We start from the raw sequence: 52,868 nt of genomic DNA on the forward strand, positions 1-52,868 counted from the left end.
AAATGTTTCATCATATGTTCTTCTAATTTTCCCCATAAAAAAATCCCCCTTATAGTAGACAGGATATAAAGCTTTCTTTTTTCTGTCTACTATAGGGGGAGCATATCATTCATTCGGCTTGTATTAGCGCCAAAGTGGATGATATTGCAGGTGTTGGTTTTGACTTTGCACCTTTTGAAGAAGTGAAAGAAGTAGCGAGCCAGGAGCAATATAAAAGGCTAAAAGAGTTCATGCGGAATTGTAATCCAGAAATGACAAGTTCAGAAATTCTTAGAGCTGTATGGGAGGATTATGAAACGGTTGGATGGGGCGTTATTGAAGTTGTTCGCGATAAGAAAGGTGAAAGTCCGGTAGAGCTTTATCATATACCGGCTCATACGGTACGTGCTCATAAGGACAAAGTACGCTTTGCTCAAATCGTAAATAACAAAGAACGTTGGTTTAAAAAGTTTGGTTATCCCGATGATTATCATCTTGCTGATGGTAGGCCTTTAGGTGCAGAGGATGTTGCAGAAAACGGAACAGAAAAAGCTGGAGAAGTAATTGTTATTCGTAAATTTGGTTCTCGTTCTTCTTATTATGGGATACCTAATTACGTCAGCTCTATAGGTTCAATAGTTGGCTCTCAAGCGGTAAGGGATTACAATATTAACTTTTTCACAGGCAAAACTATTCCTGATTCCATCCTATTCCTTGAGGGAGTCGATGAAATAGATTCCGGAACAGAAAACGAACTAAAAGTATTTTTCTCTGCGGAAACAAAGGGCGAACATCATAAGCTGGCTGTAGTTCCTGTTCCACCAGGGGCAAAAGCAAGGTTAGAAAGGATTAGTCCAGATGTAAAAGAAGGTAGCTTCCGTTTATATAAGCAGGATAGTGCAATGGAAATATGTGTGGCCCATCGTGTACCACCTTATCGCATAGGTTGGGCTATGACAGGTTCGTTGGGGCAAACAACCGCTAAAGAAATGAACGAGATGTACAAGCGTTCTATTATTGAGCCTGGTCAAGAAATCTTAGAACATCGATTGAATAATCAATTGTTCCGAGTGTTTGCCGAAATGTTAGACGGTTTGGATTGGCATTTTAAATTAAACGAAATCGATACAGATGATCGTGAAGCAGATATGCAATATGCAGCTGATGGTTACGAGAAACGTATATTAACACGGAATGAATGTCGTAAAGTAGTGGGTTATGAACCTGTAGCAGATGGAGATACATTCTTTGAAGGTGGTCAATCCGTTTCTCAAATAGAACCAATTGCAAAAGCTGCAGATAATGAGCAAGATAACTTAATTGCTATTAATGCATTTAGGGAAAAGCATGAAGAAGTAGAGAAAGCTATGCAAAAGAAGGTAGCTGATTTTTTTCAGAGCAGGGAAAACGGCTCTTAAACCTGCTTCCCGTAATTCGTATTAATAAAGCAGATGAAGAGATTGATCTTGTAATTGCAGAAGCAGAAGTTGATGAATTTCTGGATAGTGTTGATTGGGATGAGGAACGACAAATGTTTGTCGATGAAGTCACAGACACACTACAGGATGATGTAACAGAGTTTGTACAGAGTGCTATAGCTTCTAACGGTTTAACCTGGATGGTATTAGATCCAATTGGTGACGTTGCTGCAAAATGGGTAGCTACTTACGCTTTTGAATTAGCAAAGGGAATCCATGAAACCACTAAAGATAGATTAAGAGAAACAATGCTAAAGAATCTTAGTGAAGGAATGGGTGTCGATGCATTAAGTGTTTCTATTGCAGATGTGATGTCAGAAGCAAGTAACTACAGAGCAATGATGATTGCACGTACAGAAACAACATATGCCATGAATTACGGCAATTTAATTGCTTATAAGGGCGCAAATAGAAACAAGAAAACATGGCTTACAGGAAATGATGAGCGTGTTTGTAAAGAATGTGGTGGTTTACATGGGGAAACGGTAGATATTGATGATCTATTTAGTAATGGAAAGATGTGTCCGCCAGCTCATCCTCATTGTCGCTGCACTATGATTTCAGAAGAGTAATAAAATACACCTATTTAATTGGGGTTTCATCGTCAAAACGTATACGGCTTTAAATTGGCTGCTATGCGTTTTGACAGTGGAACCCCAATATTTATAGGGAAGGAGGTAAAACAATGGGTTACGAACTGAAAAACGCCGAGATTAGTTATATTTCATTGGTTACAAAAGGCGCTAACGGTCGTCAATTTGCCATTATGAAGAGTACAACTGATAAACAACCAAATATATCAAAGCAAGTTCCAATCCTTAAAACAGAGGAAGAGAAGCAGCTTGTTACAGGCGTTGTATATGAACCAGATGTAGAAGATTCACATGGAGATACAATGACTGCAGAGGAAATAGAAAAGGCATCTCATACCTTTATGGAAAATTACCAACACATCGACAAGCAACATGATGAAATCGCTGGTAAAGGGACAGTAGTTGAAAATTGGATTGCTAAAAGCGACATGACAGTAGGCGAACAAGAAGTAAAAGCAGGAACATGGCTTATGACTGTTCGTGTTGATGATACAGAAACCTGGGAAGAAATTAAAAAGGGTGAAGTTACCGGTTTTTCTATGGGTGGATTCGGTGAACGTGTAGAAATCGCGAAGGTAGATGATTTTACCCATGAAGAAAAAGGATTTATTCGCAAAATGTTTGATTTTATTAAGGGTGAAACACACAAAATCGAAAAAGGTGAAGTGAAAGACCGTTTTATCGATGGGAAACAAAATCGTGATTTACGTGCTGTTTTTGATTTATTCGAAGATGTGTTCTATTGGGAGATTTGGGAGAACAGTCCCGATATCGACCGTATGACAGCCGCACTTGATGATATGAAGGAAGTTCTTACATCTATTAAAGGTGGCTATACCATCGTAAAAGCAGAAGGAAATGGACAAGCAGATGAAATTTTATTAGAAACTATTAAAAAAGCTGGGAAAGTATTATCCCAAAATAATCACACGAAATTAGACGCAGCTCTTTCTTTAATTAATGAAATAAAAGAAGCCGCTACATCACAGGAGGATGAAGAAATGAAAGTAGAAGAAATTGCAGAGATTGTTAAACAAGCAGTAGAACCACTAGCAACTAAGTTAGATAAGATTGAGAAACAAGTGAATGGCGAGGAAGTAGAACCGACACCAGAAGAACAAACAGATGAAGAGAAAGCTGCAGCAGTTATCCAAAAAGCGTTAGAGCCATTTGCTAAACGACTTGATAACCTTGAAAATACTGCTTCTATTCGTAAAGGATTGGATCCGGATGAAGAGTTCACACCAGGACAACAACCAATTAAAAAATCTGTATTCTCAAATCTAAACTTGTAATATAAGGAGGAATTATTACTATGAGCACAATGAATAATCAAGATTTAATGAAACGTTTATCAAAAATCGAAAAAACTATTTCAACAGGTTCCCTTTCTAGCGGATTACTAAATCCAGAGCAGAGCAAAGAATTTTTCCGAATGGCATTTGATTCAACACCATTCTCACAATTACACCGAAAAGAAATGCGTAAAGCAAAGCAAGGTGAGTTAGACAAAATTGCAATTGGCGGACGTATTCTGCGTAAAAAAACAGAAAACAAAGATGATGAATACCGTGCTGGTGTTAAGACTTCTAAAATTGAGTACCATACAAAGGCTATGCGCTTACCTTGGGAAATCACAGAAGAAACTCTTCGTGAAAACATTGAAGGTGAAGGTTTCGAGGATACTGTAATGACTCTTATGTCAACTCAATTAGGTATTGATTTAGAGGACTTGCATTGGAATGGAGACACTGAATCTTCTGATCCGTTCTTATCGATCAATGATGGTTGGTTAAAGAAAATTACAAAATCGTCAGAATCTCATATTGTTGACCACGCTAAATTAGTAACTGGTACAGGCGAAGCGGTAGCAGCGAATGGATTTGGTAAAGGTTCTATTTTTGCTTTATCTGGTGCAATGCCAAATAAATATAAAAATAGCAATCTGCGTTGGATTATGTCACCGAACCGTAGAGAAAAATGGATTGAGTATTTAACAAATCGTTCTACCGGTGCTGGCGATGCTGCATTACTTGGAGCCGGTGACCAAGTTAATAAACCGATGGGATATGGCATTGTTACTGTTCCATCTTTAACAGATGATGTAATTATGCTTGCTGATCCACGAAACTTCATTGCGGTTAATACATACGAGACTCGTGTCCGTAAAACAACTGAGGGTGAAAGTGCAATCATGGAAGACAAACGTTTCTATGTAATTCACTTTGATGATGATGCTGTAATTCAAGAAATGGATGCAGTAGCAATCCTAACAAATATTCCAGATACGTTTGGTGCTTAATAGCCAGGCGTATTTTTTATAAGGAGGAAGAAATTAATAATGAGAGATACAGAATTTTTAGGTTGTTTTAGTTGGGCTTTTCAAGCATTAAAAGATGGTGAAAAGGTTTGCCGTAAGGGTTGGAATACCAAAGGAATGTTCATAGTAAGACAAAAGGGTTATCCGCAAGGGATTCCGTGTAATAAACAAACTGCAGAAGCTTACGGATTAAAAGAAGGAGATTTATTTAAGTGTGCGCCATACCTTCAAATGATGGGTGCTGATGGTGTGTGCTATATGTGGGTGCCTTCTCAAGCTGATTTATTTGCTAGCGATTGGGAAATCTATTAATTTTACAGTGTTTTGAATGTATACTTTTTTAATAATTTCTTATTTTTAACGGAAAACGAGATAGAACCAATAAAACCAACAATACGAATGTAAACTAATATGTAATAGTTTACATTCGTGAAAGGGGTGTTAATTATGAAAGTAGTTACGCTGCGATACGGTGGCACTTACACCGCTTATGGACAAAAGTTTAAGAATGGCCAAGAAGAAACAGTTGCAAATGATAAAGCTGATTATCTTGTAAGTACTGGACATTTTGAACTTGTAAAAGAAGTCGATAAGAAGGAGAAAGAAACATAATGAATATTACCATGCAGGACATTAAAGACCGCGTAAATGTACAGAAGATGCCTGATACAGTAATTCAAGAACTAATAGATTACTATGCGGTTATTGCTATGAAGTATTTAAGAGTTAAGCCGGAGAATCCAATGAAAGAAATTATCCAAACAAGTAAATTAGCCTGGCTTTCTTTTCCTGCTGAATCTATAGCAAAAGTAACTCATGTTAGTTCGAAACAAGATATGACCGATTCTATTACTGTAAATGGGCGTATTGTTTATGGTTTATCTGAAAATCAGTTATATGAATTCGAATATAAGATACAAGATTATGATGATCTGCAGGTACTTATGAAGAAATGTATTATTGATTTGGTTGTTTCGGCAGTAGTTCGTGCTAACTTACAACGAAAAGGTATGAAGACATCGGAGAGTATTGGTGATTATTCGTACCAGATTAGCCCAGAAACGCTGGATGAACCAGCAACAAACAATAAGATACTCAATGGTTTAAAAAGCTTTAGAGCAAGAGTTAAGCCGGTGATGGCTACATGAATACGTACTTCGATGATGGCGATATGGATGATTTATATATTCATGAGGTAGTAGTAAAACGAAAAATGAAAAAGAAACAATCCGCTGGTAACTATGCGGAAGTACCAGTGGACGTTTACGAGAAGATGATTTGCCGTGTAACTACTAATTCTGCTGCTGATAATGAGAGGTTTAAGCGTGATAAACAAAATTTCGATACAACCTTTAAGATATATGCACCTGCTTCTTACATAATTAAACCCAATGATCTTATTTATTTCAAAAATGAAGATGTGGGCGTTGATTATACATTTGAAGTAAAAGGAGAGCCACGTAATCCTGCATTTATGAATCATCACATTGAAATTTATTGCGAAAAGGTATGATTCTATATGGCGAATTCAGTAGAAATTGAGTACTCAAGTAATATGGAGCAAGTAAAGACGCATATTAACGCTATGTGTGTTGAAAAAGTCACAGCAGCATCTATTCATTTACAAAATCAAGTTAAGAAGAATCTCACAGGTAGCCGTAGCGGTAAGCAATACAAAATACCTCATACGAGTCGTAAATATACCGCTTCTAAACCTGGTGAAGCTCCTGCTGTTCGTACCGGTGATTTATTAAATTCGATTAAGTATAATGTCAAACGATCACAATCGGAAGTGTTAGGTGCAGTAGGAAGCGATTTAAAAAAAGCAATTTGGCTTGAAACTGGTACAAGTCATATGGAAGCCCGTCCATTCCTATTAAAAGCGTTTGAAAAAGAACGTAGAGAACTTAAAAGAATGATGGGAGGGTAATACATGTCTAACGCTATTGCAGCTATTAGAATGCTTGTAGAGAACGATGAAATAATAAAAGCTAATCTATCAGAGTATGGTGAAGGCGAGGACAGAGGGCCTGCTCTTTCATTCCAAACTGCACAAGATGATATGGAAATGCCTTATGTAGTTATAAGAATTGAAGCAAATAATCCGGATGACGTTGAAATTATAGACCGAATGATTCTTAATTTTGATGTGTATTGTGATAACGGGGATTATGATAAGGCAAAGTTAATTGCTACACGTATTGAGAAGTTACTAGATAGAGAAGTTGGTTTAAAAGATGATGGGATACTTTCTATACATCGTGCAGGTAAACTGCCGGTACCAGATGAAGACCCATCTATCATTCATATAAATGCGAAATTCCTTGTCCGAACATTTCGAACGGACTTGTATTAGGAGGTAGAACAAATGGCTTGGAAATTGATTAACGGTGTCCGCGAAGGCACGACTGATAATTTCGTTATTGGTCCCGGTGTTATTTACAAAAATTTTAAAAGCATAAAAGAATTAGGCGAAATGGTTGGAGCGACTACTGGCGGAACAAAAGTCGGTTTTGATCGTGAATATTATGATGCAGATATTGATGGTGTCCTTGGTCATTTAGTGCGCGGTAAATGGCTTTTAAAAGATGTACCGCACGTTGAGGTTACATTAGTTGAATTTACAAAAGAAAATCTACAGTTGGCTTTACCTGGGATGACGGTAGATAGCACTACAGAAGAAGATTACGATATTATGAAACCTTCAAATGATATTCCAGATTCAAATTACCATGATATCGCACTAATCGGTATGATTTCGGGTAGTGAATTACCTGTTATTTTCGTAATTCGCAATGCAATGGTAGTCTCATCTATTGAAGTAGATCTAAAAGATGGTAAAGGAACGGTTGGTTTGAAGTGTAAATTTATCGGTCATTATAGTGAAACTGCACCATCTACACCGCCATATGAAATTTATGTACCAAAGAAAAAGAAAACTGCAGCAACTAAAGCGCTGGCTACCGCATAAATGGTAGTCGGTTTTCTATTACATAAAACAAGCTAAATGCTAAAAGGAGAGTACAAAATGGCTTCTATTTTAGAAAAAATGACGAATACCGGTACAGATATTACAATCGCAGGTGTAAAAGTATCAATGCGACGATTAAATGTAACGGACGTTTGGCGATTCGCTAAGATTATTTCGAAGGTTGGACGCAGCGCGATGGCCAACTTCGCTGATTTCGGAAAGGATAAGCAAGAAATGGATGAACTAACAAAAGCAGCAGATTCTCTTCCGGAAGATGAGAAACAAGCGCATTTAGCTGCACTTAAAGAGAAACAGCAACAAAAAGGGTTAGAATTCGCTTTCCGTGTTTTAACGATGATTCCTGCTTGTGAGGATGATTTCACAGAGTTCTTTGCAAGTTTATTAAAGGTAGAAGCTGCAGAGTTTCGTCAATTCCCTCCGGAAGCAATGGTCGCTGTTATACAGGGCTTATTAGAAAGTGAAGACTTAATGACTTTTTTCAACCAGGTCAAGGGACTCGTGAAAATTCAGAGCGAGAAATGGAGCAAATCAGCAGCGGCTCCAATCCTGGCGTAGACGAAAATACAGATGAATATTTAGAGCAAGCCGAACAAAATATGTTACGTGCTTTCGATAAAATACAGAAACGGTATGGATGGACAGATGATTATGTCTTATCTATACCGTATTCGCGTTTAATGGACTTATTTTCTTTCATAGCAAAAGAGGAACAGCAAGAAGAGCTAAATGAGTGGAAGAAGATGGCGTTCATTGGTTTTCAAACTCGTCAGCTTGAAGAAGGTACTACTTTCAATGATTATCTTCAAGCCTTTGGGCTCACTGACAACCAGGGCGATAAAGAATCGTCTTATAAAATGGGTGAAGTATGGACGAAAGAAGAATGTGAAGCGCATGTTGAGCAGATCATGGCCCACTTCCAAGAAGACGATGAAGATGAAGATGCAGAATAAAATGGTTATCGGCCCCGTGAAAGGGGGTGCGTAAATGTTAGCTGAAATGTTCCAACTGTTCGGAACGATTGGTATTAAAGCAGAAGGCGCTTATAAAGATTTACAACAATTCGAAGATCGAGTACAAAAGACTGCAAATGGAATGCATGATAAATTTCAAAAAGCAGGGGAATCAATTAGTCATGTAGGTAACAAAATGAAAGATGTTGGTACAAACATGACAACGGGCGTTTCCTTACCTTTAGCTGGTATCGGTGCTGCCGCTGTAAAAGTGGCTTCTGATTTCGATACTTCTCAAAGAAACATCCAATCTTCTTTAGGTCTTACTGAAAAAGGTGCTGAAAACCTTGGTAAAATCGCAAAAGAAACTTGGAAAGATGGATTTGGCCAGAGTATTGAAGAAGTGGATCAGTCTCTTATAAAAGTGTATCAAAATATGAAAGACGTTCCTCACGAAGAATTAGAAGAAGCTACAAAAAGCGCTATGACATTGGGTAAAACATTTGATTCTGATATCAATGAAGTAACTCGTGGTGCAGGGCAGTTAATGAATCAGTTTGGTATTTCTTCAAAGGAAGCATTCGATTTATTTGCTGCTGGTGGACAAGAAGGTTTGAACTATTCAAATGAAATGTTTGATAATGTGGCCGAATATGCGCCATTGTACAAACAAGCCGGATTCTCTGCTAACGAGATGTTTACCATTATGGCGAATGGTACTCGTGATGGCAGTTATAATCTCGATTACATTAACGACCTTGTAAAAGAGTTCGGTATTCGGGTACAGGATGGTTCTAAAGGTGTATCTGATGCCTTTGCTGAAATGTCACCTCAAACACAAAAGGTCTGGGATAACTTTAACAAAGGTAAAGGAACTTCTGCAGATGTGTTTAATGCCGTCTTAGGTGATTTAGGTAAGATGGACGATAAAGTAAAAGCAAACCAACTTGGTGTTGCTGTATTCGGTACAAAATGGGAAGACATGGGTGCTCAAGCTGTCTTAGGTCTTAATAATGCAAATGGTGCGTTAGGCGATGTCGAGGGCACAATGGGAAAAATGCAGAAGACGCAGCAAGAAGCTTTTGGGGTTCGTTGGCAAAAGTTAATGCGTACTACAATGGCATCTTTAGAACCATTAGGACAAGCTATTTTAGATATTGCAGAAGTAGCCCTTCCTCCAATTATTAAAGCGGTAGAACTAGCTGCAAAGGCATTTAGTTCTATGCCTAAGCCGATTCAAATTGGTATTGTAGCAATTTTAGGTATGGTTGCTGTATTAGGGCCGTTAATTGCCATGATGGGTTTTATGACAAGTGGAGTAGGTGCATTTGTTGGCTCGTTTAGATTCCTGGTACCAGTATTAACAAAAGTACCAATGCTATTTACAGGGATCCTAAAACTTGGCCCTAGATTAATAGGTATGTTCGGAATGATAGGAAGAGCAGTTGCTTTTCTAGGAAGCACTGCATTTGCAGGACTTTTAAAAGTAGGCCCTAAACTTATTGGTATGTTTGGCGCGATAGGAAAAGCTATAGCGATTCTAGGGAAATCAATAGGCGCATTATTAGTAAATCCATGGACAATTGGGATTCTCCTTATTGCTGGTTTAGTTTATTTAATTTATAAAAACTGGGACGATATTGTTAAATACACCAAACAAGCAGTTAAATGGATTGGTGATGCCTGCTCTAAAGGTTGGGATGCCACTGTAAAAGGTGTGAAATCCGCTTGGAATGGGTTGTCTAAGTTCTTCTCTGGATTCTGGGAAGGTACAAAAAAGGTATTTAGTTCTGCAATGTCATTCATAGGTAAAATATTTTCTAAAGCTTGGGACGGTTATGTAAAAGTAGTTAAATTTTATTTTAGCTTAATGAAAAATATAATTACCTTTGGTTGGAATGCTATTAAATTCATCTTCAAATTTGCATTAGATGGATTGAAAAAAATTGTAGATGGCACATGGAAATTCATTAAGGATAGTGTCCAAAAGGCAGTTAACACCTGGAAGAAAATTTTCTCTACTGGATGGAATGCTATTAAAAGAATTTTCTCTATGGCTTTAGCAATAATAAAGCAGTACGTAAAAACCGAATTCGAAAAAATGAAAAATACAATATCCAGTGTTTTTAACACGATTAAGGAAATTGTAAAAAAAGCCTGGGACTCAATTAAATCAACCTTTACTACAGTATTAAAATTCTTAAAAGATTTTGTGAAATCTTCTTGGGAATCTATTAAAGATACAATTTCTAGCGTTATGAACACAATTAAAAATGTGATTCAATCAGCTTGGAATTTTATAAAGTTTACAATCATTAATGCAGTTCGTGAATTTGTTGGGTTTGTAATTAATAATTTCAACAAATTATATAACACAATAACAGATGTTGTTGGCGGTATAAAAGAATTTATTGTTAGTAACTTTAAAACTATAAAGAAAGCAATCACTGGTGCATTTACAGGGGTTGTAGATACTGTAAAAGATGTATTTAGTAAAGTAGGTTCCATAGTAAAAAATGTAGCAAAAGATGCAGTTAGCTGGGGAAAAGATATTATCGCAGGTATCGGTGAAGGTATGTCCGGTATGGCAGATTGGCTTATAAAAAAAGCTAAAGGAGTAGTTTCGGGAATACCTAAAGCAGTATTAAAGTTCTTTGGTATCCGAAGCCCATCCCGGTTAATGATGGAATACGGGGGTTATATTACAGAAGGTCTTGGTGTAGGGATGGAAAAAATGATTCCTGCAGTAGACAAAGCTTCTGAACTATTAAATAAAGCTGTCGTTCCACCTAAACCAATGAAACTAGTAACCGATGTATCTAATCAAATTGGACAAATGGGAGCACGTTCTGCTGATCTAATCGGTAAAACTGCACATCCATTTGCTGGACAAACCTACGTTGAGAAGAAAACAGATAATGGCGTATCAATTCAAAATGCTACATTTAAAGTCTCTGTTGAAAAATTACAGTCTGCAGACGACTTTGTAAAAATGAGAAAGTTGCTACAAAACGTAGTTGCTGATGATCTAATGGGAATGGCGGTGCGAAATGTATGAGTATATTAAAAACATTGCATAGAAGAGCTGGTTCATATCACCTCTTATGGGATGCCACAGAATTAAAAAGTACAATTAAATATACTATTAATTTTTCATGGCCTGGGACATATAACTTTTCTTTTATGTCCCAAGTTCCTATTGGTTCTGATGGTATGTTACCGGATAAAAACTTCATTGTTCGGGTAAATGGCATTGAAAAATTTAGAGCAAGAGGTGCCTATGCCTGGGAATCCAGAGAAATCTTTGTCGGTGCAGGACCACAAACAATTGAATTCACAACAAGCGGTTATGGTGGTGCAGATGTAGCTTATATACGTGACGTTCATTATTACGCTTTTGGTTTCGTCCCAAACATCGCAATGATTGAGCAAACAAAAATGCCGAAATCATTAGACGGATTAAAAAACTATAATGTTATGCATGGTTATCCTCGTTTCCAAAGTAACGGGAATAAAGGGTGCGAGGTAGAATTTAATGTTTTATTCAACGATATCAGTTATTGGCGTGATTTCATGAGAGAAATATACCGCCCTCATATTATTACTGGTGATTACGGTACCTACGGGGGTATAATTCCACCGAATGAAGTAGATGCAATACGAAAAGGAACGCTAGTCATAGCAAAATGCAAATTAATATCTATGTCACAAGCAGGAATAGGAGTTGATGGAATGTGAGAGAAGGATCTATTTCTTTAATTAGAATGTTGGGGAGCTATTTCCAAGTCGGGAATAACTCCCCTAATTTAATTGTTTATATGAAAAGAAGAGACTCTTCTTCTTACGTACAAATACAACACCGTATAGTAGGCTTAGAAGTGCAGGAGAACGCAGATCAGTTTGCTAGTACATTTACTATTACCTTTGCGAATGAATACGGTCAAATGGCTCCTGATAACTGGTATGGCAAGTTCTATTCTATTCAAGAATGGTTTTATAACAGTGAGGTAACAAATACAAATCAACTATATCCTCAGACTGAATTTAAAGTGTCTATTGGCTACGGTGAGGAAGCATTACCTTATATACATGGTTTTGTATCTGATGTGAAGGTAAATGCCGAAAGCGGTACGATTTCAGTTACCTGCACCACATCATATAAAAAAGTTTTACACAAATCAGTTATCCCAACACCAGGATCAGATGAGATCGTAGCACCAACCGGTAATGTTTATGATGTGGTGAAATTCTTCTTTGAAAAAGCCGGAGTTACATTGCACGGTAGCAGAGTAAATATTCCTGGTACCAATCAAAGTTGGATTGTTGAGGGAGCAACCGGTAAAAGGTTTCAAAAGTGGGATGAAATTGTACGCGATATTATAGATACAACATTCCATTATATAAAACATGAACCGGATGGAAGTTGCACATTCATGAAGATGCCGGACTATGCAATTAACGAACCTGCAAAATTTAGTTTTAGAGAAGGGGAAAATCTTATCTCTTTAGATATGCAGCTAACTGACCAGGACATAAGTAACAGTATTGTTGTTAAATGCGGTGATTACGCAAACGGATTTCTTAATTCGTTTCTATTAAAAAACGTATCGCAAGGTGATTTACGGGAGGAAATGGTAGAGGTTCCTTGGGCGACAACGTTCTTTGCAAGAAGAGCGGTTGCTGCAGCTTATCATTTAAAAGCGATTCAGAAGTTTAGAACACTTACAGTCGCAGTAATTGGTGATCCAAGGATTCAATTATTTGATGTTATTTCTGTTTACAATAGAGATTCTGGCCAACAGTGGAATTACTTTGTTAAAGGGATTAATACAATGATTTCTGCAGATGATGGATTCTATCAAACTTTAGATTTAACTGTTAACTACGGTTATGAACCTGCCCCATATACAGATATAACTGGTATTACAGTAAATGTAGATACATTAAGATTAAAGCTTTGGGATTGGGATGTAGAGGATGGCGACTTATTAAATATTTACTGTAATGATAAATTAGTCGCGGAAAACTATTTCATCCGAAACAATCCAACATATGTTGATATTCCACTTGAATATGGTGTGAATATTATCGTATTTGAAGCAGTTCGAAATCCTAAGGGGATTCTTACAGGGCGTTTGCAAGTACTGGATACACAGAATAATATCTTGTTCGATTATGGTTCCTTACCAGATTTATCATTTCCTCGGGTAAATCAAGACAAAGATCACTATTATATCCAACGACCAGCAAAAACTTGGTCTGTTACGAGAGTGAACTAGGGGTGATTCTATGATAATGCAAAAAAACTTATATGATCCAATTATGTATTTGATGAAGGGATTAATCGATAGGCAAATTTATAACGGTGGTAAACCAATGCCTGGGAATGATCCAAATGACGTATTTAAAGAAGGCATGACCGAAGGATATACGCTTATTCGTGACGGTGCCCGCCTATCTGCAGTCGATGGTGATAAATACCTACACTATGATTTAGCTTTCAACGCACAAGGTATGCTAGAAAAGGTCCTTGTCTCACATAAAGTAACTGGAAAAGAGATGGAGCTACAATTAATATATAATGCGCAAAAGCAGCTAGAACGTGTGCAACCACGACTTCTAAACAAAGGTAACGGTATGCTGTCTGATTTACCAATTCCCGATGTATCGTGATGATGCACGGGAATTTTTTAATACACGAAAAAGGGTGATTACTCTTGTTTGAAACAACCTATTTAGCCGGTGGTCGATTAGATCCGCCTTTTCATCCAACTAAAACAGAACCATTCATACCTGGATTCATTATGGATTCTTTTTCATTCCAAACAAATGAAACTACATATACTGTACCTGTAGATATGGAGCTGTATGCAATAAGTGTAAGTGCATCTATATATGAATTAGATGATAAATGGAGCTTAATTGTAAACGGTAAAACGATTTGTAAAAACATATATACCAAGGATATTCCTGAAGGTATGCACTTTATGGTTTATAAACCTTTAGCAGCAGGAAGTACGGTTCAATTTTCATTTAAAAATCAAGGTATCCTTGATAAAACAGTATGGTTCGAATTGCATTTTTTATCATAAAGGAGGGATAGCATGAGTTTTGCTGTTACATATATGGCGGGCGGTAGATTTGACGCTCCTTATTTCCCTACAAAAACGGAACCGTATATAGAAGGTAGAAGAATTGGAATAGATGATGCAGTAAAAAAAGATGAATTCTCACTACCGTTCGATACAGAGTTAATTGCATTTTCTATAGCTGCATCAAGTTATAGTGATCGTGATTATTGGAATCTATTTATCGATGGAAAACAAATATTTAAAAATGTTTATGTAAAAGACGTACCAGAAGGATTCAATTTTTCTATTATTAGACCTATTCCGGCTAACGCTGTATTAAAGTTCGAATACCACAATATAACCGGAACATCCAAAGTAGTAAAACTGAATTATCAACTATTAAGAGATTAGGAGCGTGAAACCTATGGCATATATTGAAAAAATAGTATCAGAAGCAGAATTCCATATGGAGTTAATAAACACCATGATTGAAAATGGATGGAAGAAAGTAAGCAGCTTTTACAAGGTTATTTATAAAGCTACGAAATCGGACGACCCTGTTCATAATTATTGGGCTGCAAAGCATGTAATTTTAAAAAATAGTGATGGTGGTTTATACGGAATTGTTCAAGCTTGGAAGTGGACCGCAAAGACTCAATTAGACATCGATTTTTCTAAGCCTGATGGTAAAACTGCATTTAAAACATACTTAGAAAACAACCCACAATATAAAGATCGTTCATGTATGTATTTATATATGATTGAAAAACTACCAAGCTATCAAGAGGATAGTGTAGTTATTATGGGAGCCGAGGACAAGAAAGAGTTCCAATCCATTATAGATGTAGAATTGGCCGAAGTGATAGCTACAGAAAAAACAGAAATAAACAACGGAAGACCTTATACATATACCGTTTATGACTATACAGATAAGCCTGATTTAATGATGTCGCCTTGGGTTAAATCTACTTTGAGAAACCCTAAATTGCTAAATATAGACGCTGATACAAATTGGTGGCCAGATTCTTTAGTTCGTATTACAGGACAAGTTGATAAAAATAGAGTTGTCCTACTAATACAAGCAGATAAAACGCCAGCATTTGAAAATAATACTGTCCCTGTAACCCCAGTATACATGGGACGCTTAGAAAGCTATGGAAATGACGACACCATAGCAGATGCTCTTTGGGCTGGAACTGCTTACGATGAAGGTGGAGAAAGCTCATCTCACAGCTTTAATTTTGAAAGTAAAACGCCATTTAGGGACGTATCGAACTATATGCCACGCACAAAGAAATACCCTAAATCACCAGGTAACGGCATTGATAACGTAATTATTAAACGTTCCCGTTTTGGCGCAAGGTACCAAGCGCATTATATTGCATGGAATATACCAAGTAATATTATGCCACCTGATCGGAAAGGTGCTAATGGTGGCCAATATCCTACAGCATGGCAAAGCCATGATAATGACGAATATAAGTATCAATTCAATCCATCTTTATATAGCGGAAGAGTTCATACATCTAGGGCTTATATTGTACATCCAGATGAAGGGGTACGTGGTTATATGCCGTATGTTGTACTTCTCTCCCCGTTAGGATTGCTAAATGGAGATAAATTAAAAGTTAGAAAAAATACATGTCCAGATACACACGACATCTACAGATTCTTTACCGTAGATGCAATTTCACCAATTACAAAGATGCCAGCTACTGCATATCGTCCAGCAGGATTAGGTATTTTCGAGAAAACTATATAGGGGATGAATATAAATGTGGTTCGATAAAATTGTAAATTTACAAACCTTACCTACTGAATTAGAAAAGTTATTTGTAGATCACGGATGGAAACGTGATCTATTTTTCCGTATCCGAAGAGAAACCAGCAAATTCATAGATGTGCGATTATTCGAATCCGCTGGAAGTGATTTGGAGCGTAGAAGATTTGGTTTTGCAGTTGCATACGATACTGCTGATTCTGATTTCGCAGATTCAAGATATGTGGCCACTGAATCGCGATTAGGAGATTTCGGAACGGGAGATGGAAAGAAAACAGACTTCATTATTCCTACTTCTCCAATCATTGCTAGTTCCTTATCTGTTTATATAAATAGTATCTATCAAGAAAAAAACACATATACAGTGGATGGTAGAACAGGATTAATTAAATTTAATACACCAGTAGCAAAAGGAGCCAGAGTTACGGGGGAATATCGTTTAGCAAATGACGCCTATGAACCAACAAATGATATTATTTTCTTCACTTATACACGTTACTTTATTGAGAAGGAAGTTAAAATAAGTGATCCAGATGCAGATTTAGGAAATGGAAATGGTACAAAAACAGTATTTAAATTACCATACCCAGATTTTGATGAAAGTCGTTTTGGAGTATACAAAAACGGAACAATTTTAGATGCAAATAACTATACATTTACAGGCGATACAATTATTTTCAAAGTTGCTCCTGCAAGTGCAGACAACATAAAAATCGCGGGTACACGTTTACTAGAATCTAGTAATGGTAGTGATGTAACAGAAATCCTACCCGCAAAGACTTCATTTGACGTACAAAGTACATCTAAAGTCTTAGCTGAAATCTTTACATCCATCAATTTTGTGAATGCTTCTCCATATACAGTCCTAAGTTTGACACCGGAGCAAAGATTTACAAAAGATTGGAAACGTGATTCTGTTGTTTACATGTATGGTAACGCTCATAAAGATCGTGTCGTAATGTTTATGCGAATTGATCCAACACCAAGCCCTGTAAGAGCTTTGTTTGTTCCATTGTACATTGGAAGAATGTATACATTTGATAACAAACCGCAAAAGAATTTAATTATTATGGGCGGCTGCCGTTCTGGGGAAGAATTCAACAATTCTACCAAAAAAATTGGTAATGCAAATATGGACTATGGTGAAAACACATCCGGTGGAAATCTAACGCCTGTTTTATCCCAATCATTAACCGGATCTATGTATCAGCAGCATTACCTTGCATTTATTACCCATAATGCTGATATTGATAGTGGCCAGGGGAGATTTAACCCTTCTATGTATAGCGGTAAATACCATTTATCACAAATTTACATTGTACATCCTAATGATGGATATGTAGGAAAACTTGACGATGTATACGCAGTACATCCAAAAAATATTCAACAAGCAGATGAGCTTGAAATTGAAAAAACTGTAACAGATGAAGTGATTGGTAAAGGCGATGGAACTAAAAAGATATTCCATTTAGAGCACAAACCAAAAGAAAATACATTGAATCTATTCATGGATTGTAAGGAAGTTCCTAAAACGGATTACGATTATAATCCGGAAGATAAAACTGTAACTTTTAAGGAATACCCTGGTGGTGAAATTCTAGCTAATTATCAAATGGCGCAATTATATCGCTACACACTACCAACAACAGCAGTTTCTCCATTCACAAGTAAGTTTTCGCCTTTTAATCCAATTGGCCTAGCAATCTATAAAGAAGATATTTAAACAAGAAAGGGGGAAGGCAAAAGATGAACGAGAAAAATTATTCGATTGCTGCCCCTTCTTTATTTATAAATAAAAAGAATCATATAGTTTCTGTTAGTCCAAGTCTTTCGTATGAAAAGACTTATTGTGTTTCTATTTCAATTGCTAATCCTTTCGGTGAAAACGTGCATGAGTTTCCTGTAAGTATGCCACCTAATTCAAGGTTTAAGGCTGTTAAAGAGGATAATGCAGGTGTATTCGCAACAAGAGTAAACAAAATTAAAGGTGTCTTCTCTGATGTAATTAACCAGGCTTCCAGGGACATTGAAGTTGAAGCAAGTATTACAACGTTAAATGCTTTTGATATAGATCGTAACGTTAATATAGATATTTCTGAAATGGAAAACCTTACACAATCAAGATGCTTTGCAATAGATATTACAGCTGATGAGTCAGCGCAGCAACGCAGCCGTATTTTTGATATGGGCCATGTGAAAGAAGAACTTGCAGATAAACCATTTGATACGCATGAAACCACAATCGTAAATGAATCTATTATGTCTAGAACTACAGACGAATATGAAATGAATGAAGTCATAGAAGAGCTTCTTCATAAGAAAATTCGTGAGTTTGCTACAGAAGTAGAAGAACTTCCCGAATGGGTGAAAGTAGCTCGTGTATTGTATGGAGAAAAATTCTACGAAAGTATATTGGCAGACCGAAAAGAAAAAGAACTGCAGTCTAATATATTTGAGAATGGCACAGGTGAGATTGTAATTAAAGAGTTAACTGCAGTAACAACACATCCTTTAGAAATGGCGGATAGATGTATTCATGAAGTGACTGCTTCTTATGAAGAATATGATTTATTTAACGATCTAGGAATACCTGTTTATTTACCTGATTATGATTTATTTGCAAGAATCCAAAGAGAATTAAAAGCAAATTATACAAAATTTGATACTGCAGATAGAAATATTATTCAAGTTGATGGAGGTTCAATATCATTCGAATTAGCTGAAAGAGAATATATAGAAATACTAGCAGCAGTTCCAACAGACGAAACATTTATACGAAAAAACTTATCTTTGGAACTAGAAACCTTTGATATGGAAGATTCAAAAAGAACTCAAAATGAAGTAATAGCATCCTCTGCACGATATGAACAGGCAAATAAAATTTACTCATGTCACGAAAGTGAAATTGAAGATGAAACACAATCAATTCGAGTTACGAACGAATTAACCGGGAATTCTATCGAAGTATTGGAATCGATGGATAATAAGGGCCGTGAACTTACTATTGATGTGGTCGATACTGCATTTGATTTCGTTTTAACTCGGGATCTTATCGCAGAAAACATTATTGGATTTGATAATGCTACTCGTGAAAAAGAACTAATCCATACCATAATAGACAATGAAGCTAATGCTTACAAATTAGTGCCAGAAGTAATAGCAGATTCCATTGAATCACGGGAGTTTAATAGAAAATCACAGAATATCCTTTCACACATTACAACAGATGAATTGAGCACACGAGAAAACAAACAAATTGATGTTATAGAGGGAGAATCCTCTACAGCAGATAGAAGTGTTATTGAATTAGAAGCCAAAAATGAAGAGATGGATTTATTTGAAGGTATGGGATTACCTGTTTATTTACCCGATTATGATTTATTTGCAAGGGTTAAACGGGAGTTACAAGCAACGACGGTGTTGTCCGATATAATGGATCGTTCCAAAGTTACTATAACTTCTGAAATAGTTGATAGCATTGATATGGAGCGTTGCACCCCAAATATCATTACGGATGTGTCCGGAATAATAGATTTTAAAAGACCTGTATTAGAATTAGATTCACAAATAGCTAATGATTATGATGCAGCTGACACACCTGCAAAGCAGTCTTTAATACTAGAATTAGATACATTTGATAGAGATGTAAGTGTAGCAACTGATATAGAAAAATTCGAGCGATTTAACAGGGATACTTGCATAGAAAGTTCAGTGGAGGAATTTGAACCAGCGGAAAAAGTTCTGGGAATTGATACTGAAATCATCGAAAGTGAACTGTTTATTATTAATAAATTCATTGATACCGAGTGCATACAATTTGATGATTTTATTGTTAATAATATTTACCCTACTGAAATCATTGAAGTTGATGAAAATAGAAAAGTTCAAAAAGAAAAACCGAAACTATGGTTACGTCATAGCCGTTCTTCTTGGTGGACAAATTCTAATTGGAAGAAAACAAGATAGAAGGTGATGAAATGGCCACCATTGGACAAGTGTTAAAGACACCCGAACTGGGGTGGAGAAGATATGACTGTAATTCTCAAAATTTCTCACTATTTGATACAGATTTTGACCTAAGTAGCTCTGACCGATTTTACTCCGGTATTACAAATGGCCAATATATACGATTCAAGTTTTTTGGTAAACAGCTACGTGTTATTGCGGAAGTTTCTAATCTTCCTGGACAAGTTTCTATATCGATAGACGGAAATAAAGATTACTTCTCTTTAAATAGCAAAGCAGATGAAAATTATGTTTTAAAATATGAAAAGCAATTCACGGAACAAGCAATCCGTGAGTGTATTATTAAAATCGAAAACAACAATATATCATTCCATAGGTTTAACGCTTTTGATATTGATAGTTCTGGATACTTAATTGATTTTATGAGAAAAGTCTCTTTATATAAAAAAGAAGCAGGGAAAATATTTATAGAGGATTTCGATTCCATAAACCCGGAATGGATTATATCACCGTCCGAATCTTTTAGTATTGCTGCAAGAAAAGGCTTTATAAGATTGAATCATACAGCAGATAAAGATGTAATGTTACTAATCAACAAACCGCAAGGAGATATAGCGATACAAGTCATTGCTGATTATACTCCCGATGTTGAAGGGGATAAGGGCGGATTGATTATATATCAAAACGCTGATAATAAAATAGAATTTCTTGAATCTCATTCTATTAATAGTTCTAAAGAACACAGGGAATGGCTTGCTACTTCTACTGGTGAACAATGGGACTTTTATAGCAAGGTAGATGCTACCTTTGATTATGCAGATAGCGACAAATTAGAAGCGACTAAAATCGGTGTTGTATTAAAGAAAGGTGTCGCAGATCCATACAAGCCGCTAGATATTGATCGTATCATTATCACGAGTGGCCACAAATTAAAGTTAAGACAACTGTTCCCAAATAACAGAGTAATTTTAAGAGATGAAAATGGCACTACACTATCTATTAATCAAGTGGGCAAATTAAATACCGGTATAGATATAAACCTACCATCTTTAGAGTTCCAAGGAACCATTGAAGTTTACGATGAACAAAATAGCCTTATAGCAGAAAAGAAAGCCCTATTTTATGGCGGTGACATCTATAATATGGGTTCTCCTTTAAAAATCATAATGGACTCTAAAGAACTAAGCGATACTGATCCAACTAATTTAGGAAATATGATTGAGGGAAAAAGAATCATTAAAATGATGGTCCAAAATGAAAATTCTGTAGCTGTTCATAATCTCAAAATTTCTATTGAGCAATACATGGAAAAGGTGGGATATACGTGGGCAAATATTTCGTTAGATAACTTAGCTTGGGTAAAACAAATTTCAATAAATACATTAAGCGCAAATAGTTCTAGGGAGTTTTGGGTACTGGTAACTAAAGATTTAAACTACATTGGGTTTGAACCTATTTTATTTAACATTAAATTGCAACATGATTGAGGTGTTTACATGGGTACCGAAATGAAAATCAATCGTTACAAAGGAACTGTAGGTGATAGTTCATCACCCGTACTTATCGAAAAATCTGAACAAATACTCGTGCAAAACGGACAAACTCAATACCTTTCAATGAATATGGAATACAACAAATTTGATATTCGAACTATTCATGTAACAAACGATAAAGATGTTGAATCTATTATTTCAATTTTTGATAAGAAACAAAATGGACTACAGATATATAAGAGTAATCAAGAGAAGAAAACTTACGATATATTAGCAATCCCTTGCGAAGATAAAGATAAAACAAGTACTGCTCATGTTTTTATTGAAAACAAAGGAAATGAACCAACTTTATTTACAATAATCATTAAAGCAGTAAGTTTAAAATAAAGGAGTGTTTTTTATGACAGAACATATATTCAAGAGATTCACACCATTAAAAAAAGATATATTCGACCTTGTTATTAACGAAATGTTGCGTGTTGGGTGGAAACAGTTAAACGCTAACAAAGAAAATGAAAAAGATATCTACATGATGTACTCCGACGGAAATGACGGTAAAAAAAACATCTTCATAGAATTTAGTCCATATGATGGGAGGGATGTAGAAAATCGTTCCGATAAGTCTAACTATGATATAAGGAAAACTTTATATTCAGATTCATTTTTCAGATTTTGCACTGGATATGATAGTTCGAAAGGCAGAGGGATTAGCGAAGATTATCAATACCCTGTATCTTGGTATAACGGCCGCCGTAGTTACTCTGGTGTTTCTGCTGGAGACGGACCACAGGTTGATCCTTTACTTACAATAGAATTATATACATTCATTGATAAAGAAAAAATTATTATTTGTACAATTCCACCAAGTAGCCTAAGTAGTTACCCAGTAGTATCCTATGTCGGTGTTTTAGAAGATTTAATGCTTGAAGAGTTACACGAACCCTATACAAGAGCATTAACTTGGTATTCAAGCGCCTTTTCTAGTGCCAGCGAATCAAATACAGGGCTAACTTTTAGTAGGCCTAAAAATAGTAATTGGACACAAAAGGTAGCTGCATATCGAAGTATATGGCTCTCTATACCTATTCCAAGAAACCCCAATATTGATAATAATTTCATTATGTTACCTTTTTACATTTCTCATAAGGACTATGGAGTTAGGGGAAAACTTGGCGGTATATACTCTACTGCCGATATAGGGATTGTAAGTGGAGATATCTTGGAGGTGGAAGTGAACGAAAAGGTACAAAAGTTTAAATATGTAAACGCAAAAAGTAGTTATGGATCATTACCTGCTCCATTAGCATTTCGCATAGAATGAGGTGATTAAAATTAATATTTTTAAAGCTTCTATTTTTGATCCAGACTTACAAAAGATGAACAGGTCAGCATTACAGAGAAAGGGCACAATAATCGACAATATCATTCAAACCGGAAATAGAAAAACAGTAAACAGAAATGGATATATTTTCAGAGATAAATCGATTATCCAAAATGATTCAAAACAAGAAGTGAACTACCCTCGTCAAGAACCATTAGAGCATTCTTGGAAGAGACTAAATACGTAAATTCTAAGCGTACAACAGTAGGCTTTTTTATTTTGGTCAAAATTTGAAGGGAGGTGAGAACTTGGAACGAATTCACGAACTCATCAAGGCACTGAATATAAGCGATGTTATTACAAGTACTCAATTTAAAGTAGGTGGTGCTATAGGTGGTGGATTAGGAACAATAATTAATTTGTTATACGGTAAAGCGAACTTAATTTGGATATCGATCTATTGCTGGATTATCATGCTCGACTGGATTACGGGTAGTAAAGCTTCAAAGCTAGATGGAACATACTCATCACAATATGGAATTGAGGGCATCACGAGAACCGTGGTGCTTTTATCATTACCAGCTCTTGCACATTTATTTGATATTGCTCTTAAACTACCTGATTTCTTTTTCTTCATGGTAGTCGGTGGATTGAGTTACCACATCTTTAATAGTTTCGCAGCAAACTGTGCACGAATTGGCTGGGAAAAATGGATTCCTGCATGGTTATTAGAAAGTGTAGCATCCGAAATTCAAGCAAAGATCCAAAGAAGTGATGCACGAAAAGAAAAACATACTACCAAATAAAAAAATACACGCCTTACATAAGGAGAGCATTGTCAAAAGACGGTGCTCTTTTTGTTTGGCAAAAAGGGGAAAATACACAATGAAAAAACCAATTAAACTATTTAGCTCATTATTTATGACTCTATTACTCTTATTTTCGTTTGCTACGGCTTCATTTGCCGATAGAGTACTAATTATCCAAGACTTACCGAAACAAGCATATCGCTACGGTGTGGGCGCTTATGAGGGCGTTGTTGCACATAGTACTGCAACACCAGAAGCACCAGCTATTAACATTCGAAATTATGAAGCTAGAACATGGAGAAATGCATTTGTACATTATGCTGTAGATTGGAACGAAACAGTCCAAATCGCTGATACAAAATATGTTGCTTATGGTGCTGGACCAGCTGCAAATAAAAGATTTGTTCACGTAGAACTTTCTGAAACTAGCAACCCAGATAAATTTAAATCTTCTTACGAGCGTTATGTAAAACTATTAGCTAAGATTTTAAAAGATAGAGGAATTCATCCAAGCAAAGGTTTATGGACACATAAAGATATTACTTACAAATTAGGTGGAACTGACCACGAAGATCCGATTGATTACCTTCGCAGTCACGGTGTATCAGAATCACAATTCAGAGCGGACGTACAAAAGGCGTATGAAGGCGCAACAGTTACAGTTAAACCAAAACCACAAGAACCATCTCAAAACGTTGTAGGTGAAACAGGAGTAGCTTATATTGATGGATTTAACGTAAATCTAAGAAGTGGACCATCAACAAATTATGGTGTTATCCGTCAATTAAATAACGGAGAAGCATATCAAGTATGGGGAAAACAAGGTGATTGGTTAAATCTTGGCGGTAACCAATGGATTTATAACAACCCATCTTACATTAAATATCAAGGAGGACAAACTACTACTTCAAGTTCTGTAGTAGGAAAACGTGTTGTTTCTAAAGTGGACGACCTTCGCTTCTATGACGCTGCTTCTTGGTCTGATAAAGATGTAGCAGGAACGGTAGATGAAGGACTTGGATTTACTATTGATGCTAAAGTATCCGTTAATGGTTCGCCACAATACAAAGTACACAACAGTAAAGGCGTAACATACTATATAACTGCAAATGAAGCCTATGTGTATGTGAAGTAAGGAAAAGGGTATGCCCAAATTTGGGCATACCCTTTTTGTTTATAAGATATATCGTTACAAACCCCTTTAAATTAGCATATACCATTAATATTAATTAGCCTTTTTATAATCCCTAGAAATGAAAAATAAAATCAAAACAAATAAAAATAAACTTATATTTATACAATTTTTCCAAAAATCACTTTCTAAAAAGTAATTAACTAAAGTTAATATCAATAAACAAAATGCTCCAATTATAGGTAAACTATTTCTAATCTTTTTTAACATAACATCCTACCTTTCTATAAAAAACATTTTTGTAAATATATAGAATATATGTTACTATTAACCTGTCTTATAAAATTGATTATAAAGGAGAAAGATATTATGTTCAAACAAAAGACATTAACTATTACTGCTGCATTTTTACTATTTGGTTCAATCTCTGCTCCAATTGCTCAAGCTGCAGAAGTCTCAACATCTATAGAATCTCCAACTAAGGCTCCATCTACCGAAGAAATTAACTTTACAGAAATCGAAACAGCTTTATCAGCTATTGAAAACATACCAAATGAAGTTTTAGGTCAAGGAAACGAAGCGATAGTTCAATGGTTCGAAACAGAAACTGGACTGAATGTTTCAATAGAGAACGATATATTAAAGTTTAATAGTATTTCAGCAACACAAATGAGAGGATTCAATACATCTGGATGTATTGCAGCTATAGGAATTGCTTTAGTTACTAATGGTATTCCTCTTACAAAAATTACAAAAGTAAAATCAGCTTTAAATGCCCTTGGTGGTACAGCAAACGCAGTTAAAAAAGTAAAAAAATATTATGATAAGTATCGTTTTAATGGTTTTTCTCGGAATGATTCACTAAAGAAAGCATTAAACAGCGCTTCTAGTGGACTAGCTAAAGATTTACAGAGTTCATTACTAGATTTCTTTAATTTAACTAACGTAATTGCAAATTGTAGCTAAAAAACAAAAAAGACTGACTATTTGGATAATCGCAATATAAAGTACATAACAATAGGGGTACAACATACTATGTAACTGCAAATGAAGCCTATGTGTATGTGAAGTAAAGGAGGGCCTACTCTATCACGAGTAGGCCCTTTTTTGTATATATTTTAAACGAATTAAATTAACCACCTGTGTGACCATGCGAGTATTGTACAACTTCTTCAGAGGATACTTTTGTTTCTTTTGGTGTGTTTGCATTTCCTAAGATTAAGGTAAAAGCAGTAAATATTCCTAACGAATAAAGAATTGTTTTTCTCATTTTATTGCCCCCCTAAATGATTTTTTTCGCTCATTGTAGAACATAAATAGAAATACTCACTTGCCTTCACATGATTATTTTCACGATAGAATTTTAGTGCTAATTTTTCATTATATTCCTTTACATACTCATATATATTTTCTCGTTCAAAATACACATTACCTGCTAATACAATTTTTTCTAATTCTTCCGCACATACATCTTTTGCTATTGCTTGTGAAATTTTAAAGTGATGTTCATATTCTTCATTTTTCAGATCCGCACTAATTTTCAAGCCTTTCTCAAACAATTCTAATGCTTTTTCTTTTTCCCCGATTTTTTCATGTTCACATGCTGCAATCAATATAGCCTTATAATCATTTGGTAATTCTTTAATGACTTCTGAAAGGTGAAGAATAGCTAAGTCTGATAGCTTTTGGTTTGCGTACATAAACCCTAAATTGTGACGCACATATAAGATAGCCTGTTCTTCTTTTTGTTTTTGGAATATATTCATTGCAGACATAAAAAATTCCTCAGCTGTTTCAAACTCTTTTAAATGTGTACAGATAAGACCAGATACGTTATTGCAATATCCTATATTTAGTTCGTATCCGTTATATGTAGAGAAGATTTCTTCCGCTTTGGAAACTTGTTGAAATGCAGGTATATATTGCTGATGGTGACAGTTAAATGTAGCAAGTTTGAAATAAAACTCCGCATGCTCTAACTGATCTGGTATATCCCTTAGTTTTATTTCAGCCTTATCATAGTAAATTTCAGCTAAGTTGTAGTTTCCGATTATCGTCGAATGCATCGCCTTAAAAAAGTAATAGTAATATATAAGAGAATCATCTGCTGGAATATTAAAAGATTCGATTTTGTTGAAACTATCTTTTCCAATACTTAAACTATCAATTAAGTATTGATGACGAAAATCTAATAGAGAGTAGTATAAAAGTAAATTTTGATCTTCTTCCATAATTTTTATTTTTTTATCAATTTCAGTTTTTAATAGATATGCATTTTTTAAGCGTCTAGCGCGAATTTCAATGTACCATTCATTCAGCATTTGCATGATTTGTTCATTTGTTTGTGCCTGAACCTCCATACAACAACCTCCTCTTTGATTGACAATGTTTATTATTTCCATCTATTTTAACACGCCTATAGATATATATAATTTTAATAACTTGATATAATATATGCAGAATATTCAGTTTTTATAAGTGTATATAGAAATCATATTTTAACATATATCATTTAATTAAGACCATATTAATTTAGAAATAACATAAGTAACAGCAGGAAGAAAAAACATAAGCGATAACGTTCCATAGTACCAAATACGGTCTGATTTACATTCTTCAATACCAAACCACTCATTTAATCCCTGGTACTTTTTCGCAAAGAATGAGCGGATTGTTCCGAACAGTTCCTTTTTTCTACGTGTTTGTGATAGAATAGGCTCACTATTAGTTAATTTGAATAGGGTATTTGACATTGTTAAATCATCCTTTCAGATTTTCGAAGTGTAGAGAACGCTCTTTCGTTGCCGCCAAGCTGTGAAGAGTGTTCTCTTTTTGTTTAATTAAAAATCCATTTCTTCTTTATCAGATTCATCAATTCCACCTTCAATTACTTCGGCTTCTACAATTGTTCCTTCTGATAAAGTGGGTTCGTCGATTTTTGTTTCCTCTTGTTTTTCTGCTTCTGGTTTCACAACAATAGATCCATTCTTCATTTCCTCTAAAGTAGATTCTATATTGTTTAACTTGTCCATTAGCACACGAATAAGTTGCTGATCTTTGTTTTGATTTTGCACTAAATCAACAACATATTCAGTTAAATTTCTCTTTGATACCTTTTCGTTTAGAATCTCATAAACGTTATCGGGCATATTTTTGCAAGTTAACTGCATCTTTTTGCGTTTTTCCATCTAAAACACACCTTATGCTTCTACTTTTTTTGTTTCATCAATACTACGTAACTCCAAAGCATTTAAATTGATTGTACGAGCTGTCGGAGCGAAGACTTCGTTATCTTCTTCCTCAATAATGTCATTTAAGAAGAAATGATTGTTTTGAGCAGCTTCTTCACTCATATATTTTAATAGACTTTCTTTAATGTATGGATCTAAAATTGGTGCTTCTCCACCAAAGTAAACGAATTTCAACACTTCATCGCTAGAAGCTGGGATAAATTCATTTAATACTTGAGTTACAAGTAATCTTGCATATTCATTTAACATTTCTGTAATTTGATTTGTTAAATCAGTTTCTTCACCATTGTTTTCATTTTTAAGCTTGTATGTCTTTTCCTTGTAATTTTTTACAATAAAGTTTTCAAATGAACGTAGGCTACTGAATTGTTCTATTAATTTTTCTGTACGGAATTCTTCAATATTACCTAAATACGGCTTAATATCGATTACTTTAAAAGAGTCACGGCTTGTTGGAGTTGTTAATCCAACACCTAACGCTACTGCATCTGTTGAACCACCACCAATATCTACTAGAACTACTTTAGAGTTTTCAAATTGAGTAGCAGATTTACGTTTTTCAATAGTAATTGCTTTTGCGTTATCATCTTTTTTAACCATTCTATATTTAATAGCGTGACGAGCGATTTCAGATTCAATTCTGCATTTTGCTTGTTTAACATTAATTTTTAATGTGCGTTCCATTCCTGGTGTATGTACTGTTACAACGTGTTCTTTTAAGAAACGGTCCGCCATTTTATTTTGAGCAACACTGAATTTAGACTCTCGTTTTAACAGCCAAATTGGTAGCATCATGCTCATGTATTCAATGTCAATCTCGTTACTATCCTTATTCCCTTTCAGCGCGTGATAATAAGCCACGGCACTTAAAAATGATACGTAAGGAATTGGACTTTTAATTTTGTCATGCATCCGTTTAACATGTACGTTTGATATTGTTTGCGAAACTGCTGCTTCACCAACTAGGAAATACTGTTCTTCTCCATCAATCGTTGTAGAAATTAGCATTTTCTTTAAAAGATCTTTAGGCTCTTTAACAGATTCTACAAAATACGTTTCCGCTTTTTGTTTACTAATAGGTGCTACGTTTGTTGGCATCTCAAAATAGTAACCATTTACCATGAAATTGTTATTACTGTTACCAAAATCACCATTAAATCTTGAGATATTCAAGACATTTGATACATCCATTTTTCTTCCTCCTAACAATAAGTGGTGCTTAACCACTACTTATATTTTAATTCTACCATAGTTTTCTAGAATTTCAATAGAAACCATTCAATAAACACCACTTAAACACCACTAATCTATAAAATTCACGATACAAGCACTACTTAAACACCACTAGACTCTAAAAAAACAAAAAAAGAAGTAGTAGCAGGGCTACTTTAGCCAAAACTGCCACCACTTCTTTTTTTGTGTTGCTTTTATTTCTAGTAATATACCTTTTTGCTCCTGCATTTCACGTACTGTCTCCATTAACTGCTGATCTCGTTTTTCCAACTTCTCATCGATGTATGTTTTTAAGGAGCTTAACTCTTCACGAAACTGCTCACGATCCTTTTCTAGCAGTTGTACTTGTTGTTGTAACTGTTGCAACTCTACCGGCGTGTGTGACGGCTCAGCCGTAATAACATCTGTCTCTTTTAAAACATGTTTTGTAACTTCCGCAACGCAATCGACTAAAGCCATACCAGATTTAGCATGTAACATTTGCAACTGTTGCATAAGTTCCAAGTCTTGTTCCGAATATCGTATTTTACCTTTTTCTTTAGTAAAACGAATATCGTGTGCATAAAAGAGCGTGTTATATTTTCGAAGTGTTTCAGTCGCTATTCCAAGTTTCTTTGCTACCTCTGCAGTAGAATAGCTCTTTTCTTGCGATTCCCCCAAAGACACTATATGCATGGTAAACACCTCCCATATCTAATTTCTAGTAAGGGAGGGGATTCCCCTTGTCTTCGTCAAAAAATAACAAGAATCCCTTAATGATGTATTTTAAGTTAAATATATTTATACGGTGCGTGAAATTTTATATTATAAAATATATATTTCTCTTCGATTAAAAAAATGGTAGAATATAGATACCCAGAAAGTTCTATGTAGTTTGTGAATGGAAGATCGTCAGTAGTGACGGTCTTCTTTCTTTGTGTATAGATACTGTCGATTAGTCTTTTGTCACGGGAAACGCGTGATTAACATAACTTATTATATGTTTTGTTAATTAGGAGGTACTTTATGACTAATTCAGATATGATTTTACGTTTACTTACACAATTAAAGATAGAGCATCAGGAATTGAAAGCGCAGTTAGAAAAATTACAGTTAAAGCTGACAGCCCTTGAGAGGGGGAACTCAAATAAAAAAACAGTTGTTGCCAAACAAAGACGACCTTCTAGATTCCCAACATCTTTTCATGAGTGGAGAACATCTAATAATAGAGATTAGAGATTCTTGCTATAGAGGATGTAAAAAATGAAGTTCACATACTTGTGTGGATGTATTATAGAAACTGTGTATAAAAAAAGACAACTCTCATTTCTAGCTATAGAATAAGAGTTGTTTAAATATGGACAATTTAATCATCGCATAAAGTAAGGATAATTTTATATTATCATATATATTACAGATTAATATTGAGAAAGTTTTATATTAGATTAAAATGATGCAACCTATGAGATTTAAATTTACTCCTGTACGATTATAAGCCCTTTGCTGTTTCAACAGTCTTTAGCCTTTACACTAAGTATATTTAGATAAATAACCATATCCAGATTACGATTATACATACTGCAACTGGAGCGAATAATTGTCGAAATAACTCTCTGTCAAAATACCTACTTACAATTATTCCTAGGAGGGCTATGATAACTATAGGGGGACCAAAATATAATAAAATCTGGCCGCCTATATTATTCATACTTTGATTAATAAGTTCAGTACTAAATGACATATACTATTTCCTTTCTTCTATGTCTAACAAGATTATTTTTTTAGTGCATCAATTTTATTATAATACGGTGCCTTATTAAATTATTTAGCTAAAAACATTGTACAAACCTCCTGAAGCAATTTTAAACCATCTCGTATAGTTTTCTATCCTCTAGTAATGAAAAGGTAAGAAAGAGTTGGTACGTCATCTGTAATCTATCAAAGATTTCCGTCATACTCTCCAGCAATTTCAACCTCTGCATCAAGTAGTTCTTCATTTTGTTCTGGATCTTCAGAATCAACATATGTTCTACATTTTGCATAGAGCCATATGTTCATTGGTCGGTTATTAACAATTTCAACTTCATCAAAATCGAAATCAGCATTTCTTAGCAAGTAGTCCTCAATAATTTCTTGTAAATCTTCCTCATTGATTTCTAATTTTCTTTCCACAAATCCTTCATCGCTATAGTATTTATTTGGAAATACGTTACGCATTTTCTTAAATTCCACCTTTCATTTCTGAATTTTTATATTAAAGTTTATACCTCTACAGTGAAAGCTCATGTATAGCAAACTGGTACATACTCTAAATTCATTTTTTGAGCGACAAAATAACGACTAAATCCATCTTTTAACAACTTCGTCTCTTTATCTATAAGTATAGGTGTATCTATTGTTCCTGTTTTCTTGATGGATTCAATTACACTATCCTGCTTCTCTTGTCTAGGTGTGGATGTTTTGAATGTTTCTCCTAGTACTATTTCTTTACATAACAAAATATCTTGTGTGCCTTCTGGTGGATGTTCGATTGGCGACTTTTCAACTGTTTTATCTTCTTGTGTAGGTTTAGATGGTAACCCTTGAATTTGCATACAGATCACTCCTATTTCTCCTGGACACTTCTCTACAGATACATCTAATGTAGGCTCTCCTTGAACAAGTAATTTTGTATGTTTAAATCCATCCGGATTCATCTCTATTTTATTAAACTGTTTTTTACTCACGAAAACAGTATACGTAATGGGTGTACTTTTGAAAGGTATTCCCTTAGGTCCAGTTGGACTACCTTTTTCAATCATTTCAAATGCAAAATATGTATTACAGTCTCTAGCTTCGCTTTTAGGCATTCCTGTTAGTGTAATTTTTTGTGGCATAGTAATCTATCCTTTCTGTTTCAGATGAATTATATATGAATCTCATCCATTAAATTTTTCTCATATCCCAACTCAAATGAATTGAACTTTTCTAGTGCTTCCCACGCGCCTACATATTCTAAAATCGCAGGGACGTCTCTCTTTGATTGATAGTAAATAGTCTTTGCCCTTTGTACTTTTAAATCCGTTTGTAACTTCTTAGGTTTTATATTTAACTCTTGATGCAATACCCTACATAAATTTTGTAACACGTCTACAGAACCGTGGAGTCTTAAACGAGGACGTACTAGAATACCTCTTTTGGTCTTTTCTCTCATAATTCCTACATCATGCCGTAATAGTATGTATGTCTTTACAAAAATGGACTCATTGAATTCTCCTGTAGGAAATAACCTTTCCTGTTGTAATCTTGGAGTCCATCCCATTTTAATAGCTTCTTGTATAAAAGGGTTCGATATATCAAAGTGACATTCCCATTCTGTAAATCCTTTATCTTTTCTAAAATAAGATCGAGGTGCAGTTGCTCCAAATATTAAATTTGAAAACTTAGATACAACATGAAACGATTTATGGAACAATTCAAATCTATTATCTCCCTCATGAATATGACCAAATCTCCAAATAACCCCCAAAGCTTCTGAAAATTTATCTGTTTTAATAAATTGACGAAACCATTCTTGTTCACTAGTCATTCAATACCCACCTCGAATATTAATCGCGTTTATATTTTTTTAATACCTCTTCTAAACGTTTACGCTCGTCTTCTAAATTTGTTTCAGCTTGTCCATTACCTTCCACAGTTGACGATGTGATATCTTCTTCCCCAACCCACTCTGGAACCATTTCTTTACGTACAGTTTTACTATATTTTTTAGTTACCGCTTTATTAGCCTTTCGACTATTATTATGCTTTTTTTCATATTCATTTATATCTTCTAAATTATGAACATTAGCAGCATTCCATTTTTCTAGGATTCTATTTATATATGCAAAAGGATGTTTTGCTTCTGCTTCTGCACTACGTTTAATTGCTTCGATAACTAACAAACTAGAATACTTTGTTTCTAATGTTTTAAGTTTGTTTAAAAAATATGTAGATGCATTAGGGTTGATTTGTTTCAAATAAAAATTAGAAGGAGAAATATCATTTTTACTACTACTACTACTAATTGTATTTAAAGATGTATTTAAAGATGTATTTAGGGACTCGTTCGCTTCAGTAGTATCAATAGATGCAGCTTCTAAATCGGTTCGATTTTCGAACTGCAATTGGTTCGATTTTCGAACTGCAATTGGTTCGATTTTCGAACTGCTTTCAATAGTTCGATTTTCGAACTGCTCTTTTTTTTCTTCTTCATCTGCATTTGATTCTTTTAATTTTTTGTTTACTTTTTGCCATTCAAACGTTAATTCCCAAGGATAATCAGCAAAATCTTTAATGTTTAATCTGTATGCAAATTTACCGTTGATTTCTTTACGTTGAATATAGTTTTTTTCGAAACATTTTTTCAAAGCGTTATTTACAGCTTCTCTACCAAGTGAAGTAGCTTTTTGAATTTCAGAATATGTGAATTTTAGACTGTTACCGTGACGATTCCATCCAAAAGTATGACGGATCATAAAACCGATAATTTTAACTTCTGCGATTGTTATACGCTTAGATAGTAAAATTTCATCGTAAAATTCGTTAGGGGTTTGCGTATGTGATGTTGGGGCTGTGAACCCTTCAAAAGTATTTTTAGACATAATAAAAAATCCTCCATTTTCCACCCCGCCCAAAAATGGGTATAGGAAATTAGAGGATTGTAGTTCACATTTTTAAAAGTATATGCTATCATAAGTATAGCAAGACACATTTAAATATGTTAATACAAACCTCGTTTTCTAATTTTCATCGGTTAGGGTAGGCGGCCAAACTTACAAAAACCTATGAAAATTCTGTCGGGGTTTTTTGTTTTTTATTTATATGAAATATTTAAAGTTTTAAATTTACATTTGCAATTTATGTATCTACTTCTTTATGATAGCAGAGATTTGCTGAAAAAAGAAGAGTAAAAGAAAAGACCGTCGTTTGATGGTCTTTTTTTGGTATACATAGATTTTTAAAAAATAAAACTGCCCCCAATTAGTTAGATATACAAATTGGGGGCGGTTCAAATGCCTGCAAGCGTAAAGGCGTTTCTAAACGTAAGTAACAAATATTAATAACCGATCACCTTATGGTAGCAATTACTGGAAGAGATGTTAGCGCATCTCTTCTTTTATTTTATGCAATTAAGTTAGAAGTTAAACTCTAATCATAGAGAAACAAATAGTCAAATAAAAGAAAAGACACTCAAATGAGTGTCTTTTCTTCGACTTGATAACCACTTTAATTTTAATAATATGGATTGGACTTCCATCCGAAGATAATTCTAGCATATTTTTCGGAAAATCAAATCCCCTTCTTTATGAGTACTTAATTACTTTGTGTATAACTTGTTTATATTTTTTAAACTCGGCATCTTCCGTGAATAAATCTAGATACCCATAATATTAAATTACCGTTTAATTCCTAAAGTGGATTCGGTTTTACCTAAACTCTCTATAGCTTTTGTAAGTTTTGTATCTGATAGATCCACGTTTTTTCTAGCAGCATCAGTTCGGTCTTTCATTGGTGCAAGTTTATCGATACCTTGAATGATATTTTTAGCAGCATCAGCTCTGTACATAGCAGCTAAAGAAAACTCTCTTTTAAAGGTATTTATATTTTCTTTTAATTTTTCATCACTTAGCTTATCGCCATTTGAAACTTCTTTTATTTTTTTGGATAAATCAGTGTACTTTGTTTGAATAACATTCATCTTTTCTTTAATTTTAGTTGGATTTTCATTTGGATTTGATCCGTTTTCACTCCACAATGGTTTCCAATCATTTTTCCAAATAGTATCGTATTCTTTCATCATCTCATCCAATTGTGGTTTGACTTCTTTTTCGTATAAAGCTTTATCATCGTTTGTGTCACTGCCACAGGCAACAAGGATAAACATTAATAAAGTACTCATTAATAAAATTGATATTTTTTTAAACAAATTATGTCCCCCTAATATATATAATTTAATATTTTAATATTAATAATAACAAATAATTATTATGAATAGTGTCATTTGTTTTCAAATAAAGCATAAAAATAAACTCCTTTTCCTAACCGTACATGCAAATATAGGAATCCTAACAATGCGTATGCAATATTACATATTTCAACAAATACTATAAAATCAACAAAAGCAGTGTAATTTTCACTATTTTCTGTATATTAAAGAATATTTTACCTCTTTCATTGGAAAATGGAGGGATGTAAGATAGAATCAGACAAACAAAAAAGAGCCGCTAAGCTCTCTCTGAAAAAATTATTGAGATTAAAGTACGTCTTTGTTATTACGTAACATTTCGACATACAAAGATAGTTGTTTAGCAAAACGTCCTTGCTGACGACCATCTAAGTCATTGTAGGCTCTTTGGACATCGCTTAGTAGTAAATCAAGTAAAGGGTCGTTTTGTTCGTTCTCAAAGCCAAGGAGGGTATCTGTTGAAACTCCAAAAATGGAACATAAACATTTTAAACTTTCTACATCTGGCTGATGCCGATCTGTTTCCCAATGTTTAATTTGACCTTTGCTAAATCCATATTTCTCGGCAAATTCATCTTGTGTTAAACTTAATTTTTTTCTAAAAGATTTAATCTGTTTCCCAATGGTATTCATATTTTGAGTATAGTAATTTCAGCGTTTGTATACCACAAAAGTTAGATATACTATTTTTTTAGAACTAAAAGTTATTTTATCGATAATTATAAAATAAATAAGAACGAAAGTTCTGTTTTGTGGTAAAGTATGAAAAGTGAAGTCTTTATTGTGTAATTTGCATAAGTTATTTTCAAAAAATAATATTGGGGGGTTAAAAAATAGATAATTGGATGGTTTCATTCTCAATCAATTATGATAATATGTTTTGATATTAGAATTTTGGAAAAATATTTTTTTCAGAAGAAAAATTGTTGAGAAAGTTTTTTTGTGGACTGATTCACATATATATACGTGTTATAATTTTAGTATATATATTATTGTAAATAAATTTGTATCAAGGGTTGAAAAAATAAAAAACGGACGTAAGAAAAGACCCACGGTGTAAGTAGTGCTAGCCACACTCTTACACTGCCCCTATCACCCTAGGGAACATTGTCGCGGATCTCTTACATAATTATAACACATCTTAGATTAATAGTAGCGCGTTTTCCTTTATATGTAATTAATAAATCGGGGTTTACGTGTCTTTTTGTCCAAAGGGAGGACAAAAATTGTGCAAGGGTTATTAACCAATATGAATGAAAAGTTAAAATCAAATGGTTATACTAACAGAAATTTAGCTAAACGATTTGATGTAACGCATACTACGGTAAATGGCTATTTTAAAACAAAAGGTAAATTTGATTTCATGCATTTTGTAGATGCGCTAAGATTATATCAACCGAGTGACATTGAATTCCGTAGAAAATGGATAAAAAAGATAATACCTCATTTATCGCACAAAAATTTAAAATTAGCATTAGAAGTACTAGATATGTTCGGAGAGTATGACCTTCAAAAGCTGGTAATTGAAAAAATAATGAGTTCACGAACAAAAAAAGGTGATTCTTTAACTGTACGCACCAATGCAAAGATTGCTGAGTTTTATCAATTACTCAGACAAAGAAGTGAAGGTACTATCACTTCAAGGGATTTTTTTAATAAGGTCGAAAAGATTAGGAATTCACAAAAAAATATGGAAAATGATTTGATGATTATATCAGATTTTAGTGCGATGTATTCGTATTTAGATTTTAGTAATTATCAAAAGGTTAATGAATATGTCGAAAGCGTATCACCCCGAATTGAGAAAGTTTCAAAACAGACAAATAAAAATTCATTTTTACTTCGTGTGAAAGAAATGCAAGTGTCTATTCATTTACATAACAAGGGAGACTTGGATAAGGCACGGGAAATTTGTTTGGAAATTATAAATGACCCTTTTAATTATTATGTAAGTACAAAAGCGATCGCTTATTGTAAGTTAGGTGAGAGCTATGCGTTAATTGATTATGAAAAGGCGAAATATTACATTTGCAAGGCGCTTGAAATCATTGGGGAACCAACTAATAAAAAGTTAAAAAAAAGAATAAAAAAAATACTAAATGTTCTTTTGTTTCTAAAAATACATCACGGAAAAGAACTAGATACAATCGATCGTATGAAACTTGATTTAGCAGAACTTGCGTTTTTTTATATAAGAATAGGGAAAAAAGAAGAAGCTATACAAATACTTAGAGGTCTTAAAAAACAAAATGGTTACCTTAGTAGTTTTCAGTTGTATTATATGGGGCTTGCAGTTGGAGGGGAAGAAGGGAAAAGATACCTAGAAATGTCGGCCGAAAGCTTTTCTAAAACAGGCGATTTTTTCTATATGTCTCTACCTATTAATGCGTTAAAATGTTATAATCAGATTATATAAGTCCGAGGCGGTGAAATGTTTGAAGTCCAAGTTATTTAAAGTTATTTTAACAATTGCGGCAGTCGCTACCTTTACATTTGCGCCAGCTACAAAGCAAGATAAGGTTAAAAATGCGGAAGCGCCAGTAATGTATTCGGATCCAAATCCGGGTGGCGGTTGATTTTTATAAATAATAATATTAAAAATGACACTATCATACTTGATAGTGTCATTTCTGCTTTATAGAGAGTGGAAACTTTTTTGATGAATCAATATAAAAAACGACAAAATCTTTCCAGCTTGGGCGGTGCACATAAAATAAAGAGGATGTAGGGGGAAATAGTAATGAATGTAGCAGTAGTAAACGCTGAAAAAAGTGTAGTGTTAAATAATTCGAAAGAACGATTAGCAAATAATTTGTGGGAGTTATTGGTGCAAGGGGAAATTAAAGAAGATACAAATGTAAAAAAACAATTTGTTACTATAGAAAATGCAATTATGTCTAATAAAAAACACGACCGTTAGCGACTACTAACAATCGTGTTTTATTTTTTATTAATACCAAGAGCCGCTTCGAACATTCTCAAATACATTTCTTGCTCATGTTCGGGCTTATCTTGAAGTTCTTGAAATAACTCGTCGAATTTTTTTCTTAATCTTTTATGTTGTCCGCTGTCTAATCGAGGATCATCGGAGAAACCAAGCAAGTAATCAGGAGTACATCCAAGAGCTTCTGCAAATTTAGAAACGTCTTTTTCACTTCGATTTTCTTTATTGTTTTCAATACCGGATATAGTAGATTTTTTTAAGTTAACTGCCAATCCTAACTGCTCTTGTGTCCAACCTCGCATTTTTCGTACGTATTTTACCCTATCTCCACGCATAAGCACTTCACCCTTTTATCTAAAAGTCCCTTACTTTACCATTCTAATTATGAAATCACAACAATATTGTATTATAAAAGTTCGGTTTAAGCAAACTTTTGTAATAATCAATAAAAAAAGTTCGGAAATCTCGAAAAAATAAGTTCCTATTTTCCGAACTTTTTGGTATGATGTTAATTGTAAAGAATAAGCGAGGTGAAATTAATGAAATTTGACAACGAGAGATTGTCTACCATGCTTAGGAGAAAAAAGATTAAACAATCGGAGCTGGCATCTATAATAAATCGTGCGCCATCAACGGTTTCAGAATATGTTAATGGTACTGGTTCTCCAGGGGTTAGTGCTTTGACTGCAATCGCTCAAGCCCTAGATATATCAATAGATAGTTTATTGAAAGCTGATGAAGAAACAAAAAATATGTAATGTAAAAATCGAACTTTGTACGATTTATTTTTTTAATAACAAGTTCGGAAATCAGGAACTTTAAGGAGTGAGATTATGAGTCAATTACAAGCAATACAGCATCCGGTTAGTCATTGGGTATTCCTAGAAGGAAATGAATTAGTGACTGACAGTTTAACTGTTGCAGGGGTTTTTAATAAGCGTCATGCAGATGTACTGAAAAGTATTGAAACCTTAAGTTGTAGCGAAGATTTTAGCAAACGAAATTTTTCGTTGACTGAATATAAAGATGCTCAACAGAAGGTAAGACCTAAGTATCTACTTAAACGAGATGGTTTAATGTTTCTAGTTATGGGCTATACGGGTGAAAAGGCGGCTCAAATGAAAGAAAGTTACATTTATGAATTTAACCATATGGAACAAAAAATCAAACAGAGTATGCATCCATTACAAATGATTCATACAATTTCATCTGAAATGATGAAACAAGATGAACGATTAGAAACAATTGAAAATAAGTTAAATGAAAAGATGACGATTGATAGTTATCAACAAACAACGTTACTAAACGCGAAATTGCGTCGAGTTGAAAAGCTTTGGGGAGAAGAACCGAAAATTCGCCAAGCATTTGAAGATAAAAGAATTTTACATAGTCGAGCATGGAAGGATTATAAAATGGCTTTTGTAGTTCCAAGTTATCGTGATACGAAAGAAAAAGATTTTGAAGAAGCTTTAACCTATCTAAAAGCTTGGAGACCAGGCTTAGTATAAGCAAAAATATGGGAGGTTTTACAGGTGCCAATAGATTTAAATAGTTTCGCAGATGGAGCAGTTGCAGAAAGGTTTGACGCAGAATTTGAACGCGTCTTAGAAAATATGTCAGATCCAAACACTGATCCAAAGAAGCCAAGAACTATTACATTAACACTTTCAATAACTGGCGATAAAAAGCGTGAAGTTTGGGATTGCCAGGTGCAAGCAAAATCCAAGTTAGCACCAACAATAGAAGTTGGTTCGAAAATTCTTATGGGCCGTGATCACAGTGGGCAAATTGTTGGGCAAGAACTTGCTTCTGGTGTAAAAGGTCAGTACTACATGGATATGGAGGGCGATGTTGCTAACGATGTAGGTGAAAAGGTAAAAACAGAGGAAGCTCCAACAGAAAATGGAGTAGTAGATTTCCGCAAAACAAAATCTAACTAGTAAAACGTAAAGGGGAAATGAAAAATGATTAAACAAGCAATGGAGTACTTATTAGAAACAGCCGGAGTAAGAATTGAAAAGGTTAATGAACGTCCATATTCAACTCAACCATTATATGCGGTAAAGGAACCAACAGCAGTAGGAATTACAGTTAACAGCCTTTCTGGATTAGTAGATTACATCAAATCAGAGTTTGATGGGGACCAGCCTTTAATGATCCATGTTGAAAATCCTAAAAATGTTTCATGCTTTACGAAAGTTAATGATGATTATAACCGTAGCATTTTTATGGAAGCTAAAGCTCTTACGCCACAGTTTACATTTGAACGATTCCATGATGCGGAGAATTTTAATATCAGCTTACAATCTGCATTTGTAAAGAACGATGATCGTGATGTGACACTTAAAGTAGTTGGGAACATCAGAGAAGAAGCGGTAAATCAAATTGGTGATGATGGTGTCTCTCAATCTGTAGTTGCTCAAACAGGAGTCGCTACAAGAGCAAATGTAGTAGTACCAAACCCTGTAATGTTACAGCCATACCGTACATTCGTTGAAGTTGAACAGCCGGTAAGCCCGTTCGTATTCAGAATGCAAAATGGGCCAAGGTGTGCATTATTTGAAGCTGATGGTGGTGCTTGGAAATTACAAGCGATTGAAAATATCAAAAAGTACTTAGTTGAAAAACTAGCAGACGAAATTGAAAGCAAAAAAGTATTTATCATTGCTTAATAGCAATTTATATAACTTTCAGCTGCACCTATAAACAGTGTGGCTGGAATTGAGGTGAAATAGATGACATTAGCCGATAGGGTACTTCCAGAGCATATACAAATAGCTTGGCCTTTAGAAAAGAAGTTACGTGAATACATGCAAAATCAAAAAATATTACTTCGTCAGTGTGATAGGACAATGGCTACGGGCGATATAACAGCCGCACGAGAGTTAAAAAAACTAAGTGATAAACAATTGGAAGAATCAAATGCAGTAGAAAAAGAACTCATTGAATTGTACAAGAAAAAACAGAAAAGAGATCAAGAGCATAGAAATCAAGAACGAAAGAATGTATTGGATGTAGCGGATCGCTTGGAATCGATAGGCGGTAATCCGGTAGTGGTTGAACAAATAAGAAAAAACGCATAAAAAAAGATCCATCGTATTGATGGATACTCAAAAAAATTAAAGGTAGATATAGATTTGGATTTGAAAATAATTTTACATTTGCAATTATAACACAGTAAATACGCAAGCGGCCAAAAAAATGTGTATTTATAAAAATATAAAGATTAATAAATTTTAGAATATAGATGATATAGCAGGGAGTTGAAAGTAATGGATGGTTTGTTGTTCGATAATAGTGAATGGTGTGATATCTGTAGTGCAGTAATTCCAACTGCTGATGTGAAAAACATGTACATTGAGGGATGCGAGAAAACGCTTTGTAAGTCTTGTCGGGGTGAAATGGAGCTGACATTAAAAGTAGTTGAAACGCTAGTAATTAAAGATATGTTAACGGCTCTAATAAAAAGATACGGCATGAATAAAGTGCGTGATTTTGATTTGATTAAAGCTGAACAATACGTGAAAGAAAATAAAATATCTTTAGAGATTGAAAAGCGTGGAGGGAAGTTTAACCAGGAGAAGTTAGGTGAATTTGTATCCCTTTCTACAAATGAAATTATAGGAATTCTACAGTACTTACAGAAGAAGATTGGCAATCATCTGTGGATGAATGCAGTTATCGGTGCGTTATTAGATAGAGGGATTGTATACACGCTGAAGTTAGAAGAAGGTGAGCACCATGACGGAGCAACTGACATTCTTGCTGGATGATTTCACAAATACAACTACAGTGATGAAAAATACAAGAGTTAAAGATATTAGGGAGCAAGCAAAGCCATTTGATATAAAGAATGCTCATGCGAAGCACTTGCCAGGTCATGCAGGATTCGCTGATGTACTTGCAGTTATTCCATGTGATGTATGGAGCGCAGACGAACTGCCACGCTCTGTAAAGCAGGATAATCACTTTGATATGTATATCGACTATGTAACAGCGTTATGGCGGTATAGACGAGCGCAGGATAAAAGTTTCTTTTGGGACGAAGCCGAAGAGATTTGCAAAGCTGCGAGGGAATCGCAGGAACCGCAGCCATTACGAATCTACTTTGATAGCGGATTTAAACCGCAATATGTAACTAAATATTTGGAGGGTTAAAAATGAAAATTGTAGCAGTTATTGTACCAGTACCGCAGTTTATTAAAACACCATTCGAATTAGGGGATTGGGTAGCGTATGAATGTAATGACTACACAATGTTTGCAGAAGTAAAAGCAATGGAAGTTGATAGAAATAATGGTCGTATCAAAATTTTAGGGGTTTGGGGAAATCACAGTGTAGCTAATGAAGGTGATAAAGGATGCGAATATGCAGATCAGTGCCGTTTAGCAACAGAAAATGAACAGTATTGGGAAGAGCGCCGCAGAGTCTTCGCTAAGAAAAAGAGAAGAAATAATGAATTTCATTCGGGAGACTTTTGTAATGATGGAAGTCGTGTTTTAACTGTATGTCATCAAGATAAAGATACAGGAACCGTAACGGTTTTTGTAAACAATTCAGATGAAAAATATGATGCAGAACCGCATGATTTAGAAATACTGTTCTTTGCAGAAGATGCTGCAGGGTGAATTGGTAAAGAGTATATTTAACTTTTTTGGAATATTGGGAATTTAAAAGGTGAAACAAGATATTGCGTAAAGAAAAATTGATTGGAAAGTTAATAGCTTTAGAGTGTTATAAGACAAAGGACCGCCAGTTGTGGGAATTGGACGAACTAGAATTGGCGGTCTTACTCGTTATAACGATCATAAAACGGTTAAAGGAGAATGGAAGCATGAAATTTGAAATCTTATGTAATTGTGGAATGAATATAGCAGCGGAACTAGATAGATCGGAGCAAGAAAAGGGGAATGCTGCAGTACTTCCCATCATCACTACAAAGGATAACGGAATCCAGGGTGTTATGGTCCAAACAACAGAAAAAGAAATTCAAGTTACATGTACAAATTGTAATGAATCCGCGCGATTCTTATTGGAACCAGAGAAAAGAGTGGAAGAAAGTCCAATTCTTGAATGGTCGAAAGTCTCATTAGTTAGCCAGGAGGGAGAACGATGAAATCTACATATAAGTATCATATTTCAACAGTCTTTCCTCAATGGCGTTGTAATCACATTGTTGTAAAAGAAAATGAAAAGATGGCGAAATACCATTTCTACAAGCAAATTAAACAGCAAGGATTTATTAATATGCCATTCGAACAGTTTGAGCCATTTATCACTTGTGAATATAAAGGTGTTGTTGATATAGCAACCTTGTTTGGTAAAGAAGAGCCGTTCCGAAAGATGTGTAAATTTAGAAGAATACCATTTGCTAAACGTGGAATGCGTGTCGAAGTCCAGGGAAGAATAGGGACGATTGTTGGGAATTGCAAAAACGATTTGTTTGTTGTCCTGGATGATAATCCTCATAAGTTTAGATTCAATCCACAATGGGAGATTGTCTATTTCAATAATGATGGCGAAATCATTAAAGATTATCGCAAAGGAGTATATGCGCAATGAGACATACGACTAACTTGCATATCATTACTAAAGAAGAAACAAGCCAAACATTTGATATTAGTGAATTAATGGAAATGCAAAAAGAACTTGATAGACGCATTGGTTATAAGGGCAATGACAAATTAGACATGCTGTTTCGTGCATTATTAGTGGAGATTGGCGAGGCTTGGAATGAAACAAGAGCATTTAAAATGTGGAGTGTAGGGTTTGGGACTCCTAAAGAAGGGCTGTTGGTTGAATTGGTTGATGGTTTTCATTTTCTCATGAACATTGTAATTGAATTAGATCGCCATACATTAAAGCGTAGAATAGCAGCAATGTTCCGCGAACAATACATTATGAAGAAAAATATATTAAGCGTAAATATGCTATTTGAATGGTATATGCAGGATATTTTAACCGCCAAACGTGCGTGGTGCCAATATAGAGATTTAAACGTAACTCTAACACATTTGCATAAGGCTTTCGGTATTTTTTTCCGTCTTTGTTACTTGTATGGGTACAAATTTGAAGATATTGTACAAGCCTACAAAGATAAAAATAAGGAGAACTTTGAACGTCAAGCGAGTGGATATTGAGTAAAGAGGAGGATGGGTTTTATGAAATCGTCATATGAATATTATGTCACTCCAGAAGATTATGAGGTAGCAGCTAAGCATGGGGTTAGTCGTAAATTATTAGAACATAGGATTAGAAATTTGGGTTGGGATAAAGGTTTTGCAATGACTGAATCACCTCGAAAAGCGTCAGAATGGTCTAAAGTGAAAGAGATTGCTTTGAAAAATAATATAGGAAGAACCACATTTAAGGGAAGAAGAAAAAGAGGTTGGAGTTTAATAGATTCAATAACTAAACCTCCACTGAGTCGAGAGGAAACTTTGAAGCGTGCGAATGAATGTAATCGTGTATTGACAGATGAACAAATACAAAAGGCAAAGGAAAATGGCTTAAGATATAGTACAGTTTACGATCGGATTAAGAAATTGAAATGGAATATAGAAGAAGCGTTAACAACGCCTGCTTTATCAACAGAAGAACGTATGCGGAGACTAAAAGAAAATTCTTGTTGGATTAGATTGTAAATTATATATAAATATTTGTTATTAAGTAGGTGGTGTAGTGGGATATACGTTCCTATTTTTACTGGGTTGGATTATAGGTGTACTAACAGGTCTGACTGAAAGATTATCAGAAAAAATAAAGAAAAATAGGAAAGAGGAATGGAAAATGACTGAACTAGATTTGTATAAATTTTGCGAAGACAAGGAAATGGATTGGCGTGGAGATCAACTTATTATCTGGCTTTACTTTTCGGAATTAGCAGATTGGACAGAGTTAGTTGGTCATGAACATTTCGATGAAGGTGGTATGGAAGTACATCTGAAAAGTAATTGTATTGCATTTGAATTATGTGATATTTGTGAAGATTGGGAGATTGACCCGAAAAGAATTTTAAAGAAAGAAAACTAAACAAAATAGTTATTTTGGAGGGAAATGAAAGTGGAGAAATGCAATTATGTTGGATGTAAAAATGATGCAACAACCAAAGGTTTTATATTCGCTAGAGATCCACAAGGCAGGAAGCATCTTCCAACAGATGTATACGCTTGCGATAAACATAAAAAGTCTTCCAGTTTTTTTGAATATAAAACTGCTAAAACAAACTAAATTAAACTCTTATTGTACGAGCAAAAATAAAAGAACCCGTTTGTTATAAACGGATTCTTCCCTTAAGGTGTGCAAGGAATACAAGGTAACTGGCCTAGGGAAAACTGTAGAATCCCTTGTGATTGTAATGTATGCAAAGGAATCAATAAGGTTAATGAATTTTAAACAAAATTCTTATTTTAGTAGGAAATATTTAAAGAGAAGGACCCACATTAAGGGGGTGGGTCCTTTTAATGAAGCCAGGCATATATACTAAGCATATAGAGATTAACTATATATTACCAAAAATGGATTTAGATTTCTATGTATTGATTATTGAGAAATAATTAATAAACATTTCATTTTATAAAACGAGCACCTGTGCCAGAGTGCTCGTTTTATAAAATGACGTCATTCATTATGTTATGTTTGTGAGTCATGAACAATTGAATGATGCGGCAAGTAAGGTTCAAAACAGTTTATGTAGATGCTAATAAGTAGGTGCCTGTACTAAAAAACAGCTAGCAAAAAGCTAACTGCTCTTAAAAAGAAGTGAAGAAATACAAGGGAGGATTATTTGAGTTCTGGCTTATCGCCTATGTATAGTATGCGCTATGTAATAAAGGGTATTCAGATTTGTAAAAATAAAAAGAGCACCTTCGAACAGTGCTCTTTCGGAAAGTGTATATTGCATGGAATTCCTGGAAGGTTTTTAAGGAATAAAAGGAATAAGCTCGTTCCTGGAAGGAAGTGGCCATACAATAATATATAAAAATGTCGTAGTAAGAGTGACAATGGAATTATTTAAAATTCAATAAATTAATGATTTGAATAGAAAGTGAGGAAGCAGCATGGGTTACGGAAATAGAGGAATGGCATTTGAACATTTATTAAACATTACTTGTCGTATGTATAAAACAGCAAATGTAGGTATTTTTAATAAACGTCCAACACCGGTGAAAGTTATAAAAACGAATCAAAAAGGTGAGATAACCAAAAGTGCATGGGAAAGTAAATCTACAGTAGATTACGATGGCGTATATAAAGGAAGAGCGGTTTACTTCGAAGCAAAGTCTACTAAAGAAACAAAAAGATTCCCATTAGATAATATAAGTAGGCATCAAATTGATTATTTAAGGGATACGCAAGAGCATGGGTCCATTTGTTTCTTTTTAATAGAATTTAGAACAGATCATATTATCTATTTCGTTCCGGTTTCATTAGTAGCAGAATACTATGAAGCTATGCTATATGATGGTGGCCGTAAATCCATTCCAAGAGAAGAATTTGAAAAACATGCGTATGTAGTAGAAAGAACTGATCGTGCTCTCGTAGATTACCTGGTACATGTAGATAAATTAGATTGGCCACTTTGCAGCTGATGGAACAAACAAAAGGTATCGATAAAAGAACTGTACGCATAAAGATAATAAATTTACAGGACCAACATTGTAATGGATGTGAGCACCTATATAAACCTAGTTATTGTTTACATAATTGTGTAATAGGTAAACAGATAAATAAATTAGGTACTGCTTTAGGAGGAACCTATGTAGCAGATCAGCCGAAACGGAGAACGAAAGCAGAATGGGATGTATTATGTAAGAAAACGTTAATAATGCAAGAGATGGGTATAACGAAAGAGGAACCTTAGGTAAAAATTTCACATACCGTATTTAAAAAATAAATGAAAAATAATGAAAGTAATAGTCCACATTTAGAGGGCGTTGATTATGCATAGGATAGCAATTCATCCTATATATAATTCAGCGTCCTCTTTTTATATAAAAGGAGGAACCAGGTATGAAAGATTTAATGGAGCAGTATACCGAAACAAGAAAGAAATTAGAAGAATCTAAGGTGGGCGCAACAGAGAAAGATATAAGTATTATTAACGAAATGATTAGTGATATTAATTATGCTCTGGAATGGATGCGTACAGCAAAACAACCAGGGTTACGTAGACCTATTGAACGTAGAGCGGCATATCAAAAGGAAAAAACAGTTGATACACTTTTAATGCAAAGATATTTTCGTAGCACGGAAACCCCATATGAATGGGATGATAAACCAATAGAGAATTCTATATCTCATTGGGATCGGATTAAATTAGAAGATGCTTTATCAACTTTAACGGAACGAGAAAAAGAAATATATATGATGTCGAAGGGGAATTGTTTCTCTATGGAAAAAATAGCCCAAATATTGGAGGTTACTAAAAGTACTGTTCAAACTACTTTAAAAAGAGCAGATGAAAAAATAAAAATACAAATTAGTGAAAGTCTCTTCTGCATGGTCGGATGAGACTTTCATTTTTAAAACGTTATTTTTGTCGTACGGTTGCCACCTATATATGAGAGGCCGAAACCAGCTCTTGTAGTTAGGTGATGAGTGAACATATAGCGTTGCTCTTCCTTATCTGCAAGAGGATTTTACAGAACATACGAGTAAGGAGTTGCGTACCTCACTTTGTATGTAGTTCTTGATTTCGATACGCAAATAGAATAGTCTTCAAAACTTCATTAATTTAAATGGTCTAAACGGAGGAGAGCTTCTGTTCTCCTTTAAGTTGATACCTGCCTACCTTTAGGGTGTCAATTTAAAGGAGTATGGTGGCTTGGAGAAGTTTGAGAATAATTAGCCTTGAAATGATTGTGAGATTCACCTTTCGTAAATGTTTCTCCATCCCCTTTAATATTTTTATAAGCTGTAAAAGAGCTGTCGCTTCGTGGATGGCTCTTTGTTTTGTAGGATATTTTTCTTTTCTGTCGAATAGATAGTGGGAAAGGGGATGAATGTATGAGAGTGTTTTTTAGAAGCGAATCTGGAGAAATGATTCTTGATTCTAAAAATGAGGATGTAGCTAGTTTAATGGCTGTTTTGAGAGAAACTAACAGTATTAAAATAGGTCTCTTTAATTATGATGTAAAAAAGTATAAATTGGAGTATTATCGACATCCAAAAAACGAGGAACCAGAAAAAGAACTAAATATCATTTTGACACGTAACTATAATGATCAATAGCATCCATTATGGGTACTTTTCTTTGTTATATAGAAATTACACATTAAAAAACTTTAATAGATGTCTTAGGTATAGTTAGGGAGAACCATCATATACTGATACGGAACGGTTCCCAACGTGTTACCCCATATGATAAAGAGAGGGCACTTACTGGGGCAGTGCTCTCTTTCGTTTGCACCTTTTGTTAAGGACAAGCATATATTGAAGTGTAGGACAGGCTCACTCGCTTGTATCTATCTTATTTCAATGCTCATCTCATCGAAAGCCCTTACCACGTTAAGAGCACCTACTGGCGCAGGTGCTCTTTTTTCACGCATTAAAGTAGACAAGCATATACTGCTTGTAACTCATTAACTGTAACTGCTTTAACTTTCGTTAATGAGGGTACTTACAATCTCTTAAAGAGTGCTCGTGGAAACGGGTGCTCTTTTTTAATTAAATAGAAAATCGTTATTGACGCAATTTATAAGTGTTAGACATGAGGTGATACATATGGAATTAGAATTATTAAATGATTTAACAGTAGAATTAAAGACACGATTTTTATCTGGTGCAGTTACATGGGAGTTAATGAATGCTATTGTATTGGATCGTTTAGAGAGAATAGCAGATGAAGCAACAATGAATGAATTTGGTATAGAGATGTATGGCGTTAAATGGGAAGATGTTAATTTAAAACCATATGCAGCGCTAAATAATGTTATTGGTGTTAATGATGCTCATCTTATTAGCGGCCTTTCTCCTGGTCATATAAAGAATCTATGTGCAGCAGGTGCTATTGAATCTAAAAAGATTGGTGGAACCTGGGTGATAAATAGAGAACGATTTGAAGAGTGGTTCAAATATTCATGTAAAAACGAAACAAACTCAACACAAACCAAATATTGTAAAAACGATTAAAAAACCATCTAATGTAACACATCATATATTTTGTTACATTAGATTTATGAATAGAAATGCCGTTATATCAACGTTTCTTTCTATTTTAAAAAATAACTACCATATTTTATGTAACATATTGTATAATAAAGATATATCTAATGTAACATAATGTATGGAGGGGTAAGGAATGAAGTTTGTGCAACCAATTCGAGATAAGAAAAAATTAGAAGAAGTGAAAGAAGTTTTACGTCGCCAATCTTATCGTGATTTGTTTTTATTTGAAATGGGAATCAATACAGGTCTAAGAATTAGTGACTTATTAAAGTTACATGTAAATGATGTGAAAGAAAGAACTCACATTGTTATTAAAGAACAGAAGACTGGAAAAGAGAAACGTTTCATTATCAATACAACGTTAAGAGAAAAAATAAATGAGTATGTAAATGGAATGAACGAAACAGATTGCTTATTTGCTTCTAAAAAGACAGGGAAACCGATCACGAGAATCCAAGCTTATCGAATTATGAACGCTGCTGCTGAAAAAGTAGGGCTTGATGAAATTGGAACGCACACTCTTAGAAAAACTTTTGGATATCATTATTACCAAAAGACAAAAGATGTAGTAATGCTACAAACAATCTTTAATCATTCTGCTCCATCGATTACATTACGTTACATAGGAATCCAACAAGATGAGATAGATAAATCATTAGAAGATTTCAGTTTATAAATTAGAAACCACAAAAGTAGCGATTACGCTGCTTTTTTATTTTGTAAAGCAATTAGCGTGAGGTGGTGTAAATGGAAGAAGAAACTATAAACATTCCTACATGCTCTGTTTGTAATGAGCCGTGCATGTGGACATTAAAAATGCCATTAACTATTACTCATTTTGATAAAACATATCTCCGTGAAGCAAATACGGATAACGCTCATATATGCATTGAGTGTTTAGAGAAGGAAGTACAAACAATTGGATAAGGGGGCAGGTGTTATGTAATTATGGCCAGACAACGAAGTCCAGACCGTAACAAAGCGTATGAAATATTTAAAGAACATAATGGTGATATTACGAATCGTAAAATTGCCGAATTGTTGTCTACATCCGAAAAAACTGTAAGTGAAAAAACGGTTGGCGGATGGAAATCCAAAGATGGATGGATAGACAAATTAAATGGAGTACTCCATAAAAATGACCGGAGTACTCCAAAGAAAGATACGGAGTACTCCAAAAAGAAACCAGGAGCACCCAAGGGTAATAAGAATGCTGTAAACAATCGTGGTGGAGCCAAAAAGGGTAATAAAAATGCTATCGGTAATTCTGGTGGTTCTGCTCCGCTACGTAATGGTAATGCTGCTACTCATGGTTTATATAGAAAGTATTTACCAAAAGAATTATATGATTTAAAAGAAGAGCTAGAGGAAGCAATTAAGAATGATCCTTTATCGATTCTATGGGAAAGTATAATGTTGCAGCACGCTCAAATTATTCATGCTCAACGTATTATGTTCGTTAAAGACAACGAAGACATGACAAAGGAACTGCGGAAAAATAAACTTACCGAAAGCGGCTATGAGGAAGAGTGGGAGATTCAATTTGCTTGGGATAAGCAAGCTAGTTTCTTAAATGCTCAATCTAAAGCACTTTCTACATTATCTGCTCTTATTAGAGATTTTGATAGATTAGCAAATATAGATGATGAGCGAAGGGCCAAACTTGAGTTTATCCAGGTTCAAATCGACAAAATTAAATCTAATACTAATAATGATGATAACAATATTGAGCCAGTTGTCATTGTAGACAATATCAGTGGTGATTTAAATGTCTAAAAAGCAAATCGCTGAAATACTTCCACCAGCTTTTCATCAAGTATGGTTAGCCCGTAAAAGTGAAGCGATATTAAAAATCGTTTGTAAAGGCGGCCGTGGTTCTGGTAAATCTACGGATATATCTATTTGTATTGTGATGGATCTTATTCAGTTTCCCGTTACAGTACTTTGTATACGTAAAGTAAAGGATACAATAAGAGAATCCTGCTATGAGCAAATTAAAGAAGCAATAGAAATATTAGGTGTAGAACATTTATTTCGTTTTAAAGAAAGTCCAATGGAAATCATTTATAAGCCGCGTGGGAACAAAATGATATTCCGTGGTGCTGATGACCCTGCAAAAATCAAATCTATTAAGATAGCGAAGTACCCAGTTGCTATTGCATGGTTTGAAGAATTGGCTGAATTTAAATTAGAAGAAGATGTTTCTACAATAGAAAAATCTATTTTGCGTAAAGAATTACCGAATGGATTGCGATATAAAATGTATTACTCATACAACCCACCGAAGAGAAAGCAGTCCTGGGTTAATAAGAAGTTTGAAACGCAATTCAAACCGAAAAATACATTTGTACATCATAGTACATACCATGATAACCCACATATTTCTAAACAGTTTGTGGAAGAAGCAGAAGAAACAAAAAGGCTTAAACCACAGCAATATGAACATGAGTATGAAGGAAAACCAACAGGCAGCGGCGTTGTTCCATTTAGTAACGTTAAATTCAGACGTATTACAGATGCAGAAATCAAATCATTTGATAATATACGTCAAGGGATTGACTGGGGTTACGGGAATGACGCGTTGTCTTTTGGTCGTATGCATTACGATAAAACGCGTAGGAAGTTGTATATATTCGGTGAAATATATGGCGTTAAAATCAGTAATCGCTCATTGGCTGAAAAGATTAAGAAACTTGGCTGGGATGATGTTGAGATAATTGCGGATTCTTCTGAACCAAAATCAATCGATGAAATGAAAAACGATCATGACATTAAGAAAATCAAAGGTGCAGTTAAAGGGCCTGGTTCTGTTGAATACGGTGAAAAATGGTTAGATGATTTAGTAGAAATTATAATCGATCCCGAGCGTTGTCCAAAAACTGCAGGAGAATTTGAAAATATAGATTATGAAGTTGATAAAGACGGTAATCCGAAAAACAGATTACAAGATAAGGATAATCATAGTATAGATATGACTCGTTACGCATGTGAGGACGATATGAGCAAACGTAAAGTCGTTATGGGTGGAAAGGTTAAAAGAGTGTAGTCGGACATTTATTGTTAGGCTATTTCTTTTGCTCTTTATTAATAAAAGAAAGGAGGACATACAAAGGATATGAGCGACAAGAAAACCATAAAGAATATAAAAGTATTTAGCATCAATAAAGCTGCAGATGATCCGAAGAATAAGGAAGATAACAGCAAACAAATGGCAGTTGACCCATTTGCACAAATATATGGCGATAAGGGATTGGTTAAGCCTCCTTACGATATGAAAGTGCTGCTGGATATAAAAGAAAGTAACCCTATTCTGTACTGACCCCTGTCAAGTAGACAGTAATTAAAACGCATAGTTAAGAAGCCTGAGTTCGATATTCGTATGGACTCAGGTTCTTTAATTTTTTCTGAAAACGATGGTGGTT

The 52,868-nt window shown here is 34.6% G+C and carries 68 protein-coding genes and 3 pseudogenes; 58 read left to right on the top strand and 13 right to left on the bottom strand.

What is annotated here, in order from left to right; translation table 11 throughout:
* Positions 1–107 precede the first annotated feature (107 nt).
* From MR168_RS12285 to MR168_RS33650, 30 genes and pseudogenes are all read left to right on the top strand, one after another.
* A pseudogene (locus tag MR168_RS12285) lies at positions 108–1,397 on the top strand (phage portal protein); the annotation flags it as partial.
* A 113-nt stretch (positions 1,398–1,510) separates the two neighbouring features.
* Positions 1,511–2,029 (top strand): phage head morphogenesis protein, encoded by a 519-nt coding sequence (locus tag MR168_RS12290; protein WP_242291296.1) that lies wholly within the window; start codon positions 1,511–1,513, stop codon positions 2,027–2,029.
* Between the two features lie 113 nt (positions 2,030–2,142).
* Positions 2,143–3,345: an XkdF-like putative serine protease domain-containing protein gene (locus MR168_RS12295; RefSeq protein ID WP_242291297.1), complete on the top strand. Its 1,203-nt coding sequence runs from the start codon at positions 2,143–2,145 to the stop codon at positions 3,343–3,345.
* 29 nt (positions 3,346–3,374) lie between these two features.
* The gene (locus MR168_RS12300) at positions 3,375–4,352 is read left to right on the top strand and encodes a phage major capsid protein (protein WP_098773561.1); all 978 of its coding nucleotides are present in this window, start codon (positions 3,375–3,377) and stop codon (positions 4,350–4,352) included.
* Between the two features lie 39 nt (positions 4,353–4,391).
* Positions 4,392–4,682 (top strand): Thoeris anti-defense Tad2 family protein, encoded by a 291-nt coding sequence (locus MR168_RS12305; RefSeq protein ID WP_242291298.1) that lies wholly within the window; start codon positions 4,392–4,394, stop codon positions 4,680–4,682.
* Between the two features lie 135 nt (positions 4,683–4,817).
* Complete coding sequence (locus MR168_RS12310) at positions 4,818–4,982, top strand: YqbF domain-containing protein (RefSeq protein ID WP_000869887.1); 165 nt, start codon at positions 4,818–4,820, stop codon at positions 4,980–4,982.
* Positions 4,982–5,518: a hypothetical protein gene (locus MR168_RS12315; protein WP_242291299.1), complete on the top strand. Its 537-nt coding sequence runs from the start codon at positions 4,982–4,984 to the stop codon at positions 5,516–5,518. The genes MR168_RS12310 and MR168_RS12315 overlap by 1 nt, the downstream gene beginning before the upstream one ends.
* The gene (locus tag MR168_RS12320; protein WP_061663824.1) at positions 5,515–5,883 is read left to right on the top strand and encodes a hypothetical protein; all 369 of its coding nucleotides are present in this window, start codon (positions 5,515–5,517) and stop codon (positions 5,881–5,883) included. Before MR168_RS12315 ends, MR168_RS12320 begins: the two co-directional genes overlap by 4 nt.
* Positions 5,884–5,889: 6 nt before the next feature.
* Complete coding sequence (locus MR168_RS12325) at positions 5,890–6,300, top strand: HK97-gp10 family putative phage morphogenesis protein (RefSeq protein WP_000024034.1); 411 nt, start codon at positions 5,890–5,892, stop codon at positions 6,298–6,300.
* A gap of 3 nt (positions 6,301–6,303) precedes the next feature.
* Positions 6,304–6,726 carry a hypothetical protein gene (locus MR168_RS12330; protein ID WP_242291300.1) on the top strand — a complete coding sequence of 141 codons (423 nt, stop codon included), beginning with the start codon at positions 6,304–6,306 and terminating at the stop codon, positions 6,724–6,726.
* Between the two features lie 12 nt (positions 6,727–6,738).
* Positions 6,739–7,341 (top strand): hypothetical protein, encoded by a 603-nt coding sequence (locus MR168_RS12335; protein ID WP_242291301.1) that lies wholly within the window; start codon positions 6,739–6,741, stop codon positions 7,339–7,341.
* A 57-nt stretch (positions 7,342–7,398) separates the two neighbouring features.
* A complete protein-coding gene (locus MR168_RS12340; RefSeq protein WP_000146559.1) occupies positions 7,399–7,917 on the top strand; it encodes a hypothetical protein in 519 nt (172 codons plus the stop codon).
* Positions 7,881–8,312, top strand: coding sequence for a hypothetical protein (locus MR168_RS12345; protein ID WP_242291302.1), 432 nt, complete (start codon positions 7,881–7,883; stop codon positions 8,310–8,312). The genes MR168_RS12340 and MR168_RS12345 overlap by 37 nt, the downstream gene beginning before the upstream one ends.
* Before the next feature lie 34 nt (positions 8,313–8,346).
* Positions 8,347–11,370, top strand: coding sequence for a phage tail tape measure protein (locus MR168_RS12350; RefSeq protein ID WP_242291303.1), 3,024 nt, complete (start codon positions 8,347–8,349; stop codon positions 11,368–11,370).
* Positions 11,367–12,050 carry a hypothetical protein gene (locus MR168_RS12355; RefSeq protein WP_061139370.1) on the top strand — a complete coding sequence of 228 codons (684 nt, stop codon included), beginning with the start codon at positions 11,367–11,369 and terminating at the stop codon, positions 12,048–12,050. Before MR168_RS12350 ends, MR168_RS12355 begins: the two co-directional genes overlap by 4 nt.
* Positions 12,047–13,591, top strand: a complete 1,545-nt coding sequence (locus tag MR168_RS12360) for a hypothetical protein (RefSeq protein WP_242291304.1) — start codon at positions 12,047–12,049, stop codon at positions 13,589–13,591. The genes MR168_RS12355 and MR168_RS12360 overlap by 4 nt, the downstream gene beginning before the upstream one ends.
* Before the next feature lie 10 nt (positions 13,592–13,601).
* Positions 13,602–13,985 (top strand): hypothetical protein, encoded by a 384-nt coding sequence (locus MR168_RS12365; RefSeq protein ID WP_017673854.1) that lies wholly within the window; start codon positions 13,602–13,604, stop codon positions 13,983–13,985.
* 44 nt (positions 13,986–14,029) lie between these two features.
* A complete protein-coding gene (locus MR168_RS12370; RefSeq protein WP_103629737.1) occupies positions 14,030–14,404 on the top strand; it encodes a Low copy number virion structural protein in 375 nt (124 codons plus the stop codon).
* 12 nt (positions 14,405–14,416) lie between these two features.
* Positions 14,417–14,794, top strand: a complete 378-nt coding sequence (locus MR168_RS12375) for a hypothetical protein (protein WP_017673856.1) — start codon at positions 14,417–14,419, stop codon at positions 14,792–14,794.
* 13 nt (positions 14,795–14,807) lie between these two features.
* Positions 14,808–16,145: a hypothetical protein gene (locus MR168_RS12380; protein WP_017673857.1), complete on the top strand. Its 1,338-nt coding sequence runs from the start codon at positions 14,808–14,810 to the stop codon at positions 16,143–16,145.
* A 13-nt stretch (positions 16,146–16,158) separates the two neighbouring features.
* Positions 16,159–17,886 carry a hypothetical protein gene (locus MR168_RS12385; protein WP_098866655.1) on the top strand — a complete coding sequence of 576 codons (1,728 nt, stop codon included), beginning with the start codon at positions 16,159–16,161 and terminating at the stop codon, positions 17,884–17,886.
* A 185-nt stretch (positions 17,887–18,071) separates the two neighbouring features.
* On the top strand, positions 18,072–20,129 hold the full coding sequence (locus MR168_RS12390; RefSeq protein WP_242291305.1) for a hypothetical protein: 2,058 nt from the start codon (positions 18,072–18,074) through the stop codon (positions 20,127–20,129).
* The gene (locus MR168_RS12395; protein ID WP_242291306.1) at positions 20,111–21,616 is read left to right on the top strand and encodes a cell adhesion protein; all 1,506 of its coding nucleotides are present in this window, start codon (positions 20,111–20,113) and stop codon (positions 21,614–21,616) included. The genes MR168_RS12390 and MR168_RS12395 overlap by 19 nt, the downstream gene beginning before the upstream one ends.
* Before the next feature lie 9 nt (positions 21,617–21,625).
* A complete protein-coding gene (locus MR168_RS12400) occupies positions 21,626–22,009 on the top strand; it encodes a hypothetical protein (RefSeq protein ID WP_242291307.1) in 384 nt (127 codons plus the stop codon).
* Positions 22,010–22,022: 13 nt separating this feature from the next.
* Positions 22,023–22,943 carry a hypothetical protein gene (locus MR168_RS12405; RefSeq protein ID WP_242291308.1) on the top strand — a complete coding sequence of 307 codons (921 nt, stop codon included), beginning with the start codon at positions 22,023–22,025 and terminating at the stop codon, positions 22,941–22,943.
* A 1-nt stretch (position 22,944) separates the two neighbouring features.
* Positions 22,945–23,190: a hypothetical protein gene (locus MR168_RS12410; protein ID WP_081114095.1), complete on the top strand. Its 246-nt coding sequence runs from the start codon at positions 22,945–22,947 to the stop codon at positions 23,188–23,190.
* Between the two features lie 61 nt (positions 23,191–23,251).
* Positions 23,252–23,749, top strand: coding sequence for a phage holin family protein (locus MR168_RS12415; protein WP_000439587.1), 498 nt, complete (start codon positions 23,252–23,254; stop codon positions 23,747–23,749).
* 79 nt (positions 23,750–23,828) lie between these two features.
* Complete coding sequence (locus tag MR168_RS12420; protein ID WP_242291309.1) at positions 23,829–24,887, top strand: N-acetylmuramoyl-L-alanine amidase; 1,059 nt, start codon at positions 23,829–23,831, stop codon at positions 24,885–24,887.
* A 366-nt stretch (positions 24,888–25,253) separates the two neighbouring features.
* Positions 25,254–25,850, top strand: coding sequence for a hypothetical protein (locus tag MR168_RS12425; protein WP_242291310.1), 597 nt, complete (start codon positions 25,254–25,256; stop codon positions 25,848–25,850).
* A 29-nt stretch (positions 25,851–25,879) separates the two neighbouring features.
* Positions 25,880–25,957: pseudogene (locus tag MR168_RS33650) on the top strand (N-acetylmuramoyl-L-alanine amidase); the annotation flags it as partial.
* A 59-nt stretch (positions 25,958–26,016) separates the two neighbouring features.
* Here the strand turns inward: MR168_RS33650 and MR168_RS12430 are convergent.
* From MR168_RS12430 to MR168_RS12455, 6 genes are all read right to left on the bottom strand, one after another.
* The gene (locus tag MR168_RS12430; RefSeq protein WP_242291311.1) at positions 26,017–26,154 is read right to left on the bottom strand and encodes a hypothetical protein; all 138 of its coding nucleotides are present in this window, start codon (positions 26,152–26,154) and stop codon (positions 26,017–26,019) included.
* Position 26,155: 1 nt separating this feature from the next.
* Complete coding sequence (locus MR168_RS12435) at positions 26,156–27,244, bottom strand: response regulator aspartate phosphatase (protein ID WP_242291312.1); 1,089 nt, start codon at positions 27,242–27,244, stop codon at positions 26,156–26,158.
* Positions 27,245–27,400: 156 nt separating this feature from the next.
* On the bottom strand, positions 27,401–27,637 hold the full coding sequence (locus MR168_RS12440) for a hypothetical protein (protein WP_242291313.1): 237 nt from the start codon (positions 27,635–27,637) through the stop codon (positions 27,401–27,403).
* A gap of 87 nt (positions 27,638–27,724) precedes the next feature.
* Positions 27,725–28,072 carry a hypothetical protein gene (locus MR168_RS12445; protein WP_098223654.1) on the bottom strand — a complete coding sequence of 116 codons (348 nt, stop codon included), beginning with the start codon at positions 28,070–28,072 and terminating at the stop codon, positions 27,725–27,727.
* Between the two features lie 12 nt (positions 28,073–28,084).
* Positions 28,085–29,326 (bottom strand): ParM/StbA family protein, encoded by a 1,242-nt coding sequence (locus tag MR168_RS12450; protein WP_170959355.1) that lies wholly within the window; start codon positions 29,324–29,326, stop codon positions 28,085–28,087.
* A gap of 192 nt (positions 29,327–29,518) precedes the next feature.
* Complete coding sequence (locus MR168_RS12455) at positions 29,519–30,043, bottom strand: DUF3967 domain-containing protein (protein ID WP_242291314.1); 525 nt, start codon at positions 30,041–30,043, stop codon at positions 29,519–29,521.
* A 330-nt stretch (positions 30,044–30,373) separates the two neighbouring features.
* On the opposite strand from MR168_RS12455, the gene MR168_RS12460 reads away from it, so the two are divergent.
* Positions 30,374–30,583 (top strand): preprotein translocase, encoded by a 210-nt coding sequence (locus MR168_RS12460; RefSeq protein ID WP_242291315.1) that lies wholly within the window; start codon positions 30,374–30,376, stop codon positions 30,581–30,583.
* 702 nt (positions 30,584–31,285) lie between these two features.
* Here the strand turns inward: MR168_RS12460 and MR168_RS12465 are convergent.
* The 6 genes from MR168_RS12465 to MR168_RS12490 all read right to left on the bottom strand — a co-directional run bounded on the left by MR168_RS12465 (position 31,286) and on the right by MR168_RS12490 (position 35,966).
* Positions 31,286–31,564: a hypothetical protein gene (locus MR168_RS12465; protein WP_098223658.1), complete on the bottom strand. Its 279-nt coding sequence runs from the start codon at positions 31,562–31,564 to the stop codon at positions 31,286–31,288.
* Positions 31,565–31,629: 65 nt separating this feature from the next.
* On the bottom strand, positions 31,630–32,223 hold the full coding sequence (locus MR168_RS12470; protein ID WP_242291316.1) for a ParB N-terminal domain-containing protein: 594 nt from the start codon (positions 32,221–32,223) through the stop codon (positions 31,630–31,632).
* Positions 32,224–32,252: 29 nt separating this feature from the next.
* Positions 32,253–32,915: a hypothetical protein gene (locus MR168_RS12475; protein ID WP_242291317.1), complete on the bottom strand. Its 663-nt coding sequence runs from the start codon at positions 32,913–32,915 to the stop codon at positions 32,253–32,255.
* 19 nt (positions 32,916–32,934) lie between these two features.
* Positions 32,935–33,969, bottom strand: coding sequence for a DnaD domain protein (locus tag MR168_RS12480; RefSeq protein WP_223266690.1), 1,035 nt, complete (start codon positions 33,967–33,969; stop codon positions 32,935–32,937).
* A 794-nt stretch (positions 33,970–34,763) separates the two neighbouring features.
* Positions 34,764–35,294 carry a ribonuclease gene (locus MR168_RS12485; RefSeq protein ID WP_242291318.1) on the bottom strand — a complete coding sequence of 177 codons (531 nt, stop codon included), beginning with the start codon at positions 35,292–35,294 and terminating at the stop codon, positions 34,764–34,766.
* 327 nt (positions 35,295–35,621) lie between these two features.
* Entirely contained in the window at positions 35,622–35,966 is a 345-nt protein-coding gene (locus tag MR168_RS12490) for a helix-turn-helix domain-containing protein (protein WP_001092095.1), read from the bottom strand.
* A 616-nt stretch (positions 35,967–36,582) separates the two neighbouring features.
* Here MR168_RS12490 and MR168_RS12495 point away from each other — a divergent pair.
* The 3 genes from MR168_RS12495 to MR168_RS12505 all read left to right on the top strand — a co-directional run bounded on the left by MR168_RS12495 (position 36,583) and on the right by MR168_RS12505 (position 38,253).
* Complete coding sequence (locus MR168_RS12495; protein ID WP_281979796.1) at positions 36,583–37,749, top strand: AimR family lysis-lysogeny pheromone receptor; 1,167 nt, start codon at positions 36,583–36,585, stop codon at positions 37,747–37,749.
* A 19-nt stretch (positions 37,750–37,768) separates the two neighbouring features.
* Positions 37,769–37,909 (top strand): hypothetical protein, encoded by a 141-nt coding sequence (locus MR168_RS12500; protein ID WP_000837442.1) that lies wholly within the window; start codon positions 37,769–37,771, stop codon positions 37,907–37,909.
* A 164-nt stretch (positions 37,910–38,073) separates the two neighbouring features.
* Positions 38,074–38,253: a hypothetical protein gene (locus tag MR168_RS12505; protein WP_001099889.1), complete on the top strand. Its 180-nt coding sequence runs from the start codon at positions 38,074–38,076 to the stop codon at positions 38,251–38,253.
* A gap of 20 nt (positions 38,254–38,273) precedes the next feature.
* Here the strand turns inward: MR168_RS12505 and MR168_RS12510 are convergent, their stop codons facing one another.
* The gene (locus MR168_RS12510; RefSeq protein WP_001213815.1) at positions 38,274–38,612 is read right to left on the bottom strand and encodes a helix-turn-helix domain-containing protein; all 339 of its coding nucleotides are present in this window, start codon (positions 38,610–38,612) and stop codon (positions 38,274–38,276) included.
* A 204-nt stretch (positions 38,613–38,816) separates the two neighbouring features.
* Here MR168_RS12510 and MR168_RS12515 point away from each other — a divergent pair, with 204 nt between their 5' ends.
* The 24 genes and pseudogenes from MR168_RS12515 to MR168_RS12630 form a co-directional block, all read left to right on the top strand.
* On the top strand, positions 38,817–39,035 hold the full coding sequence (locus tag MR168_RS12515) for a helix-turn-helix domain-containing protein (RefSeq protein WP_224414150.1): 219 nt from the start codon (positions 38,817–38,819) through the stop codon (positions 39,033–39,035).
* Between the two features lie 75 nt (positions 39,036–39,110).
* Positions 39,111–39,785 (top strand): Rha family transcriptional regulator, encoded by a 675-nt coding sequence (locus MR168_RS12520; protein ID WP_242291320.1) that lies wholly within the window; start codon positions 39,111–39,113, stop codon positions 39,783–39,785.
* Between the two features lie 24 nt (positions 39,786–39,809).
* Positions 39,810–40,217, top strand: a complete 408-nt coding sequence (locus MR168_RS12525; protein ID WP_103629706.1) for a replication terminator protein — start codon at positions 39,810–39,812, stop codon at positions 40,215–40,217.
* A gap of 24 nt (positions 40,218–40,241) precedes the next feature.
* Complete coding sequence (locus MR168_RS12530; protein WP_242291321.1) at positions 40,242–40,949, top strand: hypothetical protein; 708 nt, start codon at positions 40,242–40,244, stop codon at positions 40,947–40,949.
* Positions 40,950–41,012: 63 nt separating this feature from the next.
* The gene (locus MR168_RS12535) at positions 41,013–41,360 is read left to right on the top strand and encodes a hypothetical protein (protein WP_242291322.1); all 348 of its coding nucleotides are present in this window, start codon (positions 41,013–41,015) and stop codon (positions 41,358–41,360) included.
* A gap of 189 nt (positions 41,361–41,549) precedes the next feature.
* Positions 41,550–42,050, top strand: a complete 501-nt coding sequence (locus MR168_RS12540) for a hypothetical protein (protein WP_242291323.1) — start codon at positions 41,550–41,552, stop codon at positions 42,048–42,050.
* Positions 42,019–42,435 carry a cell division protein SepF gene (locus tag MR168_RS12545; RefSeq protein ID WP_242291324.1) on the top strand — a complete coding sequence of 139 codons (417 nt, stop codon included), beginning with the start codon at positions 42,019–42,021 and terminating at the stop codon, positions 42,433–42,435. Before MR168_RS12540 ends, MR168_RS12545 begins: the two co-directional genes overlap by 32 nt.
* A 2-nt stretch (positions 42,436–42,437) precedes the next feature.
* The gene (locus MR168_RS12550; protein WP_242291325.1) at positions 42,438–42,905 is read left to right on the top strand and encodes a hypothetical protein; all 468 of its coding nucleotides are present in this window, start codon (positions 42,438–42,440) and stop codon (positions 42,903–42,905) included.
* Positions 42,906–42,967: 62 nt separating this feature from the next.
* A complete protein-coding gene (fbpA, locus tag MR168_RS12555) occupies positions 42,968–43,393 on the top strand; it encodes a Fur-regulated basic protein FbpA (protein ID WP_242291326.1) in 426 nt (141 codons plus the stop codon).
* Positions 43,390–43,839, top strand: a complete 450-nt coding sequence (locus MR168_RS12560) for a hypothetical protein (RefSeq protein WP_242291327.1) — start codon at positions 43,390–43,392, stop codon at positions 43,837–43,839. Before fbpA ends, MR168_RS12560 begins: the two co-directional genes overlap by 4 nt.
* Positions 43,836–44,417: a dUTP diphosphatase gene (locus MR168_RS12565; protein ID WP_016090380.1), complete on the top strand. Its 582-nt coding sequence runs from the start codon at positions 43,836–43,838 to the stop codon at positions 44,415–44,417. Before MR168_RS12560 ends, MR168_RS12565 begins: the two co-directional genes overlap by 4 nt.
* Positions 44,418–44,438: 21 nt before the next feature.
* Complete coding sequence (locus tag MR168_RS12570) at positions 44,439–44,921, top strand: hypothetical protein (RefSeq protein WP_242291328.1); 483 nt, start codon at positions 44,439–44,441, stop codon at positions 44,919–44,921.
* 37 nt (positions 44,922–44,958) lie between these two features.
* Positions 44,959–45,309, top strand: coding sequence for a hypothetical protein (locus MR168_RS12575; protein WP_242291329.1), 351 nt, complete (start codon positions 44,959–44,961; stop codon positions 45,307–45,309).
* A 30-nt stretch (positions 45,310–45,339) separates the two neighbouring features.
* The gene (locus MR168_RS12580; RefSeq protein ID WP_016099134.1) at positions 45,340–45,507 is read left to right on the top strand and encodes a hypothetical protein; all 168 of its coding nucleotides are present in this window, start codon (positions 45,340–45,342) and stop codon (positions 45,505–45,507) included.
* A gap of 830 nt (positions 45,508–46,337) precedes the next feature.
* Complete coding sequence (locus MR168_RS12585; RefSeq protein ID WP_242291330.1) at positions 46,338–46,868, top strand: Holliday junction resolvase RecU; 531 nt, start codon at positions 46,338–46,340, stop codon at positions 46,866–46,868.
* Positions 46,868–47,140, top strand: coding sequence for a zinc-finger domain-containing protein (locus tag MR168_RS12590; protein ID WP_242291331.1), 273 nt, complete (start codon positions 46,868–46,870; stop codon positions 47,138–47,140). The genes MR168_RS12585 and MR168_RS12590 overlap by 1 nt, the downstream gene beginning before the upstream one ends.
* A gap of 149 nt (positions 47,141–47,289) precedes the next feature.
* Positions 47,290–47,790 carry a sigma-70 family RNA polymerase sigma factor gene (locus tag MR168_RS12595; RefSeq protein WP_242291332.1) on the top strand — a complete coding sequence of 167 codons (501 nt, stop codon included), beginning with the start codon at positions 47,290–47,292 and terminating at the stop codon, positions 47,788–47,790.
* Between the two features lie 495 nt (positions 47,791–48,285).
* Entirely contained in the window at positions 48,286–48,510 is a 225-nt protein-coding gene (locus MR168_RS12600) for a hypothetical protein (RefSeq protein ID WP_001263206.1), read from the top strand.
* 492 nt (positions 48,511–49,002) lie between these two features.
* On the top strand, positions 49,003–49,410 hold the full coding sequence (locus MR168_RS12605; protein ID WP_242291335.1) for a helix-turn-helix domain-containing protein: 408 nt from the start codon (positions 49,003–49,005) through the stop codon (positions 49,408–49,410).
* 169 nt (positions 49,411–49,579) lie between these two features.
* The gene (locus MR168_RS12610; RefSeq protein ID WP_000673905.1) at positions 49,580–50,122 is read left to right on the top strand and encodes a site-specific integrase; all 543 of its coding nucleotides are present in this window, start codon (positions 49,580–49,582) and stop codon (positions 50,120–50,122) included.
* Between the two features lie 71 nt (positions 50,123–50,193).
* Entirely contained in the window at positions 50,194–50,373 is a 180-nt protein-coding gene (locus MR168_RS12615; protein WP_144609632.1) for a hypothetical protein, read from the top strand.
* A 21-nt stretch (positions 50,374–50,394) separates the two neighbouring features.
* Positions 50,395–51,222 (top strand): phage terminase small subunit, encoded by an 828-nt coding sequence (gene terS, locus MR168_RS12620; RefSeq protein WP_242291333.1) that lies wholly within the window; start codon positions 50,395–50,397, stop codon positions 51,220–51,222.
* Positions 51,215–52,492 (top strand): PBSX family phage terminase large subunit, encoded by a 1,278-nt coding sequence (locus tag MR168_RS12625; protein ID WP_242291334.1) that lies wholly within the window; start codon positions 51,215–51,217, stop codon positions 52,490–52,492. The genes terS and MR168_RS12625 overlap by 8 nt, the downstream gene beginning before the upstream one ends.
* Positions 52,493–52,561: 69 nt before the next feature.
* Positions 52,562–52,756 (top strand): annotated as a pseudogene (locus MR168_RS12630) (phage portal protein); the annotation flags it as partial.
* Between the last annotated feature and the right edge of the window lie 112 nt (positions 52,757–52,868).

It is taken from the genome of Bacillus cereus group sp. BfR-BA-01356, from assembly GCF_022663635.1.
Classification (GTDB): Bacteria; Bacillota; Bacilli; order Bacillales; family Bacillaceae_G; genus Bacillus_A; species Bacillus_A cereus.

Excerpts from the sequence above, each read along its gene's own strand:
- MR168_RS12290 (WP_242291296.1), top strand. The coding sequence starts at position 1,511 with ATGTTTGTCGATGAAGTCACAGACACACTACAGGATGATGTAACAGAG.
- MR168_RS12295 (WP_242291297.1), top strand. The coding sequence starts at position 2,143 with ATGGGTTACGAACTGAAAAACGCCGAGATTAGTTATATTTCATTGGTT.
- MR168_RS12300 (WP_098773561.1), top strand. The coding sequence starts at position 3,375 with ATGAATAATCAAGATTTAATGAAACGTTTATCAAAAATCGAAAAAACT.
- MR168_RS12305 (WP_242291298.1), top strand. The coding sequence starts at position 4,392 with ATGAGAGATACAGAATTTTTAGGTTGTTTTAGTTGGGCTTTTCAAGCA.
- MR168_RS12310 (WP_000869887.1), top strand. The coding sequence starts at position 4,818 with ATGAAAGTAGTTACGCTGCGATACGGTGGCACTTACACCGCTTATGGA.
- MR168_RS12315 (WP_242291299.1), top strand. The coding sequence starts at position 4,982 with ATGAATATTACCATGCAGGACATTAAAGACCGCGTAAATGTACAGAAG.
- MR168_RS12320 (WP_061663824.1), top strand. The coding sequence starts at position 5,515 with ATGAATACGTACTTCGATGATGGCGATATGGATGATTTATATATTCAT.
- MR168_RS12325 (WP_000024034.1), top strand. The coding sequence starts at position 5,890 with ATGGCGAATTCAGTAGAAATTGAGTACTCAAGTAATATGGAGCAAGTA.
- MR168_RS12330 (WP_242291300.1), top strand. The coding sequence starts at position 6,304 with ATGTCTAACGCTATTGCAGCTATTAGAATGCTTGTAGAGAACGATGAA.
- MR168_RS12335 (WP_242291301.1), top strand. The coding sequence starts at position 6,739 with ATGGCTTGGAAATTGATTAACGGTGTCCGCGAAGGCACGACTGATAAT.
- MR168_RS12340 (WP_000146559.1), top strand. The coding sequence starts at position 7,399 with ATGGCTTCTATTTTAGAAAAAATGACGAATACCGGTACAGATATTACA.
- MR168_RS12345 (WP_242291302.1), top strand. The coding sequence starts at position 7,881 with ATGGAGCAAATCAGCAGCGGCTCCAATCCTGGCGTAGACGAAAATACA.
- MR168_RS12350 (WP_242291303.1), top strand. The coding sequence starts at position 8,347 with ATGTTAGCTGAAATGTTCCAACTGTTCGGAACGATTGGTATTAAAGCA.
- MR168_RS12355 (WP_061139370.1), top strand. The coding sequence starts at position 11,367 with ATGAGTATATTAAAAACATTGCATAGAAGAGCTGGTTCATATCACCTC.
- MR168_RS12365 (WP_017673854.1), top strand. The coding sequence starts at position 13,602 with ATGATAATGCAAAAAAACTTATATGATCCAATTATGTATTTGATGAAG.
- MR168_RS12375 (WP_017673856.1), top strand. The coding sequence starts at position 14,417 with ATGAGTTTTGCTGTTACATATATGGCGGGCGGTAGATTTGACGCTCCT.
- MR168_RS12380 (WP_017673857.1), top strand. The coding sequence starts at position 14,808 with ATGGCATATATTGAAAAAATAGTATCAGAAGCAGAATTCCATATGGAG.
- MR168_RS12385 (WP_098866655.1), top strand. The coding sequence starts at position 16,159 with ATGTGGTTCGATAAAATTGTAAATTTACAAACCTTACCTACTGAATTA.
- MR168_RS12390 (WP_242291305.1), top strand. The coding sequence starts at position 18,072 with ATGCCACCTAATTCAAGGTTTAAGGCTGTTAAAGAGGATAATGCAGGT.
- MR168_RS12400 (WP_242291307.1), top strand. The coding sequence starts at position 21,626 with ATGGGTACCGAAATGAAAATCAATCGTTACAAAGGAACTGTAGGTGAT.
- MR168_RS12405 (WP_242291308.1), top strand. The coding sequence starts at position 22,023 with ATGACAGAACATATATTCAAGAGATTCACACCATTAAAAAAAGATATA.
- MR168_RS12420 (WP_242291309.1), top strand. The coding sequence starts at position 23,829 with ATGAAAAAACCAATTAAACTATTTAGCTCATTATTTATGACTCTATTA.
- MR168_RS12425 (WP_242291310.1), top strand. The coding sequence starts at position 25,254 with ATGTTCAAACAAAAGACATTAACTATTACTGCTGCATTTTTACTATTT.
- MR168_RS12430 (WP_242291311.1), bottom strand. The coding sequence starts at position 26,154 with ATGAGAAAAACAATTCTTTATTCGTTAGGAATATTTACTGCTTTTACC.
- MR168_RS12435 (WP_242291312.1), bottom strand. The coding sequence starts at position 27,244 with ATGGAGGTTCAGGCACAAACAAATGAACAAATCATGCAAATGCTGAAT.
- MR168_RS12440 (WP_242291313.1), bottom strand. The coding sequence starts at position 27,637 with ATGTCAAATACCCTATTCAAATTAACTAATAGTGAGCCTATTCTATCA.
- MR168_RS12445 (WP_098223654.1), bottom strand. The coding sequence starts at position 28,072 with ATGGAAAAACGCAAAAAGATGCAGTTAACTTGCAAAAATATGCCCGAT.
- MR168_RS12450 (WP_170959355.1), bottom strand. The coding sequence starts at position 29,326 with ATGGATGTATCAAATGTCTTGAATATCTCAAGATTTAATGGTGATTTT.
- MR168_RS12455 (WP_242291314.1), bottom strand. The coding sequence starts at position 30,043 with ATGCATATAGTGTCTTTGGGGGAATCGCAAGAAAAGAGCTATTCTACT.
- MR168_RS12460 (WP_242291315.1), top strand. The coding sequence starts at position 30,374 with ATGACTAATTCAGATATGATTTTACGTTTACTTACACAATTAAAGATA.
- MR168_RS12465 (WP_098223658.1), bottom strand. The coding sequence starts at position 31,564 with ATGCGTAACGTATTTCCAAATAAATACTATAGCGATGAAGGATTTGTG.
- MR168_RS12470 (WP_242291316.1), bottom strand. The coding sequence starts at position 32,223 with ATGCCACAAAAAATTACACTAACAGGAATGCCTAAAAGCGAAGCTAGA.
- MR168_RS12475 (WP_242291317.1), bottom strand. The coding sequence starts at position 32,915 with ATGACTAGTGAACAAGAATGGTTTCGTCAATTTATTAAAACAGATAAA.
- MR168_RS12480 (WP_223266690.1), bottom strand. The coding sequence starts at position 33,969 with ATGTCTAAAAATACTTTTGAAGGGTTCACAGCCCCAACATCACATACG.
- MR168_RS12490 (WP_001092095.1), bottom strand. The coding sequence starts at position 35,966 with ATGAATACCATTGGGAAACAGATTAAATCTTTTAGAAAAAAATTAAGT.
- MR168_RS12495 (WP_281979796.1), top strand. The coding sequence starts at position 36,583 with ATGAATGAAAAGTTAAAATCAAATGGTTATACTAACAGAAATTTAGCT.
- MR168_RS12505 (WP_001099889.1), top strand. The coding sequence starts at position 38,074 with ATGAATGTAGCAGTAGTAAACGCTGAAAAAAGTGTAGTGTTAAATAAT.
- MR168_RS12510 (WP_001213815.1), bottom strand. The coding sequence starts at position 38,612 with ATGCGTGGAGATAGGGTAAAATACGTACGAAAAATGCGAGGTTGGACA.
- MR168_RS12515 (WP_224414150.1), top strand. The coding sequence starts at position 38,817 with ATGAAATTTGACAACGAGAGATTGTCTACCATGCTTAGGAGAAAAAAG.
- MR168_RS12520 (WP_242291320.1), top strand. The coding sequence starts at position 39,111 with ATGAGTCAATTACAAGCAATACAGCATCCGGTTAGTCATTGGGTATTC.
- MR168_RS12530 (WP_242291321.1), top strand. The coding sequence starts at position 40,242 with ATGATTAAACAAGCAATGGAGTACTTATTAGAAACAGCCGGAGTAAGA.
- MR168_RS12535 (WP_242291322.1), top strand. The coding sequence starts at position 41,013 with ATGACATTAGCCGATAGGGTACTTCCAGAGCATATACAAATAGCTTGG.
- MR168_RS12540 (WP_242291323.1), top strand. The coding sequence starts at position 41,550 with ATGGATGGTTTGTTGTTCGATAATAGTGAATGGTGTGATATCTGTAGT.
- MR168_RS12545 (WP_242291324.1), top strand. The coding sequence starts at position 42,019 with ATGACGGAGCAACTGACATTCTTGCTGGATGATTTCACAAATACAACT.
- MR168_RS12550 (WP_242291325.1), top strand. The coding sequence starts at position 42,438 with ATGAAAATTGTAGCAGTTATTGTACCAGTACCGCAGTTTATTAAAACA.
- MR168_RS12560 (WP_242291327.1), top strand. The coding sequence starts at position 43,390 with ATGAAATCTACATATAAGTATCATATTTCAACAGTCTTTCCTCAATGG.
- MR168_RS12565 (WP_016090380.1), top strand. The coding sequence starts at position 43,836 with ATGAGACATACGACTAACTTGCATATCATTACTAAAGAAGAAACAAGC.
- MR168_RS12570 (WP_242291328.1), top strand. The coding sequence starts at position 44,439 with ATGAAATCGTCATATGAATATTATGTCACTCCAGAAGATTATGAGGTA.
- MR168_RS12585 (WP_242291330.1), top strand. The coding sequence starts at position 46,338 with ATGGGTTACGGAAATAGAGGAATGGCATTTGAACATTTATTAAACATT.
- MR168_RS12590 (WP_242291331.1), top strand. The coding sequence starts at position 46,868 with ATGGAACAAACAAAAGGTATCGATAAAAGAACTGTACGCATAAAGATA.
- MR168_RS12595 (WP_242291332.1), top strand. The coding sequence starts at position 47,290 with ATGAAAGATTTAATGGAGCAGTATACCGAAACAAGAAAGAAATTAGAA.
- MR168_RS12600 (WP_001263206.1), top strand. The coding sequence starts at position 48,286 with ATGAGAGTGTTTTTTAGAAGCGAATCTGGAGAAATGATTCTTGATTCT.
- MR168_RS12605 (WP_242291335.1), top strand. The coding sequence starts at position 49,003 with ATGGAATTAGAATTATTAAATGATTTAACAGTAGAATTAAAGACACGA.
- MR168_RS12610 (WP_000673905.1), top strand. The coding sequence starts at position 49,580 with ATGAAGTTTGTGCAACCAATTCGAGATAAGAAAAAATTAGAAGAAGTG.
- MR168_RS12615 (WP_144609632.1), top strand. The coding sequence starts at position 50,194 with ATGGAAGAAGAAACTATAAACATTCCTACATGCTCTGTTTGTAATGAG.
- terS (WP_242291333.1), top strand. The coding sequence starts at position 50,395 with ATGGCCAGACAACGAAGTCCAGACCGTAACAAAGCGTATGAAATATTT.
- MR168_RS12625 (WP_242291334.1), top strand. The coding sequence starts at position 51,215 with ATGTCTAAAAAGCAAATCGCTGAAATACTTCCACCAGCTTTTCATCAA.